The sequence below is a fragment of the Castellaniella hirudinis genome (assembly GCF_042651965.1).
GTDB lineage: Bacteria > Pseudomonadota > Gammaproteobacteria > Burkholderiales > Burkholderiaceae_B > Castellaniella > Castellaniella hirudinis.
Map to the genome: position 1 here is coordinate 1 of NZ_JBHSDY010000006.1, position 56,308 is coordinate 56,308.

At 67.0% G+C, this 56,308-nt stretch carries 50 protein-coding genes (1 of these 50 cut by a window edge); 37 read left to right on the plus strand and 13 right to left on the minus strand.

The window, feature by feature from the left end; genetic code table 11:
* Positions 1–241: 241 nt before the first annotated feature.
* Positions 242–1,171 carry a tRNA dihydrouridine(20/20a) synthase DusA gene (gene dusA, locus ACFO0J_RS10315; RefSeq protein WP_376813236.1) on the plus strand — a complete coding sequence of 310 codons (930 nt, stop codon included), beginning with the start codon at positions 242–244 and terminating at the stop codon, positions 1,169–1,171.
* Here dusA and ACFO0J_RS10320 read toward each other — a convergent pair.
* Both ACFO0J_RS10320 and ACFO0J_RS10325 read right to left on the minus strand, forming a co-directional pair.
* Positions 1,168–1,620, minus strand: coding sequence for a CBS domain-containing protein (locus ACFO0J_RS10320; protein ID WP_376812997.1), 453 nt, complete (start codon positions 1,618–1,620; stop codon positions 1,168–1,170). The genes dusA and ACFO0J_RS10320 overlap by 4 nt on opposite strands.
* A gap of 39 nt (positions 1,621–1,659) precedes the next feature.
* A complete protein-coding gene (locus ACFO0J_RS10325) occupies positions 1,660–2,913 on the minus strand; it encodes a YihY family inner membrane protein (protein ID WP_376812998.1) in 1,254 nt (417 codons plus the stop codon).
* 53 nt (positions 2,914–2,966) lie between these two features.
* Between ACFO0J_RS10325 and ACFO0J_RS10330 the strand changes: the two genes are divergently transcribed.
* Genes ACFO0J_RS10330 through ACFO0J_RS10340 form a run of 3 tightly spaced genes read left to right on the plus strand, consistent with a single transcriptional unit; the run spans position 2,967 to position 5,314 of the window.
* Positions 2,967–3,341: a DUF2069 domain-containing protein gene (locus tag ACFO0J_RS10330; protein WP_376812999.1), complete on the plus strand. Its 375-nt coding sequence runs from the start codon at positions 2,967–2,969 to the stop codon at positions 3,339–3,341.
* Entirely contained in the window at positions 3,334–4,809 is a 1,476-nt protein-coding gene (locus ACFO0J_RS10335) for a protein adenylyltransferase SelO (protein WP_376813000.1), read from the plus strand. Before ACFO0J_RS10330 ends, ACFO0J_RS10335 begins: the two co-directional genes overlap by 8 nt.
* Before the next feature lie 40 nt (positions 4,810–4,849).
* Positions 4,850–5,314 (plus strand): MerR family transcriptional regulator, encoded by a 465-nt coding sequence (locus ACFO0J_RS10340; RefSeq protein WP_376813001.1) that lies wholly within the window; start codon positions 4,850–4,852, stop codon positions 5,312–5,314.
* A 4-nt stretch (positions 5,315–5,318) separates the two neighbouring features.
* On the opposite strand, the gene ACFO0J_RS10345 is transcribed toward ACFO0J_RS10340, so the two are convergent.
* The gene (locus ACFO0J_RS10345) at positions 5,319–6,914 is read right to left on the minus strand and encodes a methyl-accepting chemotaxis protein (protein WP_376813002.1); all 1,596 of its coding nucleotides are present in this window, start codon (positions 6,912–6,914) and stop codon (positions 5,319–5,321) included.
* Between the two features lie 167 nt (positions 6,915–7,081).
* Between ACFO0J_RS10345 and aroC the strand changes: the two genes are divergently transcribed.
* The 11 genes from aroC to ACFO0J_RS10400 all read left to right on the plus strand — a co-directional run bounded on the left by aroC (position 7,082) and on the right by ACFO0J_RS10400 (position 19,439).
* Complete coding sequence (gene aroC / locus ACFO0J_RS10350; protein WP_376813003.1) at positions 7,082–8,140, plus strand: chorismate synthase; 1,059 nt, start codon at positions 7,082–7,084, stop codon at positions 8,138–8,140.
* The gene (locus ACFO0J_RS10355) at positions 8,137–8,949 is read left to right on the plus strand and encodes a M48 family metallopeptidase (protein WP_376813004.1); all 813 of its coding nucleotides are present in this window, start codon (positions 8,137–8,139) and stop codon (positions 8,947–8,949) included. The genes aroC and ACFO0J_RS10355 overlap by 4 nt, the downstream gene beginning before the upstream one ends.
* Positions 8,950–9,254: 305 nt before the next feature.
* Positions 9,255–10,658, plus strand: coding sequence for a 3-isopropylmalate dehydratase large subunit (gene leuC / locus ACFO0J_RS10360; protein WP_376813005.1), 1,404 nt, complete (start codon positions 9,255–9,257; stop codon positions 10,656–10,658).
* Between the two features lie 8 nt (positions 10,659–10,666).
* Positions 10,667–11,317 carry a 3-isopropylmalate dehydratase small subunit gene (gene leuD, locus ACFO0J_RS10365; RefSeq protein WP_376813006.1) on the plus strand — a complete coding sequence of 217 codons (651 nt, stop codon included), beginning with the start codon at positions 10,667–10,669 and terminating at the stop codon, positions 11,315–11,317.
* Between the two features lie 96 nt (positions 11,318–11,413).
* Positions 11,414–12,496 carry a 3-isopropylmalate dehydrogenase gene (gene leuB, locus ACFO0J_RS10370; protein ID WP_376813007.1) on the plus strand — a complete coding sequence of 361 codons (1,083 nt, stop codon included), beginning with the start codon at positions 11,414–11,416 and terminating at the stop codon, positions 12,494–12,496.
* A 91-nt stretch (positions 12,497–12,587) separates the two neighbouring features.
* On the plus strand, positions 12,588–13,718 hold the full coding sequence (gene asd / locus ACFO0J_RS10375) for an aspartate-semialdehyde dehydrogenase (protein ID WP_376813008.1): 1,131 nt from the start codon (positions 12,588–12,590) through the stop codon (positions 13,716–13,718).
* Positions 13,719–13,720: 2 nt separating this feature from the next.
* Positions 13,721–15,427, plus strand: a complete 1,707-nt coding sequence (locus tag ACFO0J_RS10380; RefSeq protein ID WP_376813009.1) for a type IV pilus assembly protein FimV — start codon at positions 13,721–13,723, stop codon at positions 15,425–15,427.
* 75 nt (positions 15,428–15,502) lie between these two features.
* Positions 15,503–16,315 carry a tRNA pseudouridine(38-40) synthase TruA gene (gene truA, locus ACFO0J_RS10385; protein WP_376813010.1) on the plus strand — a complete coding sequence of 271 codons (813 nt, stop codon included), beginning with the start codon at positions 15,503–15,505 and terminating at the stop codon, positions 16,313–16,315.
* A gap of 141 nt (positions 16,316–16,456) precedes the next feature.
* Positions 16,457–17,065: a TRAP transporter small permease subunit gene (locus ACFO0J_RS10390; RefSeq protein WP_376813011.1), complete on the plus strand. Its 609-nt coding sequence runs from the start codon at positions 16,457–16,459 to the stop codon at positions 17,063–17,065.
* A 2-nt stretch (positions 17,066–17,067) separates the two neighbouring features.
* On the plus strand, positions 17,068–18,735 hold the full coding sequence (locus ACFO0J_RS10395; RefSeq protein ID WP_376813012.1) for a TRAP transporter large permease: 1,668 nt from the start codon (positions 17,068–17,070) through the stop codon (positions 18,733–18,735).
* Entirely contained in the window at positions 18,732–19,439 is a 708-nt protein-coding gene (locus ACFO0J_RS10400) for a phosphoribosylanthranilate isomerase (RefSeq protein ID WP_376813013.1), read from the plus strand. Before ACFO0J_RS10395 ends, ACFO0J_RS10400 begins: the two co-directional genes overlap by 4 nt.
* Before the next feature lie 21 nt (positions 19,440–19,460).
* Here the strand turns inward: ACFO0J_RS10400 and ACFO0J_RS10405 are convergent, their stop codons facing one another.
* Positions 19,461–20,810 (minus strand): MFS transporter, encoded by a 1,350-nt coding sequence (locus tag ACFO0J_RS10405; RefSeq protein ID WP_376813014.1) that lies wholly within the window; start codon positions 20,808–20,810, stop codon positions 19,461–19,463.
* A gap of 212 nt (positions 20,811–21,022) precedes the next feature.
* Here ACFO0J_RS10405 and cyoA point away from each other — a divergent pair, with 212 nt between their 5' ends.
* From cyoA to ACFO0J_RS10485, 16 genes are all read left to right on the plus strand, one after another.
* Positions 21,023–21,931 (plus strand): ubiquinol oxidase subunit II, encoded by a 909-nt coding sequence (cyoA, locus tag ACFO0J_RS10410; protein WP_376813015.1) that lies wholly within the window; start codon positions 21,023–21,025, stop codon positions 21,929–21,931.
* A 2-nt stretch (positions 21,932–21,933) separates the two neighbouring features.
* Positions 21,934–23,925: a cytochrome o ubiquinol oxidase subunit I gene (cyoB, locus tag ACFO0J_RS10415; RefSeq protein WP_376813016.1), complete on the plus strand. Its 1,992-nt coding sequence runs from the start codon at positions 21,934–21,936 to the stop codon at positions 23,923–23,925.
* The gene (gene cyoC, locus ACFO0J_RS10420) at positions 23,918–24,559 is read left to right on the plus strand and encodes a cytochrome o ubiquinol oxidase subunit III (RefSeq protein WP_376813017.1); all 642 of its coding nucleotides are present in this window, start codon (positions 23,918–23,920) and stop codon (positions 24,557–24,559) included. Before cyoB ends, cyoC begins: the two co-directional genes overlap by 8 nt.
* Positions 24,556–24,942, plus strand: a complete 387-nt coding sequence (gene cyoD / locus ACFO0J_RS10425) for a cytochrome o ubiquinol oxidase subunit IV (RefSeq protein ID WP_376813018.1) — start codon at positions 24,556–24,558, stop codon at positions 24,940–24,942. The genes cyoC and cyoD overlap by 4 nt, the downstream gene beginning before the upstream one ends.
* Before the next feature lie 73 nt (positions 24,943–25,015).
* Positions 25,016–25,786, plus strand: coding sequence for an SURF1 family protein (locus ACFO0J_RS10430; protein WP_376813019.1), 771 nt, complete (start codon positions 25,016–25,018; stop codon positions 25,784–25,786).
* Between the two features lie 166 nt (positions 25,787–25,952).
* The gene (locus tag ACFO0J_RS10435) at positions 25,953–27,260 is read left to right on the plus strand and encodes an ATP-binding protein (protein WP_376813020.1); all 1,308 of its coding nucleotides are present in this window, start codon (positions 25,953–25,955) and stop codon (positions 27,258–27,260) included.
* A complete protein-coding gene (locus tag ACFO0J_RS10440) occupies positions 27,244–27,807 on the plus strand; it encodes a response regulator transcription factor (protein WP_376813021.1) in 564 nt (187 codons plus the stop codon). The genes ACFO0J_RS10435 and ACFO0J_RS10440 overlap by 17 nt, the downstream gene beginning before the upstream one ends.
* A 180-nt stretch (positions 27,808–27,987) precedes the next feature.
* Positions 27,988–28,956 (plus strand): ABC transporter substrate-binding protein, encoded by a 969-nt coding sequence (locus ACFO0J_RS10445; RefSeq protein WP_376813022.1) that lies wholly within the window; start codon positions 27,988–27,990, stop codon positions 28,954–28,956.
* A gap of 93 nt (positions 28,957–29,049) precedes the next feature.
* Positions 29,050–29,937, plus strand: coding sequence for an ABC transporter permease (locus ACFO0J_RS10450; RefSeq protein WP_376813023.1), 888 nt, complete (start codon positions 29,050–29,052; stop codon positions 29,935–29,937).
* A gap of 4 nt (positions 29,938–29,941) precedes the next feature.
* Entirely contained in the window at positions 29,942–30,736 is a 795-nt protein-coding gene (locus ACFO0J_RS10455; protein ID WP_376813024.1) for an ABC transporter ATP-binding protein, read from the plus strand.
* Between the two features lie 148 nt (positions 30,737–30,884).
* A complete protein-coding gene (locus ACFO0J_RS10460; protein ID WP_376813025.1) occupies positions 30,885–31,433 on the plus strand; it encodes a TetR/AcrR family transcriptional regulator in 549 nt (182 codons plus the stop codon).
* Between the two features lie 169 nt (positions 31,434–31,602).
* Complete coding sequence (locus ACFO0J_RS10465) at positions 31,603–32,883, plus strand: efflux RND transporter periplasmic adaptor subunit (protein WP_376813026.1); 1,281 nt, start codon at positions 31,603–31,605, stop codon at positions 32,881–32,883.
* A gap of 47 nt (positions 32,884–32,930) precedes the next feature.
* Complete coding sequence (locus ACFO0J_RS10470) at positions 32,931–36,104, plus strand: multidrug efflux RND transporter permease subunit (protein ID WP_376813027.1); 3,174 nt, start codon at positions 32,931–32,933, stop codon at positions 36,102–36,104.
* Positions 36,101–37,537: an efflux transporter outer membrane subunit gene (locus ACFO0J_RS10475; RefSeq protein WP_376813028.1), complete on the plus strand. Its 1,437-nt coding sequence runs from the start codon at positions 36,101–36,103 to the stop codon at positions 37,535–37,537. Before ACFO0J_RS10470 ends, ACFO0J_RS10475 begins: the two co-directional genes overlap by 4 nt.
* Positions 37,534–38,262 carry a pyridoxine 5'-phosphate synthase gene (gene pdxJ, locus ACFO0J_RS10480; protein WP_376813237.1) on the plus strand — a complete coding sequence of 243 codons (729 nt, stop codon included), beginning with the start codon at positions 37,534–37,536 and terminating at the stop codon, positions 38,260–38,262. The genes ACFO0J_RS10475 and pdxJ overlap by 4 nt, the downstream gene beginning before the upstream one ends.
* Before the next feature lie 106 nt (positions 38,263–38,368).
* Positions 38,369–38,923, plus strand: a complete 555-nt coding sequence (locus ACFO0J_RS10485; RefSeq protein ID WP_376813029.1) for a nitroreductase family protein — start codon at positions 38,369–38,371, stop codon at positions 38,921–38,923.
* Here ACFO0J_RS10485 and cueR read toward each other — a convergent pair.
* From cueR to ACFO0J_RS10505, 4 genes are all read right to left on the minus strand, one after another.
* Positions 38,887–39,354, minus strand: coding sequence for a Cu(I)-responsive transcriptional regulator (gene cueR / locus ACFO0J_RS10490; protein ID WP_376813030.1), 468 nt, complete (start codon positions 39,352–39,354; stop codon positions 38,887–38,889). The two genes, ACFO0J_RS10485 and cueR, sit on opposite strands and share 37 nt — an antisense overlap.
* Positions 39,355–39,516: 162 nt before the next feature.
* Positions 39,517–41,790: a heavy metal translocating P-type ATPase gene (locus tag ACFO0J_RS10495; RefSeq protein WP_376813031.1), complete on the minus strand. Its 2,274-nt coding sequence runs from the start codon at positions 41,788–41,790 to the stop codon at positions 39,517–39,519.
* Between the two features lie 82 nt (positions 41,791–41,872).
* A complete protein-coding gene (locus ACFO0J_RS10500) occupies positions 41,873–43,078 on the minus strand; it encodes an MFS transporter (RefSeq protein WP_376813032.1) in 1,206 nt (401 codons plus the stop codon).
* 46 nt (positions 43,079–43,124) lie between these two features.
* Entirely contained in the window at positions 43,125–43,880 is a 756-nt protein-coding gene (locus ACFO0J_RS10505; RefSeq protein WP_376813033.1) for an SDR family NAD(P)-dependent oxidoreductase, read from the minus strand.
* Positions 43,881–44,017: 137 nt separating this feature from the next.
* On the opposite strand from ACFO0J_RS10505, the gene ACFO0J_RS10510 reads away from it, so the two are divergent.
* From ACFO0J_RS10510 to ACFO0J_RS10525, 4 genes are read left to right on the plus strand one after another with little or no spacing between them, the layout of a single operon-like run.
* A complete protein-coding gene (locus ACFO0J_RS10510) occupies positions 44,018–44,587 on the plus strand; it encodes a TetR/AcrR family transcriptional regulator (protein ID WP_376813034.1) in 570 nt (189 codons plus the stop codon).
* Between the two features lie 41 nt (positions 44,588–44,628).
* A complete protein-coding gene (locus ACFO0J_RS10515) occupies positions 44,629–45,015 on the plus strand; it encodes a VOC family protein (protein ID WP_376813035.1) in 387 nt (128 codons plus the stop codon).
* A 57-nt stretch (positions 45,016–45,072) separates the two neighbouring features.
* Positions 45,073–45,273, plus strand: coding sequence for a heavy-metal-associated domain-containing protein (locus tag ACFO0J_RS10520; RefSeq protein WP_376813036.1), 201 nt, complete (start codon positions 45,073–45,075; stop codon positions 45,271–45,273).
* A gap of 30 nt (positions 45,274–45,303) precedes the next feature.
* The gene (locus tag ACFO0J_RS10525; RefSeq protein ID WP_376813037.1) at positions 45,304–46,692 is read left to right on the plus strand and encodes a dihydrolipoyl dehydrogenase; all 1,389 of its coding nucleotides are present in this window, start codon (positions 45,304–45,306) and stop codon (positions 46,690–46,692) included.
* An 85-nt stretch (positions 46,693–46,777) separates the two neighbouring features.
* On the opposite strand, the gene ACFO0J_RS10530 is transcribed toward ACFO0J_RS10525, so the two are convergent.
* Genes ACFO0J_RS10530 through ACFO0J_RS10550 form a run of 5 tightly spaced genes read right to left on the minus strand, consistent with a single transcriptional unit; the run spans position 46,778 to position 52,717 of the window.
* The gene (locus ACFO0J_RS10530; RefSeq protein ID WP_376813038.1) at positions 46,778–47,353 is read right to left on the minus strand and encodes an SCO family protein; all 576 of its coding nucleotides are present in this window, start codon (positions 47,351–47,353) and stop codon (positions 46,778–46,780) included.
* The gene (locus tag ACFO0J_RS10535; RefSeq protein ID WP_376813039.1) at positions 47,350–49,440 is read right to left on the minus strand and encodes a M3 family metallopeptidase; all 2,091 of its coding nucleotides are present in this window, start codon (positions 49,438–49,440) and stop codon (positions 47,350–47,352) included. Before ACFO0J_RS10535 ends, ACFO0J_RS10530 begins: the two co-directional genes overlap by 4 nt.
* A 46-nt stretch (positions 49,441–49,486) precedes the next feature.
* Positions 49,487–50,341 (minus strand): bifunctional methylenetetrahydrofolate dehydrogenase/methenyltetrahydrofolate cyclohydrolase FolD, encoded by an 855-nt coding sequence (gene folD / locus ACFO0J_RS10540; protein ID WP_376813040.1) that lies wholly within the window; start codon positions 50,339–50,341, stop codon positions 49,487–49,489.
* A gap of 1 nt (position 50,342) precedes the next feature.
* Complete coding sequence (locus tag ACFO0J_RS10545; protein ID WP_376813041.1) at positions 50,343–50,966, minus strand: response regulator transcription factor; 624 nt, start codon at positions 50,964–50,966, stop codon at positions 50,343–50,345.
* On the minus strand, positions 50,963–52,717 hold the full coding sequence (locus ACFO0J_RS10550) for a PAS domain-containing sensor histidine kinase (RefSeq protein WP_376813042.1): 1,755 nt from the start codon (positions 52,715–52,717) through the stop codon (positions 50,963–50,965). Before ACFO0J_RS10550 ends, ACFO0J_RS10545 begins: the two co-directional genes overlap by 4 nt.
* A 261-nt stretch (positions 52,718–52,978) precedes the next feature.
* Between ACFO0J_RS10550 and aceE the strand changes: the two genes are divergently transcribed.
* On the plus strand, positions 52,979–55,690 hold the full coding sequence (gene aceE / locus ACFO0J_RS10555) for a pyruvate dehydrogenase (acetyl-transferring), homodimeric type (protein ID WP_376813043.1): 2,712 nt from the start codon (positions 52,979–52,981) through the stop codon (positions 55,688–55,690).
* 14 nt (positions 55,691–55,704) lie between these two features.
* Positions 55,705–56,308 carry the beginning of a dihydrolipoyllysine-residue acetyltransferase gene (gene aceF, locus ACFO0J_RS10560; RefSeq protein WP_376813044.1) on the plus strand. The gene runs 1,061 nt beyond the window's last position, so only the first 604 of its 1,665 coding nucleotides appear in the window; the start codon lies at positions 55,705–55,707; its stop codon lies beyond the right edge, outside the window.

Here is a 56,308-nt window from a genome sequence, read left to right on the forward strand (position 1 = left end):
CTCATCGTACTTCGACATGAAAAACACCCCAAAGGTTGGATCGGTGTCCAACTTTTGGGGGGCAGTTCACAAGGGGGCGCTTTTTACCTTGGGACGGCCCGACGCTAAAATGACAGGTTACCCGAGAATATCCCGTATGAGCCACTCTTCACCCGGCGCCCGGATCGATGCCGATCCCGTTGCGCCGTCCGCTTCGTCCGCTGACCCCGCCGCCAGGCCCTGGCGCCTGTGCGTGGCGCCGATGATCGACGTCACGGACCGGCATTGCCGCTATTTTCACCGCCTGCTGGCGCCCGGCGCGCGCCTGTACACCGAGATGATCACCACCGGCGCCCTGATGCACGGCGACGCGGGCCGGCATCTGGATTTCGACCCGGCCGAACACCCGGTGGCCCTGCAACTGGGCGGCAGCGAACCGGACGCCCTGGCGCAGAGCGCCCGGCTGGGCGAACGCTGGGGTTACGACGAGATCAATCTGAACTGCGGCTGTCCGTCCGAACGTGTCCAGCGCGGCGCCTTCGGCGCCTGCCTGATGGCCGAACCGCGTCTGGTTGCTGATTGCGTGCGCGCCATGCAGGATGCCGTGTCGGTGCCTGTGACGGTCAAGCACCGTCTGGGCCTGGATTACGAGGAGTCCTACGATTTCGTGCGCGATTTCGTCGGCATCCTGTATGACGCCGGCTGCCGGGTATTCATCGTCCATGCGCGCAACGCGGTGCTCAAAGGCCTGTCGCCCAAGGACAACCGGGAAAAGCCGCCGCTGCGCTACGCGGACGCAGTGCGCCTGAAACAGGATTTTCCGGAGGCGGCGTTCGTGCTGAACGGCGGCTTGGCGGACGTGGAGGCCTGCCTGGACTGGATGGAACGCCTGGACGGCGTGATGCTGGGCCGGGCGGCCTGGCACCACCCGGACATCCTGGCCGAAATCAGCCGCCGCCTGGCGCCCGGGCAGCCGCTGCCCGAGCCGGAAGCCGTGCTGGAGGCCTGGGTGGGCTATGTGACCGCGCAGCACGCGCGTGGCGTGCCGTTGCACATCCTGGTGCGCGGCATGCTGGGATGGCGCACCGGCCAGGCCGGGGCGCGGCAATGGCGGCGCATCCTGTCAGACCCCAAGCAGTTGCGGGCTGAGGGGCCGTCTGTCCTGCGCCGCGCCTGGCAGGCGCTGGCCTAGCCGGCCGACGTATCCGCGGGCCAGTCGCGGATATAGGCCTTGAGCATGTCGTTTTCGAACTGCTGGGCCTCGACGATGGCGCGCGCCATGTCGTAGAACGAGATCACCCCCATCAGGGTGGGGCCGTCCATCACCGGGGTGTAGCGGGCGTGCTTGTCGAGCATCAGGCGCTGGACTTCGTCGGCATCGGTGTTGGGCGTGACGCTGACGGGCGCGTCGTCCATGATGCTGCGCACCGTGAAGTCGCCGGCTGCGCCGTCATGCGTATTCAGGTGGTTGATGATTTCACGGAAGGTCAGCATGCCGACGAGCTGGCCGTGCTCCATGATGACCAGCGAGCCGATGTCGAGCTGGCTCATGGTGGCGATGGCCTCGCGCACCGGCATGTCGGGCGTTCCGGTGTACAGCGCGTGCCCCTTCACGCGCAGGATTTCATTGACTTTCAGCATGTCGATCCCCAGTGGCGCCGTGGTCCGGCCGTTTGTTCATTATTGTGCATCATCGCTTCGATTTCCGGTAGCGTCGTCGCTGAAAAGCGTGTCCAGGACGGGAGGATTGCCCAGCAGGGCGCGTGAAAGGGCCTCCAGCGTGCCGTCCTCAGGCGTAGTCTGGGCGCGGTCGATCAGCAGCCGGTCCACCAGCGGGCCGATGTCGGTCCGGGCGGGGTCGCAGGCCAGCACCCACTGATCGCCGTCCGCAACCGGGACGGCGTAGCCCAGGTCGCGCAGGGTGCCGAGCATGTCGTGCAGGGCGTCGGGGTGGACGCGCAGGTGTTTTTCCAGGTAGCCCAGGCTGCGCCCCGGAGGCTGCGCGCCGCGCGCGTGCCACAGGATGCGCAGGATGCCCAGCGCGTCGACGGCCTGGGCGCCGACCTGGCGCTGCAGCGCCCAGCGATGCAGCCGCAGCGCCGGCAGCAGCGAGGCCACCGTGGCGCCCATCAGCACCACCAGCCAGGACAGATAGATCCACAGCAGGAAGATCGGCAGGGTGGCAAAGGCCCCGTAGATGACGGTGTAGGAGGGGAAGCGCGTCAGGTAGGCGGTGAAGCCGGCCTTCATCACGGCCAGCACCAGCGTCGTGCCCAGTCCGCCCAGCACGGCGTCGCGCCACAGCACGCGGCAGTTGGGCACGAACACGAACAGGGCTGTGAAGCCCAGCACCGACATCAGCAGGGGCACCAGGTTGAGCAGCAGGCCGATGCCTTCGGGCAGGTCGCCGATGTAGCCCAGGGATTCGCGCGCCAGCACCGAACTGGCCCACAGACTGGCGCCCATCAGGATCGGCCCCAGGGAAATGATCGCCCAGTACACCAGCAGCCGCTGGCGCATGGGGCGCTGGCGGGCGACGTTCCAGATCTCGTTGAAGACCTGGTCGATGGTCATGATCAGCAGGATCGACGTCACGACCAGGAAGGCGCCGCCCACGGCCGTCAGTCCGGACGCCTGGGCGGCGAACTGGTTCAGGTAGCGCATGATGGTGTCGGACACCGAGGGCGGCAGCAGGCTCTCGCCCAGGAACGTTTCCAGGGCCTTGTGGAATTCTGCGAACAGCGGAAAGGCGGTGAACAGCGACAGCACCACGGCCAGCATCGGCACGATCGCCAGCACGGTGGTGAAGGTCAGGCTGGAGGCCACCCGGGTGAGCTTGCGGTGACCGGCGAAGTCCAGCGTAAAGCGCAGGATGTCCAGTGCGCGGGTGCGGCGCTCGGCCAGGGAGGGGGCGGGAGTCTGCGGTGTCGTCATAAGGCGGGACTGGGAATCCTCTGAACCCTGAGGTTTCGAGCCATAATACCAGCATGGAAAGTGCAGAAATCAAATTGAGCCCGGGCCTGCACGGCCTGGCGTGTGTCTGTCTGTTCGGCTTGATCGTCTTGTGCGTGGGCTGGGAATTGTGGTGGGCGCCCCTGCGGCCCGGCGGCACGCTGATGGCCTTGAAGGCCGTGCCGCTGTTGTTCGCCGTCAGCGGCGTGCTGCAGCGCCGGCTCTATACCTTGCAATGGGTAGCGATGCTTAGCTTGTTGTATCTGATGGAAGGCGCCGTGCGCGCCTGGTCCGATGTCTCGCCCGTCTCGATGGCGCTGGCCGGCGTCGAGATCCTGCTGTCGCTGGGCCTGTATCTGGGCGCCATTCTGTATGTGCGTCCCGCCAAGCGGGCGGCCCGCCATGGCTAAGGATGCGCTGGCCGGGCTGGACACGGGCTGCTCGTTCGCGTCCCTGCCGCGCGGCTTTTACACCCAGGTGAATCCGCGCCCCTTGCGGGAGCCGCGCCTGCTGCATGCCAATCCGGACGCGGCCGCCCTGATCGGCCTGGACGCAGAGGCGCTGGGGACGCCTGGATTCCTGGCCCTTTGCGCCGGTGGCGCCCGGCTGGGGGACATCGCGCCGCTGGCCACGGCCTACAGCGGCCACCAGTTCGGCGTCTGGGCCGGACAACTGGGCGACGGCCGCGCGCATCTGCTGGGCGAGGTCCTGACCGCCGAGGGCGCGTGGGAAATCCAGTTGAAGGGCTCGGGCCGCACGCCATATTCGCGCATGGGCGACGGCTGGGCCGTGCTGCGCTCCAGCGTGCGCGAATACCTGGCCAGCGAGGCCATGGCCGGCCTGGGCATCCCGACGACCCGGGCGCTGGCGCTGGTCGGCTCCGCCGATCCGGTGGTGCGCGAAACCGTCGAGACCGCCGCCGTCGTCACCCGGCTGGCGCCCAGCTTCGTGCGCTTCGGCCATTTCGAGCACTGGGGCCATTCGCACCACGAACAGAAGGCGCTGCTGGACTATGTGATTGCACACTGGTATCCCGAATGCCGGGAGACGGCCGACGGTGAAACCGACCTGCCCGCCACGGCCTGCCGGCTGCTGACCGAGGTCACACGGCGGACGGCGCGCCTGATGGCCCAATGGCAGCTCGTGGGCTTTTGCCATGGGGTGATGAATACCGACAATATGTCCATCCTGGGCCTGACGCTGGACTACGGGCCGTACGGCTTCATGGACGCCTTCCAGGCCAATCACGTCTGCAACCACAGCGACACGGCGGGGCGCTATGCCTGGAATGCCCAGCCGGCCGTGGCGCGCTGGAATCTGTACCGCCTGGCGAGCAGCCTGCTGGTGCTGGGCTGCGAGGCCCCTGCGCTGGAGGCCTGCCTGGCCCCCTTCGAAGCCGAATTCCTGTCGGCCTACAGGGCCGGCCTGGCGCGCAAACTGGGGCTGGAGGCCTGGGGACCGGACGATGCCGCGTTGGAAGACGACTGGTGGAATCTATTGCACGCGCAGCGGGCCGATTTCACGCTGGCCTTTCGGCGGCTGGCCGGCGTCGACCGCGACGCGGGCCCCTGGCTGGCGCTGTTCGCCGATCCCGCGCCGGCGCAGGCCTGGCTGGACCGCTATCTGGTGCGGCGGGCCGGGCAGGGCGGGGACGCCGAAGCGCGCCGCGTCGCCATGAACCGGGTCAATCCCCTCTATGTGCTGCGCAATCACCTGGCGCAGCACGCCATCGAGGCCGCGCAACGAGGCGACGCCTCTGAGATCGATCGTCTGTGGGCCCTGCTGCGGGATCCGTACACGGAACGCCCCGGCTTCGAGCGCCATGCGCTGCCGCCCGCCGATGACGCGCCGGCCGTGGCGGTGAGCTGTTCCTCCTGACCGATGACATGGCGCAAACCGACCGGGCCGGCCTGATCGTATGATGGGTTCGACCGGCGCCCTGGACCGCCGGATGATCGAGAAGTGCATGAAGATCAGCGAATTGGCCCGACAGGCTGGTGTAGGGGTTGAAACCGTCCGCTATTACCAGCGCCGCGGCCTGCTGGCCGTGCCGGAGCACCAGGCGGGCGCTTATCGCGACTACCCCTCGGACGCGGTGGAAGTGATCCGGCAGATCCGGTGCCTGCGGGGGCTGGATTTCAGTCTCGATGAGATCGGCGCGCTGCTGCGGGGCGGGGTCGAGGGGTGCCCGGATGTCCGGGCCGCCATCCAGCGGCGCATCCAGACGACCCAGCGCGATCTGGACGGCTTGCGGCGGCAGGTGGCGCAGTTGCGCACTGCCCTGAAGACGGTCCCTTGCCAGAAGAGCCGCCTGACCTGCGGCCTGGCCTGCCTGACGGCCTGTGCACGGCCCCTGGCGTGTGAGGTGCCGCCGCCCGCTTGAGGCCTCAGACCAGCCGCGGCAGGCTGGCTGCGGGTTCCAGGTGGAAGCGGCTGACGACCGCCACCAGCGAAGACGTCTGCTGCGCCAGACTGCCGGACGCAGCGGCCGCTTCCTCGACCAGCGCGGCGTTGCTGCGGGTGATGTCGCTGAGCTGCGAGACGGCCGTGCTGATTTGTTCCAGCCCTTGGGATTGCTCGGCCGTGCTGGCCCGCACGTGGCTCACGAGCTGGTTCAACTGGCCGATCTGCTCGCCGGAAAAACGGGTGTCCTCGGCGATCGCCTGGATGCCGGTTTCCACCCGGGCGGCCTGCCGCGTGCTGTTTTCCACCAGGTCGGCGATTTCCCGGGCCGCGTTGGAACTGCGCAGGGCCAGCGCCTGGACCTCCATGGCGACCACGGCGAAACCCTGACCTTGTTCGTTGGCGCGGGCGGCTTCGACCCCGGCGTTGAGGGCCAGGATCTTGGTCTGCAAGGCGATGCCGTCGATCAGGTCCGTGATGCCCTCGATCTGCCGCGACGTGCGGGCCATGTCCTGGATGGTTTCCTCGATGGCGCGCACCTGCTGCAGGCTGCGGATCACGGCGGCATTGGCCCGGGCGGCGAACAGGGCGGCCTCGCGGGCCGTTTCGGCGTTGTTGCGCACGGTGCCGGTGATTTCCTCCATGGCGGCGGCGGTTTCCGAAATGTCGGCCGCCTGCAGCTCGGTGCGCTCGGCCAGATCCGTGTTGCCCAGATGGATCTGGTTGGAGCCGGTCGCGATGTGGTCGCTGCTGGCGCGCACGGAAGATACGATCTGGCGCAACGAATCCTGCATGTGGGCCATCGCGCTGATGACGCTGTGGGGCGGCGCCCGGGAGGCGTCGATGGGCAGGCTGAGGTCGCCGGCGGCGATCGAGTGCGCGATGTGGGCGACGTCGGCGGGTTCGGAGCCCATCTGCCGCATCAGCCAGCGGGTCAGCACGATCCCCAGGATGACCGCGCACAGGGCGCTGACGATGGTCAGAATGATGATCAACACGCTGGCGCGGTCGTAAATGGCCTGTGTGTCCTGACTGAGCATCCGGGCCTGCTGCTGCCGCTGTTCGATCAACTGGTTCATCAGCGTGTCGGCGTGATCGGCCAGGGGGACGATTTCCTGGTACAGCATCGTGACCGAGGCGCGGACGGGCTGCAGGGGTTCGCGGGCGATCAGCCGGGCGACCCGGCGGATGCCGTCGGCATAGGCTTGCGCTGCGGCCCGGGTGTCCCGCAGCAGCGGTGAATCTTTGCCCGGATCCGAGCCGGGCGGGACGGCCAGGGCCTGATGCAGCTTGCCGAGATGCCGTTCGGCGGCGTCCAGTTGAGCATCCCGGGTTGCCTGGACGGGAGCCAGGGCGGCGATGCGGATGGCGCGGGCGGTGAGCAGCATCTGCTGGTTGGCCAGGGCCGCCTGCTGCAGATTCCGCAGGTCGCGGTGGTACATGGTTTCCGCCAGGGCGTGGATGCGTCCGCTGGCGTACAGGCCGATCGCGCCCATCACCAGCGTGAGGGCCGCGCCCGCCAGGAAGCTCGCGATCAGCCGGGTGGCGACGCCGGGTTGGCTCGAGGAACGCATGCGCATGGGAATTTTCTCGGGAAGGTCCGGGAGGGCGGTTGTCCGGTTCGGGTGGACTATAGCGACCGTACTCGGGTACGCTGCCAGCCCGGGTTAACCCGCAGCGCCCCTTGCGGCGTGCTGAAATGTCATAATGAGATTTCTTTCTTCTTTCCTTCCCTCGCGCATCGACCATGTCCGGTAATACCCTGGGTTCCCTGTTTCGTGTCACCAACTTCGGCGAGTCGCATGGTCCGGCCATCGGCGCCGTGATCGACGGCTGCCCCCCCGGCATGGCTTTGTCCGAGGCCGACATCCAGGCCGAACTGGACCGGCGCCGGCCGGGCACCTCGCGCCACGTCACCCAGCGCCGCGAGCCGGATACGGTGGAAATCCTGTCGGGGGTATTCGAAGGCCTGACCACGGGCACGCCCATCGGCCTGCTGATCCGCAACACCGACGCGCGCAGCAAGGACTACAGCAATATCGCCGACACCTTCCGCCCCGGCCACGCGGACTACACCTACTGGAAGAAGTACGGTGTGCGCGATCCGCGCGGCGGCGGGCGTTCTTCCGCACGCTTGACGGCTCCCACCGTGGCGGCGGGCGCGGTGGCGCGCAAATGGCTGATGCAGGAATACGGCGTGCGCATCCGCGGCTACATGAGCCAGCTGGGGCCGATCCCGATTCCCTTCATGTCCTGGGATGACGTGCCTGAAAACCCTTTTTACGCCCCCAACGCCGGCATCGTCCCGGAACTCGAGGCCTTCATGGACCAGTTGCGCCATGACGGCGATTCCATCGGCGCGCGCATCGAAGTCACGGCCGAAGGCCTGCCCGCCGGCTGGGGCGAACCCATCTACGATCGGCTGGATGCGGACATCGCCCACGCCATGATGGGGCTGAACGCCGTCAAGGGCGTGTCGATCGGCTCGGGCTTCGATTGCGTCGCCATGCGCGGTTCCGAACACGGCGACGAACTCAGCCCCGACGGCTTCATGGGCAACCACGCGGGCGGCGTGCTGGGCGGGATTTCCTCCGGCCAGCCGCTGCAGGTGTCGCTGGCGGTCAAGCCGACTTCCAGCATCCGCATCGAGCGCCATTCCGTGAACCGCGCCAACGAGCCGGTCATGGTGCAGACCCTGGGCCGCCACGATCCCTGCGTGGCGATCCGCGCGACGCCCATCGCCGAGGCGCTGCTGGCCATCGTGCTGATGGACCACGCACTGCGCCATCGGGGGCAGTGCGCATGAGCCGGGTCATCCGCAGCCTTTCCGTCATCGGCCTGAGCGTGTGGCTGGCGGCCTGCGCCCAGGTGCAGACGACCCAGTCCGGCCTGGTGGGCGTGAACCGCACCCAGACCATGTCCAGCCTGGTGTCCGAGGCCGAACTGAACCAGCAGGCGGAAACCGAATACCGCAAGATCCTGTCCCAGGCCAAGGCACAGGGCGCCCTGGACACCCCGGCCGCGCAGACCCAGCGCGTGCAGACGATTTCCCGCAAGCTCATCGCCCAGGTCGGCACCTTCCGGCCGGATGCGCGCAACTGGGCCTGGGAAATCCACGTCCTGAAATCGGACGAGGTCAACGCCTGGTGCATGCCCGGCGGCAAGATCGCCGTCTACACCGGCTTGCTGGACAAGATCCAGCCCACGGACGCCGAACTGGCGGCCGTGCTGGGGCATGAGATCTCGCATGCGCTGCGGGAGCACGCGCGCGAACAGGTCTCGCGCCAGATGGCCGCCGGCATCGGCCTGTCGGTCCTGTCGGCCATCACCGGCAGCCAGGCCGTGTCCGACCTGGGCTCCTCGCTGACCAACGTCATGTTCACCCTGCCCAACAGCCGGTCCAACGAAACCGAGGCCGACCGCATGGGCGTCGAGCTGGCCGCCCGCGCCGGCTACGACCCGCGCGCCGCCATCACGCTGTGGCAGAAGATGGAGAAGGCCGGGGGCGGCGGACAACCCGAAATCCTGTCCACGCACCCCTCGTCGCAAAGCCGGATCGCCGACCTGCAACAGGCCTCCCAGATCGTGCTGCCCTTGTATCAGGGCAAAAAGTAGGGCAGGCCTCTCCCGATTTCCCGCCGCAAGGCTCCACCGCAGGCCTGATGGGTCTCCCCGGGTGGAGGGACTGTTCGCAGCCTGTCCCGGAACCCGGGGACCCGTCGGGCCGTCTTCCATGCCAAGAAGGACAATAGAGGAACGGTCTCGTTGGGACACTTAGATCCCCAAGCTGGTATCTGGTACCTCCAATACTAGGATAACCGCTCGCCTTGTCCGGGAAAATCACACTGGCATAATAGGATTCATCGCATCCGCATTCACCTGCGGGCGGCGCCATTTTCCCGATTTCCGAGGCCAAGACCATGCCCCAAACCCTGTACGACAAGCTCTGGGACGCCCACGTGGTGCACCAGGGGCCGGACGGCACCTGTCTGCTGTACATCGACCGCCATCTCGTCCACGAAGTCACCAGCCCGCAGGCCTTCGAGGGCCTGGAGCTGGCCGGCCGCAAACCGTGGCGGATTTCCGCCAACCTGGCCGTGGCCGACCACAACGTGCCCACCACGGCGCGCAGCGAAGGCATCCAGGATCCGGTCTCGCGCCTGCAGGTCGATACCCTGGACAAGAACTGCGAAACCCACGGCATCACCGAATTCCGCATGAACGACCGCCGCCAGGGCATCGTCCACGTCATCGGACCGGAACAGGGCGCGACCCTGCCGGGCATGACCGTGGTGTGCGGCGACTCCCACACCAGCACGCACGGCGCCATGGGCGCCCTGGCCTTCGGCATCGGCACCTCCGAAGTCGAACACGTCCTGGCCACGCAGACGCTGCTGATGAAAAAGAGCCGCAGCATGCTGGTGCGCGTCGAGGGCAAGCTGCCCTTCGGCTGTACCGCCAAGGACCTGGTCCTGTATGTGATCGGCCGGATCGGCACAGCGGGCGGCACGGGCTACGCCATTGAGTTCGGCGGCAGCACCGTGCGGGCGCTGTCCATGGAAGGCCGCATGACGGTCTGCAATATGGCCATCGAAGCCGGCGCGCGCTCGGGCATGGTGGCCGTGGACCAGGTCACGATCGATTACTTCAAGGGCCGGCCCTACGCGCCCGAAGGCGCGGCCTGGGATCAGGCCGTGGCGTACTGGCGCACCCTGCATTCCGACCCGGATGCTGTCTTCGACCGCGTGGTCGAGATCGACGCTGCGCAGATCGCGCCTCAAGTCAGTTGGGGCACCTCGCCCGAAATGGTGCTGCCCGTCGACGCCCGCGTGCCCGATCCCGAAAAGGAAAAGGACGAAGTCCGCCGCAGCGGCATGGAGCGCGCGCTGCAGTACATGGGGCTCGAACCCAATATGCCGATGACCGACATCCGCATCGATCGCGTCTTCATCGGTTCGTGCACCAATGCGCGCATCGAGGACTTGCGCGCCGCCGCCGCCGTGGCCAAGGGCCGTCGGGTTGCGTCCAACGTGCGCCAGGCCATGGTCGTGCCGGGCTCGGGGCTGGTCAAGGCCCAGGCCGAGCGCGAAGGCCTGGACAAGATTTTCCTGGCCGCGGGCTTCGAGTGGCGTGAACCGGGCTGTTCGATGTGCCTGGCGATGAACGCCGACCGGCTGGAGCCGGGCGAGCGTTGCGCCTCGACCTCGAACCGCAATTTCGAAGGCCGCCAGGGACAGGGGGGGCGCACCCACCTCGTCAGCCCCGCCATGGCCGCCGCCGCCGCGGTGGCTGGCCATTTCGTCGATATCCGCCGCCTGAGCTAGGAGCCGCCATGCAAGCTTTCACCACCCACAAGGGCCTGGTCGCCCCCCTGGACCGGGAAAACGTCGATACCGACCTGATCATTCCCAAGCAGTTCCTGAAATCGATCAAGCGCACCGGCTTCGGCCCGAACCTGTTCGACGAACTGCGCTACCTGGATCACGGCGAGCCCGGCATGGACAACAGCAAGCGGCCGCTGAATCCGGACTTCGTGCTGAATCAGTCCCGCTACCAGGGCGCCTCGGTCCTGCTGGCGCGCAAGAACTTCGGTTGCGGCTCCAGCCGCGAGCACGCGCCCTGGGCCCTGCAGCAGTTCGGCTTTCGCGCCATCATTGCGCCGTCGTTCGCCGACATTTTCTTCAACAACAGCTTCAAGAACGGTCTGCTGCCCATCGTGCTGCCTGAAATCCAGGTGGCGCGCCTGTTCGACGAGGTCAAGGCCTTCCCCGGCTATGCGCTCACCATCGACCTGGAACGCCAGCGTGTGATTTCGGCCGGCGGCGAGGAATCGCCTTTCGAGATCGACGCCTACCGCAAGGAATCGCTGTTGAAGGGCCTGGACGAAATCGGCCAGACCCTGCTGCGCGCCGACATGATCCGCGCCTTCGAGGCCGAGCGCCTGGCGCGCCACCCCTGGCTGGCCAAGCACGTGCCCGGCTGACGCGCCGCTCCATGCGTCGGTGCGCACGCCCCGTTCTCAAGGACGGGGCGTGTCGTTGATAGACTCCCCGTTCAACATTCCCCACTGGAAGAACCCATGACTTCTCGCATCGCAGTCCTGCCGGGCGACGGCATCGGCCCGGAAATCGTCGAGCAGGCCGTGCGCGTGCTGCGCGCCCCGGCCCTGAATCTGGACCTGGAACTGACCGAGGCGCCCGTGGGCGGCGCCGCCTATGTCGCCAAGGGCCACCCTCTGCCCGAGGACACCCTGGCCCTGGCCAAGCAGTCCGACGCTATCCTGTTCGGCGCCGTGGGCGACTGGAAATTCGACAAGCTGGAACGCGCCCTGCGCCCGGAACAGGCGGTGCTGGGCCTGCGCAAGGCCTTGGGTCTGTTCGCCAATCTGCGCCCGGCGATCCTGTATCCCGAACTGGCCAACGCCTCGTCGCTCAAGCCCGAGGTCGTGGCCGGCCTGGACATCCTGATCGTGCGCGAACTGACGGGCGACATCTATTTCGGCCAGCCGCGCGGCGTGCGCACCCTGGAAGACGGCCCGTACGCGGGCGAGCGTCAGGGCTACGACACCATGCACTATGCCGAGTCCGAAATCCGCCGCATCGCCCACGTGGCCTTCCAGGCCGCCGCCAAGCGCCAGGGCCGTCTGTGCAGCGTGGACAAGGCCAACGTCCTGGAAACTTCGCAGTTCTGGCGCGACATCATGATCGACGTGGCGCGCGAATATCCCAAGGTCGAACTCTCCCATATGTACGTGGACAACGCCGCCATGCAACTGGTGCGCGAACCCAAGGCCTTCGACGTGGTGGTGACCGGCAATCTGTTCGGCGACATTCTGTCCGACGAAGCCGCCATGCTGACGGGCTCCATCGGCATGCTGCCCTCGGCGTCGCTGAACGCCAGCCGGCAGGGCCTGTACGAACCCAGCCACGGCTCGGCGCCGGACATCGCCGGGCAGAACATCGCCAATCCGCTGGCGACCATTCTGTCGGCCGCCATGATGCTGCGCTATTCCCTGGATGCGGCGCCAGCCGCCGACCGGATCGAAGCCGCCGTGCAGGCGGTGCTGGCCCGAGGGTTGCGCACAGCCGACATTTTTGAAGCCGGGACGACGCGGGTTTCGACCTCGGAAATGGGCGATGCCGTACTGAAGGCATTAAACTGATACATTCATTCGATGCATTCATTTAGTGCATTAAGCTGACGTATTACACTTAGCGTTCACATATCCACTTTTACGGTTCAGGCAGGGATTTATGGCTCAGGCAGTTGGTTTGGTCGGTTGGCGCGGGATGGTCGGTTCGGTGCTCATGCAACGCATGCGCGACGAAAAAGACTTCGACTTGTTCGAACCGGTCTTCTTTTCCACCAGCAACGCGGGCGGTGCTGCGCCGTCCTGGGCGACGGGCGCCGGTCCGCTGCAAGACGCGCACGACATCGACGCGTTGCGCAAACTGCCGATCATCGTCACCGCCCAGGGCGGCGACTACACCTCCGCCGTGTATCCCAAGCTGCGCGCCGCCGGCTGGACCGGCCTGTGGATCGACGCCGCCAGCACGCTGCGCATGAAGGACGATGCCATCATCGTGCTCGACCCGGTCAACCGTCCGGTGATCGATGCCGCCCTGCAGCGCGGCGTGCGCGACTTCATCGGCGGCAACTGCACCGTCAGTTGCATGCTGATGGGCCTGGCCGGCCTGTTCAAGGCCGATATGGTCGAATGGATGACCTCCATGACCTACCAGGCGGCCTCGGGCGGCGGCGCGCGCCACATGCGCGAACTGCTGACCCAGTTCGGCATCCTGAACCAGGCCGTGGGCGATCAGCTCGCCGATCCGGCTTCGGCCATCCTGGACATCGACCGAGGCGTGCTCAAGGCCCAGCAAAACCCCGATCTGCCCCGTGAAAACTTCGGCGTGCCCCTGGGCGGCAGCCTGATCCCCTGGATCGACAAGGACCTGGGCGACGGCATGTCGCGCGAAGAATGGAAGGGCGGCGCGGAAACCAACAAGATCCTCGGGCGCGGTCCGGGCTTCGGCGCCGATCCGGTGCCGGTCGACGGTCTGTGCGTGCGGATCGGCGCCATGCGCTGCCACAGCCAGGCGCTGACCATCAAGTTGCGGCGCGACATCCCCCTGGACGAAATCAACGACGCGGTGCGTACCGGTACGGAGTGGGCGCGTCTGGTGCCCAACGACCGTGAATCTTCCATGCGGGACCTGACCCCCGTGGCCGTGACCGGCACGCTGGACATCCCGGTGGGCCGTTTGCGCAAGATGTCGATGGGGCCTGAATATCTCAGCGCCTTCACGGTCGGCGACCAGTTGCTGTGGGGTGCCGCCGAACCTCTGCGCCGCATGCTGCGCATCGCCCTGGGTGAACTCTGAATATGAAAAATGGCGCCACGCGTGACCTCTCGAACCCGACGCGCGTCGCGCGCCGACTCCCTACGGGCCGTCTGACGGCCGGAGCCCTGGCGCTGGCCTTTCTCGCGGGCGGCGCGGCTCAGGCCGCGACCTTCGGCCACGCGCGCCTGGCCTCCGGGGCGGGTGAGCCGCTGCTGATCCTGGTGCCGGTGTCCGGCCTGACCGAGGCCGACTTGAAGGCCTTGTCGGCCCGGCCCGCGCCCGCGGCGGACTGGGCGCAGGCGGGTTTGACGCCGCCGGTGCCGCTCGACAGCCTGTCCGTTTCCGTCGGCGACGATGTCCGGGCCGGCGGCCGCCGCGTGCTGCGCATCGGTTCCGGGCAGGCCTTCACCGGCAATCTGGCCGATCTGCTGCTGGACGTGCATACGGCCACGGGCGAACAACGCTATCAGGTGTCCCTGGTGGCGCCGGAGCCGGCCCGCGCCGCTGCGGCCTCTGCCGCCGCGCAACCGGCAGCGGGGCAGGGCGCATCGTCCACTACTGTGGGTGCTGCCGCATCCCATGCCAGCACCCGGCGCGTGCCGGCCGGCGCCATTGCCGTGCGCCCCGGCGACACGATGTTCGCCATCGGCCGCCGCCATGCGGTGGACGGGGTGTCGATCTACCAACTGATGATGGCGCTGCAGCGGGCCAATCCGCAGGCCTTCATCCACGACAACGTCAATCTGGTGCGTGCCGGCGCGTCGCTGGCGGTGCCGGACATCAACGACATGCTGTCGATTTCCGACGCCGAGGCGCGCCGCCAGTTCCAGGCCCAGGCCGCCGCTTTTGCGCGGATGCGCGGGCGTCTGGCCGGCGCATCGGCCGCCACGGATGCGGGCCAGGCCGCCACGGGCACCGTGTCGCAGGATGACTCACGGGCACACGCTCAGCCTGCGGCAGCGGCGGGCGATCATCTGCGCCTGAGCGAATCCGGCGCCAAGGGACAGGGCGCCGATGCGGCTGCCGATGCCCGCACGGCCCGGGGGCACGCCCTGAAGGATACCGAGGCCCGGGTCGATCAGCTCGAGGGCAACGTCAAGAACCTGAATCAGGCCCTCCAATCTCAGGGCGAGGCCGCGCGCAACGCCGCCGCCCAAGGGGTCGAGGTCATCGGCCAGTCGATCCACCAGATCGCCAACGCGATCAGCGAGGCCAGCCAGGAAGCCGCCGCCCAAGCCGACGAGACGGACTCGGCGGGCGGCGCGTCGGGGGCCTCCAGCGCAGGCGCTTCCGGCGCCGCGGGTGCGAATGCGGCCGCTCCAGGGGCGTCCGGCGCCAACGGCGCACCGGGGGCGCAGGCTGCCGGGGGGGCTGCGTCCGGGTCCGGCGCGGCAGCCGCGGGTGGCGCATCCTCGACCGCCAGTTCGGGCGCGGGAGCCGCCGCTTCCAGCGCCGGTTCGCCGAGCGCCGCTGCCGGGGCTGACTCGGCTGCCCAGGCCGCCGAGCCGCAGCCTTCCGAACGCACCCAGCACCGGGTTTCGTGGCTCCAGGATCATCTGCTGGGCGTGATGACGGGTCTCCTGGCCCTGATCGTGCTCATCATCGCCTGGCTGCTGCGCCGGGCCAATGCCGCGCGGGACGAGGCCGATGCCAGCCCCCGGGTGACGGAAGCCATGGTGCGCGAACGGATTCAGGACGTCGACCTGAATCTCGAACCGGGCGAATCCCGCCCGCCGCAGCAGCACTAGCCGGAGACGGGCGGGCGGCCATGACGGCCCGCGCCCGTCCCGACGGCAGATGATGCATATCGGACACTGAGTTTCATGGGACGCATTGCGCTCGGGCTGAGCTATGACGGCCAAGGTTGGCAGGGCTGGCAGACCCAACCCGGCGGCCGCACCCTGCAAGACACCCTGGAATCGGCTTTGCGCCGTTTCCTGGCCGCGCCCGCCGTAGCCACGATCTGCGCCGGCCGCACCGATGCCGGCGTGCATGCCTTGCAGCAGGTCGTGCACCTGGATACGCAGGCCGTCCGGCGTGACGAATCCTGGGTGCGTGGGCTCAATGCCTTGCTGCCCGGGACCCTGGCCGTGCAATGGGCCTGCGCCGTGCCCGACGATTTTCATGCCCGTTTTGACGCCCGGGCCCGCACCTATTTCTACGTGCTGCGCAGCGCCCCGGTGCGTTCCCCCATCCTGCAGGGCCGGGTCGGCTGGGTGCACGAGCGGCTCGATGATGCAGCCATGCGCGCCGCTGCCGCCGTGCTGGTGGGCGAGCACGATTTCAGCGCGTTTCGCTCATCCGAATGCCAGGCGGCCAGTCCGGTGCGCACCTTGCAGGCGCTGGAGATCCACCGCACGGGCGATTTCCTGATCTTCGAGTTCCGCGCCAATGCCTTTTTGCACCATATGGTGCGCAATCTGATGGGCGTGCTGGTGATGGTGGGGCGGGGCCGCCGCCCGCCCGGGTGGGCCGCCGAACTGCTGCGCGACCGCGACCGGCGGCGGGCCGCGCCCACCTTCATGGCCGATGGCCTGTATCTGGCGCATGCCGACTATCCGGACGCAGACCTGCCGCAACGCACGCCCCGCGAGGCCTTGCGCCATCATCTGGGCGGCTTGTCGCCCGGCCTTTAGCGACACCCGCCGGGACGGCCGGATTGAAAACCTATTCGGGCGATTCCCGAGGCGGGGGGCCTGACGCTTCGTATAGAATTGAGCGATTTGATTGCGAGCGGGGCATCCGCGCCGTTTTTCCGCCTGTTTCATGGAAGCATAATGAAACCTCTCTTGACGATCTCCCGATGGATCGACGGGCTGAACACCGTGGTCGGCCGGGCCGTGACCTGGTTGGTGCTGGTGGTGGCCCTGGTCAGCGCCGGCAATGCGGTGATGCGCAAACTGTTCAGCCTCAGCTCCAACGCCTGGCTGGAGTTGCAGTGGTATCTGTTCGGGGCCATTTTCCTGCTGGCTGCGGGCTATACCTTTTTGCGCAACGAGCACGTGCGCGTCGACGTGCTGTCGCAAAAGCTGCCCGAGCGCGCTCAGGTCGGCATCGAAATTTTCGGCGTGCTGTTCTTCCTGCTGCCGGCCGCCTGCCTGGTGTTCTGGCTGTCGATCCCGTACTTCTGGGAATCCTGGATCACGCATGAACTGTCCTCGAACACCGAGGGCCTGATCCGCTGGCCGGCGAAACTCCTGATTCCGGTCGGTTTCGCGCTGCTGATCCTGGCGGGGCTGTCGCACCTGATCAAGTGCGTGGGCTTCCTGCGCGGCCAGTGTCCCAATCCGATGCAGGTTTCCAGCGGCAAGAGTGACGAAGAAGCCCTGGTGGAAGACATTCTGGCCCAACGTCAGGCCGACCTCGAAGCCGGGCAGGGGCGCTGAGCATGGAATTCCTCGTCGACAATCTCGCACCGATCATGTTCTTCAACCTGATCGTGTTCCTGCTGCTGGGTTTTCCGGTCGCCTTTTCCCTGGCCGCCACCGGCGTGCTGTATGGCCTGGTGGCCATCGACCTGAATCTGATGAGCCCGTTGCTGTTCCAGGCGCTGCCTCAGCGGATATTCGGCATCGTCGGCAACGACACGCTGCTGGCCGTGCCTTTCTTCACCTTCATGGGCCTGATCCTGGAAAGATCCGGCATGGCCGAGGACCTGCTCGACACGGTCGGCCAGCTTTTCGGTCCGCTGCGCGGCGGCCTGGCGATCGCGGTGGTGTTCGTCGGCGCGCTGCTGGCGGCGACCACCGGCGTGGTGTCGGCCTCGGTCATCTCGATGGGGCTGATTTCGCTGCCCATCATGCTGCGCTATGGCTACGACCGGCGTCTGGCCTCCGGCGTCATCGCCGCGTCCGGCACCCTGTCGCAGATCATTCCGCCCTCGCTGGTGCTGATCATCCTGGCCGACCAGCTCGGGCGCTCCATCGGCGACATGTACCGGGGCGCGATGCTGCCGGGCCTGCTGCTGGCCGGGGCCTACATGGCGTACGTCTTCCTGGTGGCCGTCGTGCGGCCCGGCCATGTGCCGGCCCTGCCGCCAGAGGCGCGCGGCTTCGTCGATGCGCGAGGGCATCGCGGCCTGCGGTCCCTGACCGTCCTGACCCTGATCGCGGCCGCGGCCGCCTACTGGGGTTCGGACTACTATTTCCGATCCCATACCGACGTGCCGGTGGACGAGCGCGTCGTCATCGTGCTGCTGATCTGGGGCGCCGCCGCCCTGGCGATGGCCCTGGCCAACCGTTTCCTGCGCCTGAAGCTGCTGTCGGCCCTGGCCGAGCGGGTCGTGTTCGTGATGATCCCGCCCCTGGCGCTGATCTTCCTGGTGCTGGGCACGATCTTCATCGGCGTGGCCACGCCCACCGAGGGCGGCGCGATGGGCGCCGTCGGCGCGCTGATCATGGCCGTGTCGCGCGGCCGTTTCTCCTGGAAGCAGTTGCGCCAGGCCATGGAAAGCACGGCCCGGCTGTCCTGCTTCGTGGTCTTCATCCTGGTGGGCTCGACGATCTTCAGTCTCAGCTTCCGGGGCATCAACGGCGACGTCTGGGTCGAGCAACTGCTGCTGCACGTGCCGGGGGGCGAGGTCGGCTTCCTGATCGTGGTCAGCGTGATGACCTTCTTCCTGGCCTTTTTCCTGGACTTCTTTGAGCTGGCCTTCATCATCGTGCCGCTGCTGGGACCCGTGGCCGACAAGATGGGCATCGACTTGATCTGGTTCGGCGTGCTGCTGGCGGTGAACATGCAGACCTCCTTCGTGCATCCGCCGTTCGGCTTTGCCCTGTTCTATCTGCGATCGGTCGCGCCCAAGGAAGACTACCGTGACCGTGTGACCGGCAAACTGATCGCCAAGGTCACCACGGCCCAGATCTATTGGGGCTCGATTCCCTTCATCATCATCCAGATCCTGATGGTGGCGGCGGTGCTGGCTTTCCCCGGCATGGTGACCCATTACAAGAGTGATGCGCCCACCGTCGATCCGGCCAGCGTCACGTTCGGCCAGGACAGCGCCTTCGGCCTGGACAGCTATGGCTCGGACGACGCCGGAGGCGCGTTCCAATGAACACGCCTGCCGCAACCGCCGCCGGGCCGGAGGCTTCCGGGGTCCGGCGCACCCGCGTCAAGATCTGCGGACTGACCCGTCCGCAGGACCTGGATGCCGCCGTGGCGGCCGGCGCCGACGCCATCGGCCTGGTGTTCTATCCGCCCAGCCGCCGTTGTCTGACGCTGGAGCAGGCCGCCGCCTTGCGCGCCCGGGTGCCGGCTTTTGTCGGCGTCACGGCCTTGTTCGTCAATCCCGAGGCTCGGCTGGTGCAGCAGGTGATCGAGACCGTGCGCCCGGACCTGCTGCAATTCCATGGCGAAGAAACCCCCGGTTTCTGCGCCGGTTTCGAGACCCGCCACGTCAAGGCTTTCCGGGCCGGGGCGCCGGGGCTCGCCACGGCGGCCGAACTGGCCCGCGCCTGCGCAGCCTACGGTCGTGCGGCGGGCTGGCTGTTCGACAGCTATAGCGCCGGCTATGGCGGCAGCGGCAGCGGTTTCGATACCGCGCTGCTGGCCGAGGTGCCGCGCGACGCCGGGACGCCGGCCCTGATCCTGTCGGGCGGCCTGAAGGCGGAAACGGTCGGCGGGCAGATCGTCGCCCTGGCGCCGTTTGCCGTGGACGTCAGCAGCGGGGTGGAATCGGCGCCCGGGATCAAGGATCCGGAGCGTATCCAGGCCTTCATGCGCGCGGTGCGCGCCGCCGACGCCGCCCGGGCGCCCTGAGACGCCCGAGGGCGGGCCGGTTCAGGCGGCGGCGCGGCGGGCCGAGCGGTTGGCGGCCAGTGCCGCCAGGGTGCAGGCCGCGCCCGACAGCAGATACAGGCTGATCCCGCCCAGGCCGTAGCGATCCGAGACGCCCAGCGCGACCAGCGGCGCGAAGGCCGCACCCACCAGCCAGGCCAGATCGGCGGACAAGGCTGCGCCCGTGTATCGATAGGCCGGCAGGAAATTGGCCGTGGCCGTCCCTGAGGACTGGCCATAGGACAGGCCCAGCAGGGCGAAGCCGGTCAGGATGAAGGCGTCCTGATGCACGGCGCCGCCGCCCAGCAGCCAGGGCGAGGCGAGGGCGAAGACGCCGATCAGCACGGCGACCAGGCCCAGCGTATGACGCCGGCCGATGCGGTTGGCCAGGTATCCGGAATACAGCATGGCCGCCAGGGCGACCGCAGCGCCCGCGAGTTCGACCGTCAGCACCTGGGACACGGTCCTCTGGTGCTGCAGCACCAGCCAGGACAGCGGGAACAGCGTGACCAGGTGGAACAGGGCGTAGCTGGCCAGCGAGGCGAAGGCGCCGGTGACGATGTGCCGGCTCTGGGTGCGGACCATTTCCCGCGTGCCGATCGGGCGCAGTTCGCGTTCTTCCAGCAGGCGCGAGAAGTCATTATCCATCACCAGCCGCAGGCGGGCGAACAGGGCCACGACATTGATGGCGAAGGCCACGAAGAACGGGAACCGCCAGCCCCAGTCGGTGAAGTCCGCAGGTTCCAGGCGGGTGTACAGGTACAGGAACAGGGCGCCGGCCACCAGGAAACCGATGGGCGCCGACAGTTGCCCGAGCATGGCGTACCAGCCGCGTTGCCGGGCGGGCGTGTTCAGTGCCAGCAGCGAGGGCAGGCCGTCCCAGGAGCCGCCCCAGGCGATGCCCTGCAGGCAGCGAAAGAGCGCCAGCAGGACGATGGCGTGCGTGCCCAGGGTATCGTGGGCGGGCAGGAAGGCGATGCCCGCCGTGGCCGTGCCCAGCAGGAACAGCGCCGCCGTCAGTTTCATCCCCCGGCCCCAGTGCTTCTGCACGTGCATGAAGAGCGTCGTGCCGAAGGGCCGGGCGACGAAGGCCAGGGCGAAGACGGCGAAGGCGTACAGCGTGCCGGTGAGGGGATCGGCGAACGGGAAGAAGACCTGGGGGAACACGATCACCGACGCGATCCCGTAGGTGAAGAAATCGAAATATTCCGACGTGCGGCCGATGATCACGCCGACGGCGATGTCGCCCGGGGATACGGAAGGATGGCCCTCGGCGTGGCGGGCGGCTCTGGCCTGGTCGTCTTCCCGGGCGCGCGGTCCGGGCAAGCGGGTGTTGAGGATATCTGCGGTCATCGGGTCCTCCTGATCTGCGATGCGGGCCGCCGCGCGCAGGCGGCCCCGCGCATAGAATCCCATGCCGGCGGCAGGGTTCGCCATTGGACATTACCCGGAGTAACCCTGTCCCGCGAAGGGGCATGAGTCAAAATGTCCAATTTCCACCTCGACTTTTCAAATCTATAGTATCGGTCTCTGCTTGAATACACCTGGAATCGGCACACAAGGCAATGAGGCACGACAAGATCCTGAAAATAGTGCTGGGCGTCGGCCCGGCCCTGCTGCTGGGCGGCTGCGATGCCGTGCTGCTGAACCCGTCGGGCGACGTGGCGCTGCAGCAGCGCAACCTGATCTACACGGCGACCGGCCTGATGCTGATCGTCATCCTGCCGGTGATCGTCGCCACGGTCCTGTTCGCCTGGCGCTACCGGGCGGCCAACCGCAAGGCGCGCTACGACGCCGATTGGGACCACTCCACCCGCCTGGAACTGATGATCTGGTCGGTGCCGCTGCTGATCATCATCGCGCTGGGCAGCGTCACCTGGGTCAGCACCCACCTGCTCGACCCCTACCGTCCGCTCAGCCGGATCTCGGCGGACAAGCCTCTGGCCGCCCACGTCGAGCCGCTCACCGTCGAGGTCGTGGCGCTGGACTGGAAGTGGCTGTTCATCTACCCGGAATACGGCTTCGCCACCGTCAATGAACTGGCCGCGCCGGTGGACCGGCCGATCCGCTTCAAGATCACGGCCTCCTCGGTGATGAATTCCTTCTTCATTCCCGCCCTGGCCGGCCAGATCTACGCCATGCCGGGCATGCAGACCATGCTGCACGCGGTGATCAATGCCCCCGGGGAATACGAGGGCATGTCCGCGAACTACAGCGGCGCGGGCTTTTCCGGCATGCATTTCCGCTTCCATGGCCTGGACCAGGCCGGCTTCGATGCGTGGGTGGCGAAGAACCGCGCCGCCGGCGGCGTCCTGGACCGGGCGGGCTACCTGGATCTGGAGCAGCCCAGCGAGAACGATCCGGTGCGCCGCTGGGCGACCGTCGATCCCGACCTGTACCGACTGATCCTGAATCGCTGCGTGCGGCCCGGCTCGACCTGCATGAGCGATCTCATGCAGCCTATGGAGAAGTAAAGATGGATTTGCGAACCTGGATCCTGGGCCGGCTCAGCCTGGAAGCCATTCCCTACCACGAGCCGATCCTGGTGGCCACCTTCGCCGGCGTGGCCGTGATCGGACTGGCCGTTCTGGCCCTGATGACGCGCTACCGCCTCTGGGGCCCCCTGTGGCGCGACTGGATCGTCAGCATCGACCACAAGAAGATCGGCATCATGTACATGGTGCTGGGCGTGGTGATGCTGCTGCGCGGCTTCGCCGATGCGGCCATGATGCGCCTGCAGCAGTCGGTGTCCTTCGGCGATGCGCTGGGCTACCTGCCGCCGCACCACTACGACCAGATCTTCACCGCGCACGGTGTGATCATGATCTTCTTCGTGGCCATGCCGTTCATCACCGGCCTGATGAACTACATCGTGCCGCTGCAGATCGGCGCGCGCGACGTGGCCTTTCCGTTCCTGAACAACTTCAGCTTCTGGATGACCACGGGCGGCGCCGTCCTGGTGATGATGTCGCTGTTCGTGGGTGAATTCGCCCGCACCGGCTGGCTGGCCTATCCGCCGCTCTCGGGCCTGGAGTTCAGTCCCGACGTGGGGGTGGATTACTACATCTGGGCCTTGCAGGTCGCCGGGGTGGGCACGCTGCTGTCGGGGATCAATCTGGCGGTCACCATCATCAAGATGCGCGCGCCGGGCATGAAGCTGATGAAGATGCCGGTCTTCACCTGGACCGCCCTGTGCACCAACATCCTGATCATCATCACCTTCCCGGTGCTGACGGCCACGCTCGCGCTGCTGGGCATGGACCGCTACCTGGACACCCAGTTCTTCACCAACGACCTGGGCGGCAACCCGATGATGTATGTGAACCTGATCTGGATCTGGGGCCACCCGGAGGTCTACATCCTGATCCTGCCGCTGTTCGGCGTGTTCTCCGAGATCACCTCCACGTATTGCGGCAAGCGCCTGTTCGGCTATACCTCCATGGTGTACGCGACCATCGTGATCACGGTGCTGTCCTATCTGGTCTGGCTGCACCACTTTTTCACCATGGGCTCGGGCGCCAGCGTGAACTCCTTCTTCGGCATCACAACGATGATCATTTCGATCCCCACGGGGGCGAAGATCTTCAACTGGCTCTTCACCATGTACCGGGGCCGCATCCGCTTCGAGCTGCCCATGATGTGGACCGTGGCTTTCATGATCACCTTCGTGATCGGCGGCATGACGGGCGTGCTGCTGGCCGTGCCGCCGGCCGACTTCGTGCTGCACAACAGCCTGTTCCTGATCGCGCATTTCCACAACGTCATCATCGGCGGGGTGGTGTTCGGCGTGTTCGCCGCGATCAACTACTGGTTCCCGAAGGCCTTCGGCTTCCGCCTGAACGTGTTCTGGGGCAAATGCTCGTTCTGGTGCTGGGTCGTGGGGTTCTGGGTCGCCTTCATGCCGCTCTACATCCTGGGCCTGATGGGCATTACCCGCCGCCTGAGCCACTTCGAGGACCCTTCGCTGCAAGTCTGGTTCCAGGTGGCCGCGGTCGGCGCGTTCCTGATCGCGCTGGGCATCGCCTTCTTCCTGGTGCAGATCTACGTCAGCTGGCGCGACCGCGAGGCGCTGCGCGACCACACGGGCGACCCCTGGGACGGCCGCACGCTGGAATGGTCCACCTCGTCGCCGCCGCCGGACTACAACTTCGCCTTCACGCCGCGCGTGCATGAGCGCGACGCCTGGTGGCACATGAAACAGGCGGGCTACCGCCGGCCCGAAAGCGGCTTCATCGACATCCACATGCCGAAGAACACCGCCGCCGGCTTCATCCTGGCTGCGCTCAGCGCGGTCCTCGGCTTCGCCCTGATCTGGCACATGTGGGCGCTCGTGATCGTGTCCTTCGCGGCGCTGATCGCCGCCGCCATCTTCCACACCTTCAACTACCACCGTGACACCCACGTTTCCGCTGCGGACGTGAGCCGCGCGGAGGAAGCCCGCACCCTGCAGTTGGCCCGCCATGTCTGATACCCGCATCCTGCATCCCCAAGCGGCCGGCGGCCCGGCCGCCGCTCCCGACTTCATTGTGCGGGAACCTCACCATCCGGAGAACGGCACGCTGCTCGGCTTCTGGATCTACCTGATGAGCGACTGCCTGATCTTCGCCTGCCTGTTCGCCGTGTACGGTGTGCAGGGCAGGGCGTATGCGGGCGGTCCGACGGGCGCGGACCTGTTCGACCTGCCGCTGGTGGCGGTGAACACGGCCATGCTGCTGTTCTCGTCGATCACCTACGGCTTCGCCATGCTGGAATCCCAGCGCGGCCGGGTGCGCGGGACGCTGGCCTGGCTGATCGTGACCGGGTTGTTCGGGCTGGCCTTCCTGGGGCTGGAGCTGTACGAGTTCCACCACCTGATCGAGCACGGCGCCGGTCCTTGGCGCAGCGCCTTCCTGTCGTCCTTCTTCACGCTGGTCGGCACCCACGGCCTGCACGTGACCTTCGGGATCGTGTGGCTCGTCACGCTGCTGTTCCAGATCGGCCGCCACGGTCTGATCCCCGAGAACCGCCGCCGCCTGATGTGCCTGTCGATGTTCTGGCACTTCCTGGACGTGGTCTGGATCGGCGTCTTCACCTTTGTCTACCTGATGGGAGTGCTGCCATGAGCAACGACCACACCGCGCCCGGGCGCGACGCGGCCCACACCGGGGAGGGCGGCCACGCGCCCAGCACGTTCCGGGGCTACATGAGCGGCTTCGTCCTGTCGGTGATCCTGACCGTGATCCCGTTCTGGCTGGTCATGGGCGGCGTCCTGGCGAGCTCCAGCGCCACCGCCTTGGCGATCCTGCTGATCGGCGCCGTGCAGATGGTCGTGCATATGGTGTATTTCCTGCACATGAGCCCCCGCTCCGAAGGCGGCTGGACCCTGCTGGCGCTGATCTTCACTGTCATCATCGTGGCCATCGCTTTGGCGGGGTCGCTGTGGGTGATGTACCATCTGAACGTCAACATGATGCCGGGGCACCTGCACGACATGCCGTCGATGTAGGTTCCGCGCGGATGCGGCCCCGTCCCGGCCGGCCGCGCCCGCCGTTCCCCGGATCCGCCTCCTTCCGCCCATCGTGCCCCAACGCTCCTCACGCCCACTGCCCACGGGATGGCTCGTCCTCTGGACCGTCCTCCTGGCGGCGGCGCTGGGCGGCTTCGTCGCGCTGGGCACCTGGCAGGTCCACCGGATGCACTGGAAGCACGCGCTCATCGCCCGGGTCGACGGCCTCCTGCGCGCGCCGCCCGTTTCCGCGCCCGGGCCGGATACCTGGGCCGGTCTGCGGGCCGACCGCGACGAGTACCGCCGGGTCGAGCTGCGGGGCGTCCTGCTCGACCGCGAGATCCTGGTCCAGGCCAACACCCGCCTGGGCGCCGGTTTCTGGGTCATGACGCCCTTGCGGCGCGATGACGGCAGCAGCGTCTTCGTCAATCGCGGCTTCGTCGACGCCGCGCACCGCGATCCCGCGCGCCGGGGCGCGGCCCCGCCGGCCGGCCCGGTCCGGATCGAGGGCCTGCTGCGCCTGTCGCAGCCCGGCGGCGGCTTCCTGCGGGACAACGCGCCGGCCGAGGGCCGCTGGTATTCCCGCGACGTGGCCGCCATGGCCCGGTCCCTGGGCCTGTCGTCCGTGGCGCCGTATTTCATCGACCAGTCGGCGGACGACGGCACCGCAGCCGACACCGTCAGGCCGGCCCGGTGGCCCGTGCCCGGCCTGACGGTCGTGCATTTCCGCGACGAACACCTCAGTTATGCGCTCACCTGGTACGCCCTGGGGGCCATGACGGCGGCGGCCATGGCCTACGGCGCCCGCCAGGAATGGCGCCGCCGCCGGGCGGCACGGCGATGAAAAAGAAATGCCCCCCACGCCGCGCAGCCTTCTCGGATTGCAACATCCCTCCACCTCGCGGCCTGTATGCCGCTCGGATTCGCCAGGCATGGCGCAGTCCGCAGGGGCTGCGCCATGTCCAGGCTCATCCCCAGGGGGGCGCTTTTCATCTTGGGGCGGCCCGGCGATGAAAAAGGCGAGGCTCCCGGACGGTTCGCACGTGGCGGGCCGGCAGAACCTGCGCCTGCTGGTCCAGCTGCGCTGGATCGCGGTGCTCGGCCAGGTGCTGGCCATCGCCGTGGCCATGGCCGGGTTTTCTCTGGCGCTGCCGCTGTTCGACATGGCGCTGGTGGTGGTTCTGCTGGTCGTCTACAACTGCTTCAGCCAGTGGCGCCTGAAGTGGCACCTGCCCGTGAGCCAGATCGAACTGTTCCTGGCGCTGCTCGTCGACGTCATGGCGCTGACCGCCCAGCTCTACCTGAGCGGCGGCGCCACCAACCCGTTCATCTTCCTCTACCTGCTGCAGGTGGCCCTGGCCGCCGTCCTGCTGCGGCGGCGCACGACCTGGATGATGGCGGGCGCGACCTCGGCCGCGTTCGCCGGGCTGGTACTGACCCGCCATCACGGCTACACCCTGCCGCTGGACCTGGGCGGCGGACTGGACAGCCCCTTCGTGCTGGGGATGCTGGTCTGTTTCACCCTGAACGCCGCCCTGCTGGCGGCCTTCATCACCCGGATCACCCACAATGTGCGCACGCGCGACGCGCGCCTGGCGGCGCTGCGCCAGCGCGCTTCCGAAGAAGAGCACATCGTCCACATGGGCCTGCTGGCCTCGGGCGCGGCCCACGAACTGGGCACTCCCCTGGCGACCCTGGACGTGATCCTGGGCGACTGGGCGCACGCGCCCGCCGTGGCCGCCGACCCTGAACTGGGGCAGGACGTGCGGGACATGCAGGCGCAGGTGCAGCGCTGCAAGACCATCCTGAGCGGCATCCTGATGTCGGCCGGCGAAGTGCGCGGCGAGGCCCTGACGCGCACCACCGTGACCGCTTTCCTCGACGGGCTGGTGGCCCAATGGCGGCAGGCGCATCCTTCGGCCCGCCTGAAATACAGCCGCCGGATCGACTCCGACACGGTGGTGATCGCCGACCAGGGCCTGCGGCAGATGGTGTTCAACGTCCTGAACAACGCCCTGGAGGCCTCGCCCACGCTGCAGCAACTCACCGCCGTCCTGGACAGCGGCCGGCTCACGCTGGAGGTCCGCGACCAGGGGCCGGGCTTCGTCCAGGATGTCCTGCGTTCGCTGGGCAAGCCCTACCGGTCCACCAAGGGGCAGCCTGGCAGGGGGCTGGGGCTGTTCCTGTCGCACCAGGTGGCCCGGTCCCTGAGCGGCACCCTGAGCGCGAGCAACCTGCCCGAAGGCGGCGCCTGCGTCACGATCCGCTTTCCCCTGTCCGCTTTGACCCCGGAGGATGCCGATGAGCCCGTCGAATGAACCAGGCGCCGATGCGCAGCGCCTGCTGCTCGTGGTCGAGGACGACGAATCGCTGTCGCATTCCCTGGCGCGCTCGTTCGAGCGCCGCGGCTACCGCGTGCTGCGCGCCGACAGCCTGGAATCCGTCGAGGCGCTGCTCGCGCGGGGCCACATGCCCGGCTATGCCGTCGTGGACCTGAAACTGCAGGGCGAGGCTTCGGGCCTGGCCTGCGTGCGGCGGCTGCATGCGCACGCGTCCGGGATGCTGATCGTGGTGCTGACCGGTTTCGCCAGCATCGCCACCGCCGTCGAGGCGGTCAAGCTCGGCGCCTGCCACTACCTGGCCAAGCCCTCGAACACGGACGACATCGAACGCGCCTTCGCCCGGACCGAGGGCGACGTCGAGGCCGCCCTGGCGCCGCGCCAGGCGTCGATCAAGACGCTCGAATGGGAACGCATTCACGAAGTGCTGGCCGCAACCAATTTCAACATCTCGGAGACGGCCCGGCGGCTGGGCATGCATCGCCGCACCCTGGCGCGCAAGCTGGAAAAGCGCCGGGTCCGCTGAGAAACGGCTGAATCAGCGCTTGCCCGCGTGTCCGCTCCATGGCATCGATCGCCGGGCTACAATCATTGCCGCCGCAGGGATATCCCTTGCAGAAAAACTTGATGTCGGCGGGTAGACTGGTCGCCGCATCGCCTGGTGTGGACACGATCCGCAGGCGTTTCCCCTACAAAGGAGCTGTTCATGAATCTGCATCCCGTCCTTCGTACCCTCGCGGGCACCGCTGCCGTACTCGGCGCGCTGGCCGCCGCGCCGGCCCTGGCGCAATCCGTGGCGGTGACCTCCATCGTCGAGCATCCCGCGCTCGATGCCGTGAAGGACGGCGTGCACGAAGCCCTGGCCTCGGCCGGCTACACCGAGGCCAAGGGCCTGAAATGGCAGTTCCAGACGGCCCAGGGCAATACCGCCATCGCCGCCCAGATCGCCCGCAAGTTCGTGGGCGACAAGCCCGACGTGATCGTCGCCATCGCCACGCCCTCGGCCCAGGCCGTGGTCGCCGCGACCAAGACCATCCCGGTGGTCTATTCCGCCGTGACCGATCCGGTGGCCGCTCAATTGGTGCCGGGCTGGGAAGCCTCGGGCACCAACGTCACCGGCGTGTCCGATGCCCTGTCGCTGGAAAAACAGATCGACCTGATCAAAAAGGTCGTGCCGGACGCCAAAAAGGTCGGCATGGTCTACAACCCCGGTGAAGCCAATTCCGTGGTCGTGGTGAAACGCCTGCGTGAACTGCTGCCGCAATCGGGCATGAGCCTGGTCGAGGCCACCGCCGCCCGCACCGTGGACGTGGGCGCCGCCGCCCGCAGCCTGGTGGGCAAGGTCGACGTGATCTACACCAACACCGACAACAACGTCGTCTCGGCCTACGAATCCCTGGTCAAGGTCGGCAATTCCGCCAAGATTCCCCTGGTGGCTTCCGACACCGACAGCGTCAAGCGCGGCGCCATCGCGGCCCTGGGCGTGAACTATCACGACCTGGGCGTGCAGACGGGCAAGCTCGCCGTGCGCATCCTCAAGGGTGAAAAGCCCGGCGCCATTCCCTCCGAGACCAGCTCCAAGCTCGAACTCTACGTCAACCCCGGCGCCGCCGCCCAGCAGGGCGTGACCCTGTCCGACGCCCTGATCAAGTCGGCCGCCCAGGTCGTCAAGTAAGGCGCCGCGCGTTTCGCGTCCCCGGCCGGGCCGCCTGAGGGCGGCCCGCTCGTCATGGTGGCGCCCTGTGCCGCATCCAGAGATTTCCATCCCATGTCCATTTATTCCATGTGGGGCGCGCTCGAGATCGGGCTGATATTCGGCCTGGTCGCATTGGGCGTCCTGATTTCCTTTCGCGTGCTGAACTTCCCCGACCTGACGGTGGACGGCAGTTTTCCGCTGGGCGGCGCAACGGCCGCCATCCTGATCCATCACGGCATGGATCCCTTTCTTGCGACCGGCATCGCCACCCTGGCCGCCGGTTTTGCCGGCATGGTGACGGGCTGGCTCAACGTCCGGCTCAAGATCATGGACCTGCTGGCCAGCATCCTGATGATGATCGCCCTGTATTCGATCAATCTGCGCGTCATGGACGCGCCCAACGTGCCGCTGATCACCGATCCCACCGTGTTCACTGTGCTGCAGCCCGAAGGCCTCGAAGACTACGTGGCCCGGCCGCTGATCCTGCTGGCGCTGGTGGTGGCCGCCAAACTGCTGCTGGACTGGTTTTTCGCCACCCAGGTGGGGCTGGCGATGCGCTCGACCGGCTCGAACCCGCGCATGGCGCGCTCCCAGGGCATTCGCACGGACAATATGGTGCTGCTGGGCATGGCGATTTCCAACGCCTTGTGCGGCCTGGGCGGCGCGCTGTTCGCCCAGTCGCAGGGCGGGGCGGATATTTCCATGGGCATCGGCACCATCGTCATCGGCCTGGCCGCCGTCATCATCGGCGAGTCCATCCTGCCCAGCCGCCGCCTGATGGTGGCGACGCTGGCTGTGGTGGTGGGCGCCGTGCTCTATCGTTTCTTCATCGCGCTGGCGCTGAACGCGGATTTCATCGGCCTGAAGGCCCAGGACCTGAACCTGGTCACGGCCGTGCTGGTGACGATCGCCCTGGTGATCCCGCTGGCGAAGCAGCGCCTGCGCAAAAAGAGGGCCTGATCCCATGTTGAGCGCCCAGAACCTTCATCTGACCTTCAATCCCGGCACGCCGATCGAAACGCAGGCCCTGCGCGGCATGTCGCTGGAGATCCCGGCCGGCCAGTTCGTCACCGTGATCGGCTCCAATGGGGCCGGGAAATCCACCTTCCTGAACGCCATTTCCGGCGAGCAGGCTGTGGACAGCGGCGTCGTCCTGATCGACGGCGAGGACGTCACCCGCCAGCCGGTCTGGGATCGCGCGCGCAAGGTCGCGCGCGTCTTCCAGGACCCGATGGCCGGCACCTGTGAAAACCTGACCATCGAAGAAAACATGTCCCTGGCCCTGGGCCGGGGCCAGTTCCGCAGCCTGCGCCAGGCCGTGCGCGAGGAAATGCGCGTGCTGTTCCGTGAGCGCCTGGCCATGCTGGGACTGGGGCTGGAAAACCGCCTGACCGACCGGATCGGCCTGCTGTCGGGCGGCCAGCGCCAGGCCGTCAGCCTGCTGATGGCCGCCCTGCGCCCCTCGCGCATCCTGCTGCTGGACGAGCACACGGCGGCGCTGGACCCCCGCACCGCCCAGTTCGTGCTGGACCTGACCGCGCGCATCGTCGCCGAGCACGGCCTGACGACGATGATGGTCACCCACAGCATGCGCCAGGCGCTGGACGTGGGGGACCGCACCGTCATGCTGCACCAGGGCAGGGTGGTGCTGGATGTCTCGGGCGACACCCGCAAGGGGCTGGAAGTCCCCGATCTGCTCGCGATGTTCGAGAAAGTACGCGGCGAGGAACTCTCGGACGATACCTTGCTATTAGGATGAGATCGGACATGAAAGGGTCCCCGCGGACCCTTTCATGCCTATCGAATCGGAGCGACCTGCAGGTCGCGGCGTGGAGAGATGCGGCTTCAATAGCTGCCTAGGCAAAAAACTTTTTGACAGAAAGTGCATTTATTGTCAAAATGCGCCGATGTCAGCCAAGCTCAGCACCCAAGCCATGATCGCACGGCGCGCCAGGATACTGGACGCGGCGCGCTGGTGCTTCCTGAATTTCGGCTTTTCCAAGAGCTCCCTGGGCGACATCGCGCAGCGCGCGGGGATTTCCCGCACCTTGCTCTATCGCGGCTTCAAGGACAAGGAAGACCTGTTCATGCAGGTCTTTGACGACTGGCTGCTGTCGCGTCTGCCCCTGGCCATGGAAGTGGTGCGTGCCGAAGGCTCGACGCGCGAGCGTCTGTTCGGCGTCTGCCGGTGCGTGCTGCTGGAGCCCTGGTCCGAAATGGAAGCGGCCCCCATGTCCAGCGAGTTCCTGGAGGTCTGCCAGGGTTTGAGCCCCGAAGTCGCCGAGCGGCACCACGCGCTGCTGCTGGAATGCCTGGACGGCGTGCTCGATGATGCCGAGGTTGCGCGGGTGTTCCTGCTGGCCCTGGAAGGCCAGATCGAGGACAAGCCCCGCCTGGACGTGCTGGAGCGCCGGGTCCGCATCCTGGTGGACCGCTTCACAGCGGACGGGGCTTGAATCATGGGTCCGTGCGCATCGCATAAGCATCGTATCAATCAACCAAGCTTTACCCTTATACTTTTGGCTTGCCCTCGGGGGCCCGGCCGATCCCGGCATCCCTGCGCGACCGGGCGGCCATCTTTCGCTTCACCCCAATCGAAAAATCATCATTTCTGGAGCTTTTCCTATGGCCTTTAATCGACTGACCGCCGGCCGGACCCTGCGGCCCCTGGCGCTGGTGTCGCTGCTGACCCTGGCCGCCTGCTCGGGCGAACCGCAGCAGGGCATGGGAGGCATGAAGGTCCCGGTCAGTGTGATCCAGGTCCAGCCCCAGGCAACCGTCATCCACACGGAACTGCCCGGCCGCGTCCAGGCGATCGAAGACGCCGAAATTCGCGCCCGGGTCAACGGCATCGTCCAGTCCATCGATTTCGAGCAGGGCAGCACGGTCAAGACCGGCCAGCGTTTGTTCACCATCGATCCGGCGCCGTACCGGGCCGCCCGCGATCAGGCCGCCGCGCAACTGAAGAACGCCCAGGCCTCGGCGCATACCGCACGCCTGCTGGCGCAGCGCTATACCGCGCTCATCAAGCAGCATGCGGTCAGCCAGCAGGACTACGACAACGCCGTCGCCCAGTCGCGCCAGGCCGAAGCAGGGGTCGCCGCCGCCCAGGCCGCGCTGGAATCCGCCCAGATCAATCTGGATTACACCCAGGTGACGTCGCCCATCGACGGCACCATCGGCAAGGCCCAGGTCACGGTCGGCGCGTTGGTCAGCGCCACGTCCGCGACCTCGCTGGCGACCGTGCACCGCCTGGATCAGGTCTACGTGGACATCACCCAGCCCGTGGCGCAGATCGCCACGCTGCGCCGCCAGATCGCCGACGGCATCGTCAAGCCCGACGCCAACGGCGACACCCAGGCCGAAGTCAAGCTGGACGGCGGCGCCACCTATCGCCATCCCGGCAAGCTGCTGTTTTCCGGCGTGGCCGTCGATCCAGGCACGGGCCAGGTGAACCTGCGCGCCTTGTTCCCCAATCCGGAACAGATCCTGCTGCCCGGCCTGTTCGTGCGCGTCAGTCTCGCGCAGGGCACGGACCAGAAGGCGCTGGTGGTGCCTGATCAGGCCATCCAGCGCACCTCGGACGGCAAGAGCACGGTCGTCCTGATCAAGGACGGCAAGGCGGTCTTTACGCCGATCGAAGTCGGTCCGCGCACACAGGGCGGCTATGTCGTCTACCAGGGCATCGAGGCCGGCGATCAACTGATGGTCGAGGGCTTCCAGAAGGTCCGTCCCGGCGCCCCGGTCCAGGCCATGCCCTGGAAGAAGGGCCCGGCCGGCGCGGGGCAGGGCGGCGCGCAGCCGCCTGCCCAGGGCGGACAGCCCGGCGCCGATAAGCCTGCGGGCGACCAGCCGGCCGGCGACAAGCCCGCGGGTGACAAGCCCGCCGACGGCCAGGCCCACTGATCCGGCCTCGGCCGCCCGATACTCCTCCGGATTCCACGCGAGCTCTCATGCCACAGTTTTTCATCGAACGACCAATCTTCGCCTGGGTGGTGGCGCTGGCCATCGCCCTGGCCGGCATCCTGGCCATCCCCAATATGGCCGTGTCGCAATACCCCGACGTCGCACCGCCCACGGTGACCATCAGCGCCACTTACCCGGGCGCCTCCGCCTCCGAGGTTTCCACCAGCGTCGTCAGCGTCATCGAAAACGAGCTGAACGGGGCCAAAGGCCTGCTCTACTACGAATCGGTCAGCGATTCCAACGGCCAGGGTGAAATCACCGTCACCTTCGAGCCGGGCATGGACGTCGACATGGCCCAGGTGGACGTGCAGAACCGCTTGTCCAACGCGACGGCCAAGCTGCCCGCCGCCGTGACGCAGCAAGGCCTGAAGGTCGGCCAGTCCAATTCCGGCTTCCTGATGGTGGTCACGCTGTCGTCCAAGGACGGCTCCGTCGACCAGTACGCCCTGGCCGACTACATCACGCGCAACATCCAGAACCCGATGTCGCGGATCAAGGGCGTGGGCAAGTTCCAGTTGTTCGCCGCGAACCGCGCCATGCGCGTCTGGGTCGATCCGCAGAAGCTGGTCAGCTACGGCCTGAGCATGTCCCAGGTCAACAACGCCCTGGCATCCCAGAATCTGGTGATTTCCGGCGGCCAACTGGGTTCGCCCCCGAATCCGAGCACGCAAAGCACAGTGGCGCCCTTGACCGTCAACGGCCAGCTCACCACGCCGGAAGAATTCGGCGACATCGTGCTGCGCGCCAATCCGGACGGCTCCTCGGTCCGCATCCACGACGTCGCCCGGGTCGAACTCGGTTCGGACAACTACCAGTTCGGCGCCCGCCTGAACGGCAAGGCGACCGCGGCGTTCGCCCTGTCGCTGACGCCCACGGCCAACGCGCTGGAAACGGCCAAGCTGGCCAAGGCCAAGATGGAAGAACTGTCCCAGTTCTTCCCCGACAACATCGAGTATCAGATTCCCTACGACACCTCGCCCTACATCGATGTCTCCATCGAACAGGTGGTCCACACCCTGTTCGAAGCCATGGTGCTGGTGTTCGTGGTGATGTTCGTGTTCCTGCAGAACGTGCGCTATACCCTCATCCCCGCGCTGGTCGTGCCGGTGGCGATGATGGGGGCCTTCACGGTGATGCTGGCCCTGGGATTCTCGATCAATGTGCTGACCATGTTCGCCATGGTGCTGGCCATCGGGATTCTGGTGGACGATGCCATCGTGGTGGTCGAAAACGTCGAGCGCATCATGGCCGAAGAGGGCCTGTCCCCCAAAGAAGCCACGAAAAAGGCCATGCCGCAGATCAGCGGCGCCATCGTCGGGATCACGCTGGTGCTGACCACGGTGTTCCTGCCGCTGGCCTTCATGTCCGGGTCCGTGGGGGTGATCTACCGCCAGTTCTCCGTGGCCATGGCCGTGTCCATCCTGTTCTCGGCCTTGCTGGCGCTCAGCTTCACCCCGGCGCTGTGCGCCACCATCCTCAAGCCCATTCCCAAGGGGCATCATGCCAGCAAGGGCGGTTTCTTCGGCTGGTTCAACCGCAGCTTTGACCGCACCACGCGGAGCTACACCGGCATGGTCACGGGCAGCCTGAAGCGCACCCTGCGCATGATGCTGATGTTCGTCGTGCTGGCCGGGGTGATGGGATTCCTGTTTTTCCGCCTGCCCACCTCGTTCCTGCCCGAGGAAGACCAGGGCTATGTGATCGCCAACATCGAATTGCAGTCGGGCTCTTCGGCCAACCGCACGATGGATGTCATCGAGGAAGTCGAAAAATACTTCATGGCCCTGCCGCAGGTGGCCAACATCATCGCCGTCCAGGGCTTCAGCTTCAACGGCAACGGCCTGAACGCCGCCATCGCCTTCGTGCCGCTCAAGGATTTCTCGGAACGCAAGGGACCGGGCGATTCCGCGCAGGCGATTTCCGGCACGGCCATGGGCCGGCTGCTGTTCGGCCTGCCGGACTCGATGGTGATTTCCATCACGCCGCCCGCCATTTCCTCGCTGGGCAACGCCTCGGGTTTTGACCTGCGCCTGGAAGACCGCAGCGGCGTGGGCAGTGATGCGCTGCAGGCCTCCGCCCAGCAGTTGCTGCAACTGGCGGCGAAAAGCCCCATCCTGGACGGCCAGTCGGTGCGCATCACCGGCCTGGGCGCGGGGCAGCAACTGAAGGTGACCATCGACCGCGACAAGGCCGCCGCCCTGGGCGTGGACTTCTCCGAAGCCGCCAACCTGATTTCCACGGCGATCGGTTCGTCCTACGTCGGCAAGTTCACCAATCAGGGGTGGGTGCAGAACGTCTGGGTCCAGGCGGAACAGGAAGACCGCATGGAGCCGGAGGACATCCTGAAGCTCAATGCGCGCAACGCCAACGGCGAGATGGTGCCGCTGTCCTCGTTCGTCAAACTGGATTGGACCCGGGGTCCGGTTCAGGTCGTGCGTTACAACGGCTACGAATCCATCCGGATCGGCGGCTCGGCCGCGCCGGGCTATTCCACCGGCCAGGCCATGGCCGAGATGGAGCGCCTGGTCGCCGAACTGCCTCCCGGCCTGGGCTATGAATGGACCGGCCTGTCCTACCAGGAAATCCAGGCGGGCAGCCAGTCTTCCATCCTGATGGCGCTGTCCATTCTGGTGGTCTTCATGGTGCTGGCCGCTCTGTACGAAAGCTGGGCCATCCCGCTGTCGGTGATGCTGGCCGTGCCCTTGGGCATGCTGGGCGCCGTGTTGCTCAGCACGCTGATGGGCAAGGACAACGACGTGTACTTCATGGTCGGGATCGTGACGGTGATCGGCTTGTCGGCGAAAAACGCCATTCTGATCGTCGAGTTCGCCAAGGACCTGTACGCCAGCGGGGCGGGCCTCAAGGAAGCCGCCATCGAGGCCGCTCGCCTGCGCTTCCGTCCGATTCTGATGACGTCCTTCGCCTTCATTCTGGGCGTGGTGCCTTTGGTGACGGCGACCGGCGCAGGCGCCGCCAGCCAGAACGCCGTGGGCCTGGGCGTGCTGGGCGGGATGCTGGCGGCCACGCCGCTGGCCGTGATCTTCGTGCCGACTTTCTTCGTGGTGATTCTGAAATTGTTCAAGACCAAACCGAAACTGATGGGCCACCAGGCGCCACACATCCCCGCCGCAGGCGAGTCCTCTTCGGGAGACAAGGCATGATGACCCGACGACTCTCCGCACGCGCGCTGGCCGTCTCCACGCTGAGCCTGGCGCTGGGCGCCTGCTCCCTGGCGCCCACCTATCACCGGCCGGATGCGCCGGTGCCAGACCGCTTCCCGGTCACGGCCGCCAATGCCAATGCCGATCAGGCCGCGCTGCCGGCCTGGCGGGACTTCTTCCAGGACGCCCGCCTGCAGGCCCTGATCGAACTGGCGCTGAAGAACAACCGCGATCTGCGCATCGCCGTGGACCGGGTCGAAGAGGCCCGCGCCCAGTACGGCATCGCCCAAAGCGACCGCCTGCCGACCATCGGCGCGCAGGGCACGGGGCAGGTCACGCGATCCCCCGAGAATATGCGCAACGGCGGCCCCGACAGCCCGTCCGTCAACCGCAGCTACATCGCGGGCGTGGGCATGACGGCCTTCGAACTGGATTTCTTCGGCCGCGTGCGCAATCTCAGCGAATCCGCCTATCAGTCCTATCTGTCGACCGATCAGGCGCGTCGCACCGTGCAGCTCGGGCTCGTCGCCCAGACCGCCGAGGCGTATTTCCGCCTGCGTTCGGCCCAGGAACTGCACGAGCTGATGGACAAGACCCTGGAGGCCCGCAAGGGCACGCTGGATCTGGTCCAGTCGCGCTTCGACGTGGGCGTCGCCTCGGATCTGGATCTGGCGCAGGCCCAGTCGCAATACGACACGGTCCGTGCCGACCGCATCGCCACCGAACGCGCCATGACGCAGGCCGGCAATGCCTTGCAACTGATCCTGGGCACGCCCGTGCCTGACGGCCTGCCCGAGCCCCGGCCGTTTGGCCGCGAGCAATTGCTGCAGACGCTGCCGGCGGGCCTGCCGTCGCAACTGCTGGAACGCCGGCCCGACATCGTCGGCGCCGAGCACGACCTGATGGCGGCCAATGCCCAGATCGGCGCGGCCCGCGCGGCTTTCTTCCCGCGCATCTCCCTGACCGGGCTGCTGGGCTTCGCCAGCCCCGAGCTCAGCGCGCTGTTCGGCGGCAGCCACCGTTACTGGCAGTTCGCGCCGCAGATCCAGATGCCGCTGTTCTCGGGCGGGATCCGGGGGAATCTGGACCTGGCCAAGGCACGCAGCAACATCGCCGTGTCGGCTTACGAAAAGGCCATCCAGACCGCGTTCCGCGAAGTCGCCGACGGCCTGTCGGGCGAGGCCACCTACAGCACCCAGCTCGATGCCTTGCGCGCCACCGAAGACTCCGCGCTGCGCGCGCTGAAGTTGTCCCAGGTTCGCTACGAGACCGGCGTGGACAGTTTCCTGCAGGTGCAGTCCGCACAAGTCACCCTGTACGGCGTGCAGCAGCAGTTCATCCAACTGGGCACCGATGCGCTGCTCAACCGCGTGGAACTGTACAAGGCGTTGGGCGGGGGCTGGGAGGCCGACGATCTGCCGGAGGCGTCCTGATGGAACTGGGCGTCAACATCGATCACGTCGCCACGCTGCGTCAGCAGCGCCTGACGACGTATCCCGATCCGGTGCAGGCCGCGCTGCGTGCCGAGGATGCCGGGGCCGACCTGATCACGCTGCACCTGCGTGAGGATCGGCGCCACATTCAGGACGCCGACGTGCGCGCCATCCGGCCCGTCTTGCGGACACGCATGAACCTGGAATGCGCCATCACACCGGACATGTTGGCGATTGCCTGCGACATCCAGCCCCAGGACGTCTGCCTGGTGCCGGAAAACCGCCGCGAACTGACCACCGAAGGCGGCCTGGACGTGCTGGGCCGCTATGACGAAGTCGCGTCCGCCGTGGCGCGGCTGCATGACGCCGGCATCCGCGTGTCCCTGTTCATCGATCCCGAGGCCGATCAGATCGCCGCTGCCGCGCGCACCGGCGCGCGGGTGATCGAATTGCACACCGGGGCCTATGCCGACGCGCCTGACGCCGGACTGCGGGCCGCGCAACTGGAACGCGTGCGGGCCGCCGTCGTCGTGGGTGTGAGCGAGGGCCTGCGGGTCAACGCCGGTCACGGCCTGCATTACGGCAACGTCGAGCCCGTGGCGGCCTTGCCGGGGATCGCCGAACTGAACATCGGCCACGCCATCGTCGCCCAGGCCGTGTTCGATGGCTGGGAGCCGGCCATCCGGCGCATGAAGGCCTTGATGATCCGGGCGTCCTGTGCCTAGTGTGTGATGGATCCATTTGAGTGCCCATGATTTGGGTGCTCAAAACACACTAGGCTCCTTTTGAATAGTGGGAGCCTTTTTAATGTCAGACGTTTTTGATGTGTTGATGAGCCGCCGCTCGGTCAAGTTCGTCCAGGCGCCCGGTCCGACCGAGGATCAGCTGGAGCTGATCCTGAGCGCCGCGCTGCGCGCGCCCGACCATGGCGCCATCAAGCCCTGGCGCTTCGTGCTGGTGCGCGGCGCCGACGTGCCTGCACTGGTGGATGTGGGGGTGCGCGCCGGGATTGCCGCCGACAAGCCGTTGCCGCAGCCCAAGGTGGACAATGCCCGAAAATGGCTGTCCAAAGTCCCGCTGGTGATCGCCCTGGGCTGCCGCCCGGACCCTTCCGGTCGCATCCGCGAACAGGAAAGCCTGCTGGCCGTGGGCGCGGCGGTCATGAACATGCTCAACGCCGCGCATGCCCTGGGTTTCGGCGCCTTCTGGAGCACCGGCATGGGGACTTACCTGGACGGCGTGGGCGAGGCCCTGGGCTTCGATGCTCTGAATGAACGCTTCATGGGCTATCTGGCCATCGGCACGCCGATCGATGCGCCCGACCCGGTCCGGCGGCCGGACTGGCGCGATCACGTGTCGGAATGGCACGCGCCGGCCGAAGCCTGAGACTCCAGTCCCTCCAGGATCGGGCATTCCGGCCGGTCGTCGCCATGGCAGCGCTGCGCCAGTTCGCGCAGGGTCGCCGCCATGCCGCGCAGCAGGTCGGCCTTGGCCTCCAGCGCATCGATGTGCGACAGGGCCAGGCGCTTGACCTCGGCGCTGGCGCGCTCCCGGTCACGCCACAGGCTGGTCAGTTCCGCGATCTGCTTCAATGAAAATCCCAGGTCCCGCGCGCTGCGGATGAAACGCAGCGCGTGCAGGTCGGCCTCGCCGTATTGCCGGTAGCCGGCGGCGCTGCGGGCCTGGGGGACGAACAGGCCCTCTTGTTCGTAGTAGCGGATCATCTTGGCGCTCAGGCCGGTGCGTGCGGCGGCTTCGCCGATCGTGAGCCGGCCCTGGGCGAGCGCCTCGGTCGCGTATAAACGGGATTCAGCCATGACGGATCTCCAGGGAATCTCTGAATAAGTTGAGCGGTAAGCAGGCGCTACGGATTTGGGTTGGCTGCAAGGCGCGAACCGCAGCGATAGCGGTGCTATCGCGAGGATGAGCAACGCGGCAGACGGCCCGAAGCCGTAGATGCATGCGGCGCGATAGCTTGTTCAGAGGTTCCCCAATGGCAGCCATTTCAGGCGCAGCGCGTTGACGACGACGAAGACGCTGGACAAGGCCATGGCGCCGGCCCCCAGCATGGGTGAAAGCTGCAATCCGGTGAAAGGATACAGGGCGCCGGCCGCCACCGGAATCAGGGCGACGTTGTAGGCGAAGGCCCAGAACAGGTTCTGGCCGATGTTGCGCAGCGTCAGCCGCGACAGCGCGATGGCGCGGGCGACCGAGTTCAGGTCCTCGTTCATCAGCACCACGTCGGCCGACTCGATGGCGACGTCGGTGCCTTGGCCGATGGCGATCCCTACGTCGGCGGTCGCCAGGGCAGGCGCGTCGTTGATGCCGTCGCCCACGAAGGCCAGGGCGCCGACGCTGCTTTGCAGCGCCCGCAGCAATTCCGCCTTGTGTTCGGGCAGGGTCTGGGCATGAACGATGTCGATCCCCAGTTCACCGGCCACGGCCTGGGCGGCGGCCTGGTGGTCGCCGGTGATGAGCGCGGTCTTCAGGCCCAGGGCGTGCAGGCGGGCGATGGCTTCGCGGGCGCCGGGCCGCAGCGTGTCGGCCACCGCCAGCACCCCCGCCAGCCGGCCGTCGCGTGCCGCCAGAAAGGCCGTCTTGCCCTGCGCCGCCAGGGTCTGCACCTGTGCCGCGACTGCGGGGTCGACCCGCACACCTTGTTCATCCATCAGCGCTTCGTTGCCCAGCAGCCAGTCGTGCGCTTCGACGCGGCCTTGCACGCCCGCGCCGGTCAGGGCCGCGAACTGCTCCACCGGCATCAGGGGCAGGCCTTCGGCCTGGGCGGCTTCCAGCAGCGCATGGGCAATGGGGTGTTCCGAGGCGCTTTGCACCGAGGCCACTGCCGCCAGCAGGTCTGCGCGGTCGAGGCTGTCCGGGCCGTCCAGGGGCAGGACGTCGGTCAGCGCCGGGCGTCCCTGGGTCAGCGTGCCGGTCTTGTCGAAGGCCACCACGCGGGCGCTGCGCAGACGCTGCAGCGCGTCGCCTTGACGGAACACGATGCCCAGACCCGCCGCGCGCCCCGTGGCCACCATGATCGAAATCGGCGTCGCCAGGCCCATGGCGCAGGGGCAGGCGATGATCAGCACCGCCACACCTGCAATCAGCGCGTGCGTCAGCCGGGGTTCCGGCCCCCACAACAGCCAGCCCAGAAAGGCCAGCACGGCCAGGCCCATCACGGCCGGGACGAACCAGCCGGTGACCCGGTCCACCAGGCGCTGGATCGGCAGTTTGGTTCCCTGGGCCTGTTCGACCAGGCGGATGATGTGGGCCAGCACCGTGTCGGCGCCGACCTGCGTGGCGCGCATCACCAGGCTGCCGCGCGTGTTCAGCGTGCCGCCGATCAGGCGGTCGCCGGCGCGGCGGGTAACCGGCATGGGCTCGCCCGTGATCATGGACTCGTCCACCCAGGACTCGCCCTCGACGACCGCGCCGTCCACCGGGACTTTCTCGCCGGGCCGCACCCGCACCTCGTCGCCGACGGCCAACGCGTCGATGGGCAGTTCAGCCCAGTCGCCGCCGCGCCGCGCCCAGGCGGTGCGCGGCCGCAGGCCGATCAGGTGGCGGATGGCGGAGCCGGCCCGCCCTCGGGCGCGCGCCTCCAGCCAGCGGCCCAGCAGGATCAGCGTCGCGACTACGGCGGCAGCCTCGAAATACAGATGGCGCGCCTCGGCCGGAAAGAGGGCGGGCGCGGCCGTGACCAGGGCGGAATACAGCCAGGCGCTGCCCGCGCCCAGCGCGACCAGCGTGTTCATGTCCGGTCCCAGATGCCGCAGCGCCTTGAAACCCCGCGTGAAAAAGACGCGGCCCGGCCCGGCCAGCACGGCGGTGGCGAGCGCGAACTCGATCCAGGCCAGCGCGCGCGGCTCGATCAGGGACTGGATCGTGTGATGCAGGGCGGGGATCAGGTGCCCGCCCATCTCGACCAGGAACACCGGCAGGGTCAAGGCCAGGGCCAGGAAGAACCGCCGGCCGGCGGCCGCATCCTCGTCGGCGTCGTCATGCATCCCGGCGGCGTTTTCGGGCGTCAGCACTTGCGCCTGGTAGCCGCGCTTTTCGATGGCGGCGACCAGCGCCTGGGGATCGGCGCCTTCGGCGGCCAGAGTGACGTGGGCGCGTCGCGTGGCCAGATTGACGTCGGCCCGGGACACCCCGGGCACTTTGTTCAGGGCCATTTCGACCCGGCGCACACACGAGGCGCAGGTCATGCCCTCGACCTCCAGATCGAGGGTGGGCAGGACGGGCAAGGTGGACATGGAAGCACTCCGGTTCATCAGAATGATTGTAGGATGAGGCTTGACCTTATGGTAAGGTCAAGCGTTTCCATGTCACCCCGATTCACACCGGACAATCCGCCGCCGTCCGGGGCTGGCGCCCCATCCACAGAGCAATCAACAAGGCGGCCGCGACCAGCGTCATCCCGCCCAGGCCGAACACCCCGGTGACGCCGCCCTGGCTCAGGACCAGCCCCCCGCCGCCGGCCCCCAGGGCGATCGCGACCTGGATGGCGGCGACCAGCAGGCCTCCGCCGCTTTCAGCCTCGTCGGGGACGGTCTGCGCAACCCAGTTGGACCAGGCGACCGGCACCGTGCCGAACGCGAAGCCCCAGACGGCGATCAGGGCGCTGACGAGCCAGGGGGCGCCGGCTGTACCGCCCAGCACGATGCCGACCGCGCCGATCGCCAGGGGCGGCAAGGCCATGGTCAGCCGCACGTTGCGCTCCAGCATGAAGCCGCCAAAATAGGTCCCGGCATAATTGGCCACGCCGAAACCCAGCAGCATGGCCGAGACGGTGGTGATCGCCACGCCGGTCACGTTTTCCAGATAGGGGCGCACATAGGTGAACAGGGCGAAATGGCCGCTGAACACCAGCAGGACCGCCAGCATGCCGACCGCGACGCGCGGGCGCCGCATCACCCGCAGCAAGGTCGACAGGCTGCCATGGCCGCGCGGCGGCAGGCTCGGCAGGGTGTAGAACTGGACGGCCAGGGCCAGCACGCCCAGTCCGGCCGCCAACAGAAAGACCTGGCGCCAGCCGATCACCGAGCCCAGGTAACTCCCGACCGGCGCGGCGAAAATCGTCGCGGCCGCCACGCCGCTGACCATGATGGACAGGCCCCGGGGGATCAGGGGCTCGGGCATCAGGCGCATGACGATGGCCGTGGACATGGCCCAGAAGCCGCCCAGGGCCGCGCCCAGCAGCATCCGCCCCAGCAGCAGGGCCAGGAAACCGGGGGCGTAGGCGACCAACAGGTTGGAGACGATCAGCAGCCCTGAAAGCCCCATCAGCACGTGGCGGCGGTCCAGAGCCCGTGTGACGGAGGACACCAGCAGGCTGGCGATGAAGGCCAGAACGGCGGTGGTGGAAATGGCCTGGCCGGCCAGGCTTTCCGAGATGTGCAGATCGGCCGCCATGGGCGTGAGCAGGCTGATCGGCAGGAATTCCGCCGTGACCAGGCCGAAGACGCCCAGCATCATGGCGATGACGGCGCCCCAGGCGGGCGCGCCCAGGCCGGTGTCTGCGTGGATGGGTGATGCACTCATGCTTGTTTCCTGTCCATTGGATATCTATTGGCTGTCTGTTCGGTATTCAAAGATTGGCCCCGCCGTCCAGCAGGAAGCTGGAGCCGGTGATGGACCGCGCCGCGTCGCTGGCCAGGTAGAGCGTCATCTGCGCGATTTCGTCGGGCGTGTTGTAGTCGGCAATGACGCGCAGGCCGCGCTGGGCGTCGGCATGAGGGCCGTCGGCCGGGTTCATGTCGGTGTCCGTGGAGCCTGGTTGGATGACGTTGACCGTGATGCCGCGCGGCCCCAGATCCCGGGCCGCGCCTTTGGTCAGCCCCCAGACGGCCGCCTTGCTCATCGCATACAGGGCCATGCCCTCGCTCGGCACGCGCGCCGCGAGATTGCTGCCGATGTTGATGATGCGTCCGCCGTCGTTCATGATATTCGCGGCCTGCCGGATCGCCGCGAAGACGGCGCGGGCGTTGATGCCCATCTGCCATTCGTAGTCACTCAGGGTGAATTCGCCGATCGGCTTGGTCTCGAAGACGCCGGCGTTGTTGACCAGGATATCCAGGCCGCCCCAGTGTGCCGCCGCCTGGTCGACGGATGCGCGCACCGCTTCCGCGTCCAGGCTGTCGACCTGCAGGGCGAGGGCGGCGCCCTGGGCGTCTGCGCCGTCGTGACGGGGCGTGATCGAGTCGACCAACTGCCGAGCGGCCTCGGCCGAGTGTTGATAGGTGAATGCCACCTGAGCGCCTGCTTCGGCGAGCCGCCGTACGATGGCGGCCCCGATGCCTCTGGATCCGCCGGTGACCAAGGCCTTCTTTCCCTTCAAGTTCATTTCGTTCAACCTTATTTATAGTGATCGATATAAAATGCTAAATTGACGTTAAGCGCCTGTCAATGAATTTTTTATCGATCGATACAATTATCATGGCCACCCGTGGACGACCTCTCTCTTTTGACCGGAACGCCGCCTTGCTGACCGCCATGGAACTGTTCCAGCGGCATGGATACGAAGGCACCACGATCGCGGAACTGACCCGCGCGATCGGGATTTCCGCGCCCAGTCTCTACAACGCTTTTGGTGACAAGGAGTGCCTGTTCAAAGAAGCAGTCGAGCACTACGTGTCACACGATGGCGGCGCTTCGATGCGCGCGCTGCGCCAGCATCCGGGCGGCGCCCGGGAAGCGATCCGGGCCATGCTGCAGGCTGCCGTCCAGCAGCAGTCGGGCTGCGGGGAAGGGCGGGGGTGCCTGGTGGTGCTGGGCGCTGCGAATTGCGGCGAGGAAAACCAGCGCATGGACGATTTCCTCAAGGAGCACCGGCAGGCGACCATCGAGGCTATCCATCAGCGGCTGATCCAGTCCCAGGCCGAGGGTGAACTATCCGCCGAACTCGACACGCAGGCCCTGGCCTGCTTCTATGCCACGGTCCTGAACGGCATTGCCATCCAGGTGAAGGACGGCGCACCTGCCGATGCCCTGAGCGCCGTGGTCGATGCGGCGATGCGGGCCTGGCCGGAGGCGGTGAGCCTTCGGCCGTAGCGCCGTTCTTGCCTGTTTATGCGTTCATAGGAAAACACACGATGCACATCGACAGACTCGATCACCTGGTGCTCACCGTCAAAGATGTCGCCGCCACCTGCGGGTTCTATGCCCGCGTGCTGGGCATGGAGGTCATCACCTTCGGCGAAGGCCGCAAGGCCCTGGCGTTCGGACGCCAGAAGATCAACCTGCACCAGCAGGGCAAGGAAATCGAGCCCAAGGCCGCCGTGGCCTTACCCGGCACCGCTGATCTATGCCTGATCACCACCGAAACGCCGCAGGCGGTGCTGGCGCATCTGCGGGCCTGCGGCGTCCCGGTGCTCGACGGCCCGGTGCCGCGCACGGGCGCAACGGGCAAGATCACTTCGGTGTATTTCCGCGATCCGGACGAAAACCTGATCGAGGTGTCGAGCTACGACGAGGCTTGAGCTTCCCATCGTGTCAAGGCCTACGATGCCGCATATCCCTCTCTTGGAGTCTTACTCATGAAAACCGAATTCATTGTTTCCGACATGACCTGCAACCACTGCGTGCAGACCATCACCCGGGCCGTGCAGGGCGTGGCGCCGGACGCGGCCGTACAGACCGACCTGGCGGCGCATCGCGTCACGATCGAATCGTCGGCGGATGCGGCGGCGTTGCAGGCCGCGATTGCGGACGAAGGCTACGACGTTCAACCGGGATGAGGCGCCGGTTCTCCTAGCGAGTCATAAAAAATGAATCCACACATCATCGAATGCGATGTCGCCATCATCGGCGCTGGTTCGGCCGGTCTGCCGGCCTATCGAGAAGTCCTCAAGGCGGGGCTGAAGCCCTTGCTGATCGAAGGCGGGCCGCATGGCACCATGTGCGCGCGGGTGGGCTGCATGCCGTCCAAGCTGCTGATCGCGGCGGCCCAGTCCGTGGCCGATATGCGCCATGCGGACGGTTTCGGCATCCGCCTGGAGACGCCGCCTCGGGTGGACGGCGCGGCCGTGATGGACCGCGTCCGGCGCGAGCGTGACCGGTTCGTGGGCTTCGTGGTGGATGATGTCGAGGCCATGCCGCCGGAGCACCGGCTGGACGCGCCTGTGGAATTCCTGCGCGATGGCGTGCTGCGGGCCGCCGATGGCCGCGAGGTGCATGCGGGACGCATCATCCTCGCCACCGGCACCCGGCCGAACGTGCCGGAGCTGTACCGGCCCTTGGGGAACCTGGCGATCGTCAACGACGACGTGTTCGACTGGCATGATCTGCCGCGCAGCGTGCTCGTGGTCGGCTCCGGCGTGATCGGCGTCGAGCTGGGCCTGGCGCTGGCGCGCCTGGGCGTGCGGGTGCGGGTGTTGAACCGTTCCGGCAGCTTCGCCCATCTGGCCGATCCCCAGGTGCGCGCGGCAGCGGTGGACCTGCTGGCGCCGGAATTGTCCCTGGTGCAAAACGCGCAAGTCACCTCGGTGCGCCGCGAGGGCAATCAGGCCGTGGTGGGCTGGTCGGCGGACGGCGGGCCGGAGACCGTGGAACACTTTGACTACGTGCTGCTGACGGCAGGCCGCGATCCTGCCCTGGACGCGCTGCATCTGGAACGCACCACGATGCCGCTGGACGAGCGGGGTCGGCCGCGTTTCGATCCGGCCACGCTGCAGGTCCATGGCCAGCCGGTGTTCCTGGCGGGCGATGTCACCGGCCGCTATTCCATCCAGCACGAGGCGTCCGACGACGGCCGCAGGGCAGGGCGCAATGCCGCCGCCTGGCCCGATGTGCAGGCGCTGCCGCGCCGCGCACCACTGGCCATCGTCTTCAGCGATCCGCAGATCATGCAGGTGGGCGGCGGCTACGCGGCGCTGGGCGACCCGGATGCGGTGACCATCGGCGCGGTCGATTGGACTCGCCAGGGCCGTTCGCGCGTGATGCAGCGCAACCAGGGCCTGCTGCACGTCTATATGCGCAAGTCCGACCGGCGCTTTTTGGGTGCGGAAATGATCGGACCGGATGCCGAACACGTCGGCCATTTGCTGGCCTGGGCCTTGCAGATGGAATTGACTGTGCCGGACATGCTCAAGCTGCCGTTCTACCACCCGACCATCGAAGAAGGCATCCGCACGGCGCTGCGCGACGCGCTGCGCTGAAACGAGCCAGGATGCGGATCAGTCCCGTGTTTATCGAGTCCGGACGGTATACAGACTCATCAGGCGGGACGAACCGCCGCCCGGCTCAGTTCAGCATCGGCTTCAGCGCAGCCAGCAGCTCTTCCTGGGATTCGCTGTCCGAGGCCAGCCAGGTGGCCTTGCCCTGGGTATCAAAGGCGTAGATTCCCCGGCTGTGGGAGACCTCGTAAGGCGCGTCCGGATGCTTCGGATCGGGGCGCTCGATCTGGTAGGCGACCCGGTAGCGCCTGGCGAGCGACGCGATGGATTTTTCATCACCCGTCAGGCCGATGGCGTGGGGATCGAACTGATCCACATACGCCTGCAGGATATCGGGCGTGTCCCGGTGGGGATCGACGCTGACGAACAGGATGCGGACCTGATCGGCCTTGGGTCCCAGGGCTTCGGTCACCTGGGCCAGTTGCGCCATGGTCGTGGGGCAGATGTCCGGGCAACTGGCGTAGCCGAAGAACATCAGCACCACCTTGCCGGCAAAGGCCTGCTGCGTGATGGCCGCGCCGCCTGCGCCTTGCAGGGAGAACTTCAGATCCGGCAAGAAGCCGCGTACCGGGTGGACGGCGGCCAGGGCCAGGCTGATGCCGGCCGTCCAGAGCCCCAGCGCGAGCAGCAGACGCCGGATCATGACGATTGGGCCTCCAGCAACCCGCTATGTCGCAGCAAGGCGTCGATGCTCGGATCGCGGCCCCGGAACGCCCGGAAGGACTCCGCCGCCGGACGCGAGCCGCCGACGGCGATGATCTCGTCCAGGTAGCGGCGGCTGGTGTCCGGATCGAACACGTTGCGCGTGCCGTCCGGACCGGGCTTGGCCTGTTCCTCGAAGGCGGCGAACGCGTCCGCCGACAGGACCTCGGCCCATTTGTAGCTGTAGTAGCCGGCGCCGTAGCCGCCCGAGAACAGGTGCGAGAAGGCGTGCGGGAAGCGGTGCCAGGCGGGCGGGATCAACAGGGCGACTTCCTGGCGGACCTGGTCCAGGGTGTCCAGGACCTCGCTGATCGACAGGCCGCTGGCGCGGGTATGGATCAGCATGTCGAACAGGGAAAATTCCACCTGGCGCAGGGTCTGCAGGCCGCTCTGGAAATTGCGCGCGGCGATCATGCGGTCGTACAGGTCGCGGGGCAGGGGTTCGCCGCTGTCCACGTGGCGGGTCAGGGATTGCAGCACGTCCCATTCCCAGCAGAAATTTTCCATGAACTGCGAAGGCAGTTCGATGGCGTCCCATTCGACGGCGGCGAAGGCCGCCGCGCCCGGTTCGTCCACGCGCGACAGCAGCGTGTGCATGGCGTGGCCGCTTTCGTGGAACAGGGTGATCACGTCATCGTGCGACAGCAGCGCCTCGCGGCCGTCCTGCGGTGCGGGGAAATTGCAGGTCAGCCAGGCCAGCGGCGTGTGCAGACGCCCGGCATGCACGCGGCGGCTGCGCTCGCTGTCCACCCAGGCGCCGCCTTGCTTGCCGGAGCGGGCATACAGATCGATGCCCAGGCGGCCCAGTTCGCGGTCTTGCGCGTCCAGCACCCGATAGATACGGGCGTCGGCGTGCCAGGCGGGCGCGTCGGTGGCTTCCAGGCGCACCCCGAACAGGGTGCGGATCACCTGGAACAGGCCGTCGAGCACGCGGGATTCGGTGAAGTAGGGGCGCAGTTCCTCGTCGGAATAGGCGTAGCGGCTTTCGCGCAGACGCTCGGACGCGTAGGCGATGTCCCAGGGCTCCAGCGGGTCCAGCTGCAGCTCGCGTGCCGCGAAGGCGCGCAGCTCGTCCAGGTCGCGTTCGGCGCTGGGCCGGGCGCGGGCCGCCAGTTCGCGCAGGAAGTCCAGCACCTGGCCGGCGCTGTCGGCCATGCGGGTTTCCAGGCGCAGGCTGGCGAAATCGGCGTGGCCCAGCAGGGCGGCTTCTTCGGCCCGCAGGGCCAGCAGGGACTCGATGGACTCTGAATTGTCGAAGGCCGGGTCGCCCTGGTCCGAGGCCCGGGTGGCGTGCGCGCGGTACAGGGTCTGGCGCAGTTCGCGGTCACGGGCGTGCAGCATGACCGGCAGGTAGCAGGGCATGTGCAGGCTCAGCTTCCAGCCCGATTCTCCCGCCGTCCGGGCCGCCTGGGCGGCCGCGGCGATCACGTCCGGCGGCAGGCCCTGCAGGCGGGCCTCGTCGGTGATCGTCAGGGACCAGCCGTCCGTCGCGTCGAGCACGTTTTCCGAGAATTTCTGCGACACCTGGGCCTGCAGATCCGCGTTGCGTGCGTAGGTGTCACGCGCGGCGCCTTCCAGTTCGACCCCGCTCAGGCGGAAGTCGCGCAGCGCCAGCTCGACGATGCGGCGGCGGGTCGGCGACAGGGCGGCGAAGGCAGGGCTTGCCGCCAGCGCGCGGTAGCGTTCGTACAGGCCGCGATGCAGGCCCACCCAGGTCGAGAACTCGCTCATCAGGGGCAGGCAGGCGTTGTAGGCGGTGCGCAGGTCAGGCGTGTTGACCACGCTGTTCAGGTGTCCGGCGATCGACCAGGCCCGGTGCAGGCGCTCGGACGGGTCCTCGATGGATTCGATCAGGTTGTCCCAGTCCGGCGCGTCCGTGCAGGCGGCGGCGGTTTCGATCGCGGCGCGCGAGGCCTCGATCAGCTCGCGCACGGCGGGTTCGATGTGCTCGGGCCGGACGGCGCCGTAGTCCACGAATACCTCGGCCGGGACGAGGAGGGGATTGCCGGCGATGCGGGTGCTGTTCATGCGCAATCACATGGGGGCATGGCCCCCGTTTTTCAAGTCCGCAGCCTCAAGCCTGCAGCGTGCGCTCGGCGGCCTCGATGGTGTTGACCAGCAGCATGGCGATGGTCATGGGACCGACGCCGCCGGGGACGGGCGTGATCGCGGATGCGACGGCGGCGGCCGAATCAAAGTCCACGTCGCCGACGAGCTTGCCGGATTCGAGCCGGTTGATGCCCACGTCGATCACCACGGCGCCGGGCTTGACCATGTCGCCGCTGACGATGCCGGGCCGGCCCGTGGCCACCACCAGCACGTCGGCCCGGCGAGTCTGGTCGCCCAGGTCGCGGGTCTTGGAATTGCACAGCGTGACGGTGGCGCCCGCCGCCAGCAGCAGCATGGCCATGGGCTTGCCGACGATGTTGCTGGCGCCCACGATCACGGCTTCGGCGCCGCGCAGCGGCACATTTTCCGACTCCAGCATCTTCATCACGCCGTAAGGCGTGCAAGGGCGGAACAGCGGCCGGCCGGTCATCAGCAGACCGGCGTTGCTGACGTGGAAGCCGTCCACGTCCTTGGCGGCGCTGATGGTCTCGATGACCAGGCCGGTGTCGATGTGGCCGGGCAGGGGCAGTTGCACCAGGATGCCATGGATGGCCGGATCGGCGTTCAGCGTCTCGATCACGTCCAGCAGTTCGCCTTCGGGCGTGTCGGCGCCCAGCGGAATGACGCGCGAATGCATCCCGGCGGCGGTGCAGGCGGCCGCCTTGTTGCGGACATAGACCTGCGAAGCCGGGTCTTCGCCGACCAGCACGACCGCCAGCCCGGGCGTGACGCCCTGGGACTTCAGCGTGCGCACGCGTTCGGCGACTTCACCGCGCACGTGGGCGGACAGGGCTTTACCGTCGATCAGGCGGGCGCTCATGTCAGGCTTCCTCGGCGCGGGTCAGGGCGATCTTCATCAGATCCGCCACCGTGGTGACCTCGAGTTTTTCCATGATGTTGGCGCGGTGCGCCTCGACGGTCTTGATGCTGATGTTCAGGTCGCCGGCGATCTGTTTGTTCAGGCGCCCGGCCACGATGCGTTCCAGCACCTGCTGCTCGCGGGCGGTCAGGCGGCTGAGTACGGCCTGCTGGTCACGCTGGGCATGGGCTTCGCGCACGCGGTCGCGGGCCTGGTCCAGCATGCCGGCGACCAGCGCGCGCAGGTCGGCCTCGTTGAAGGGTTTTTCGAGGAAATCGACCGCGCCCTTCTTCATGGTGGAGACCGCCATCGGCACGTCGCCGTGGCCGGTGATGAAGACGATGGGCAGCGGCGCCTTGCGGGCGATCAGGGCTTCCTGCAGTTCCAGGCCGCTCATGCCGGGCATGCGGATGTCGGCGATCAGGACGCCGACCAGTTCAGGATCGTAGGCGGCGAGGAATTCCTCGGCGCTGGCGAAACTGCGCACGGCATAGCCGTTGGCCTCGAGCAGCCAGCGCAGGGAATCGCGGACGGCCTCGTCATCGTCGACGATATAGATGGTGCTGGGGATTTGGGTATCGCTCATGCGTGCTGTTCCTCCGTGAGTTCTGTGTTCTGAGGGCGGGGCGGGGCTTTTTGCAGGGTGACGCGGAAGATGGTGCCGCCTTCCGGATTGGCGCTGGCCCACAGGCGCCCGTGATGCGATTCAATGATGGTGCGGCAGATGTTCAGGCCCATGCCCAGGCCTTCGGACTTGGTGCTGTAAAAGGGTTCGAACAGCCGCTCGGGATTGCGCAGCCCATGGCCGCGATCGATGACGGCGATCTCGACCTGGGGATGCTGGTCGGTGATACGGACGTGCAGCGTGCGGTATTCGCTGTGTTCCATGGCTTCGACGCCGTTCTTCAACAGATTCAGCAGCACCTGTTCGATCAGGATGGGGTCGGCCAGGACTTCCGGCATGGGATCAGGCAGATCCAGGGCGATTTCGATGCGGCGCTTGCGGGCGTCGATGTCGGCGAAACCGACGGCGTTTTCCACGATCCGGCCCAGGCCCACCGCCTGGCGGCGGGGTTCGCTGCGTTTCACGAATTCGCGGATGCGGCTGATGATCTTGCCGGCGCGCTCGGCCTGCTGGGACGCTTTTTCAAGCGCCTGGAGCAGGGATTCGGTCGGGGCCTTGCCCGACTTGAGCATCGCCACGGCCGCCATATTGTAATTGCTGATGGCCGTCAGCGGCTGGTTCAGTTCGTGCGCCAGGGACGAGGCCATTTCCCCCATGGTGGTCAGGCGGCTGGTGAGCTGGGCCTTTTCCTGCTGCACGCGGGATTCTTCCTCGTGCTTGCGGCGTTCGGTGATGTCGCGCGCCACCTGCAGGCGCACGCGGCGCGAATCGGTCCAGGCCAGCATGCGGTGGTGGACTTCGAACCAGCGCTGGGCCGTGGCCGAGAACAGTTCCATGGTCTCGTCGGTGAAACGGCCCAGGCGACCGCCCAGCAGCTCCGCGTGGCCGCCGGTCTGGGCGCCGAACAGGCGCCGGTAGGTGCGGTTGGCAAACAACAGCTCCAGGCCTTCGGGCGTGTCCGCCACCACCGAGATCGCATCGTCCAGCCCTTCGAGCACCGTCATGAAGCGCTCGTGCGCGGCGGTCAGGGCCTCGCGGATGCGCTTGGGCTCGGTGATGTCGGTCATGGAAGTCATCCAGCCGATCTGCTCGCCTTTGGGATCGCGCAGAGGCGACACGTACATGCGTGCAGTGAAACGCGAACCGTCGCGCCGCTGGGCTTCGATTTCCAGACCGCTGCTGGGGGTGCGCCCCGACAGCAACTGGGCCAGGGTGTCGCGGTGATGGTCGTGGCGTCCGGGCAGCCAATAAGGAAAGGGGGACGTGCGGCCGATCAGGTCGGCCTCGTTCCAGCCGATCATGCGGCAGAAGGCCGGATTCACGTAGGCAATGCGGCCCTGCATGTCGAACACGCGCATGCCCGTGGACATGGAGTTTTCCATGGCCCGGCGGAAACCGGTCTCGGCGATCAGCGCGGCTTCGGCCTGGGTGCGAAAGCGGGTATAGCGCCAGAGCGCCAGCAGGCTGAATACAATCACCAGGGACAGGGCGAACACCACCATCATCAGGCGCTGCTGGCGGGTTTCCTGGTCGATGGTGACGAACATCACGCTGTCGCTCTGCAGGCGCTGCAGCCAGATGAAGGCGCCCATGACGCACAGATAGAGGACGAGCACGACCGCCGGCGTCAGCCAGTACAGGCGACGGCTGTTGTGACGGGCATGTTCGTAGAACGTCGTCGGAATCAGAGACTTGCGATTCGGAGAGGCCATGGACTTGAGGGTATCGCGATTGCGCCATTTTAGACGCGAAAACACCATTCAATTTTTCACATAATAAAAATACATATCATCTAATGAAATTTTGCTTGTGCTGGAGCAGGCTCTTTCCTAGAATGGCTGCAAGTGCCGGCACCAGGGGACGCGGACGCGCCCCGGGCTTCTGTTGCAATGCCGCTGGCGCATCACCTCTTTTAGTCAGGCTGGCGCGATGTGTGGTCGCGTCATCGAACCACACCACAGGAGACACACCCCATGTCCTCTCTTGACCAAGTCCACGCGGCAGCGGCGGATATCGATCAGCAGGAAACCCAGGAATGGATCGATGCGCTGGAAGCGGTGCTCGATCGCGAAGGCGCGGAACGCGCCCATTATCTGATCGAGCGCCTGATCGATCTGGCCCGGCGCAACGGCGCCCACATTCCTTATTCCCTGAACACGGCCTATGTGAACACCATCCCCCCGGGGCTGGAACCCCCGCATCCGGGCAATATGGTGCTGGAAGAACGCATCCGTTCCTACATCCGCTGGAACGCCATGGCCATGGTGGTCAGGGCCAACAAGGTCGAACCCGCCGACGGCGGCAGCCTGGGCGGCCACATTGCCTCCTTCGCCTCGCTGGCGACCATGATCGAATGCGGCCAGAACCACTTCTGGCACGCCGAATCGGCCGACCGCGGCGGCGACCTGGTGTACTTCCAGGGCCACTCGTCCCCGGGCATGTATTCGCGCGCCTTCCTCGAAGGCCGCCTGACCGAAGAAAACCTGAACTACTTCCGCCAGGAAGTCGGCGGCAAGGGCAAGGGACTGTCCTCCTACCCGCACCCCAAGCTGATGCCCGATTTCTGGCAGTTCTCGACGGTATCGATGGGTATCGGCCCCATGATGGCCATCTACCAGGCCCGCTTCCTGAAGTACCTGCATGCCCGCGGCCTGGCCGACACGGCCGAGCGCAAGGTCTGGGTCTTCGTGGGCGACGGCGAGATCGACGAACCCGATACCCTGGCCGCCATCGGCCTGGCCTCGCGTGAAAAGCTGGACAACCTGATCTTCATCGTCAACTGCAACCTGCAGCGTCTGGACGGTCCGGTGCGCGGCAACGGCAAGATCATCCAGGAACTCGAAGGCGCCTTCCGCGGCAACGGCTGGAACGTGCTCAAGCTGATCTGGGGCGGCTACTGGGATCCCCTGTTCGCCCGCGACAAGGAAGGTCTCCTGCGCCGCATCATGGAAGAAACCGTGGATGGCGAATACCAGGCCTACAAGGCCAACGACGGCAAGTTCGTGCGCGAAAACTTCTTCGGCAAGCATCCCAAGGTGCTGGAGATGGTCAGCCGCATGAGCGACGAAGACGTCTGGCGCCTGAACCGGGGCGGCCACGATCCGCACAAGGTCTACGCGGCCTTTGCCGCCGCCGTCGGCCACAAGGGCCAGCCTTCGGTCATCCTGGCCAAGACCATCAAGGGCTACGGCATGGGCCACGTCGGCCAGGCCAAGAACCCCACCCACCAGCAAAAGAAGCTGGACGTCGATTCGGTGCGCGAATTCCGCGACCGCTTCAATATTCCCATCCCCGACGACAAGGTCGAGGAAATCCCCTTCTACAAGCCGGCCGAAGATTCGCCGGAAATGAAGTACCTGCATGAACACCGCAAGGCGCTGGGCGGCTACCTGCCGCACCGCCGCGTGAAGGCCGACCAGTCCCTGCCGGTGCCGCCGCTGGACTCCTTCAAGGCCGTGCTGGAACCCACCGCCGAGGGCCGTGAAATCTCCACCACCCAGGCCTTCGTGCGGGTGCTGAACCAGATCCTGCGCGACAAGGACCTGGCGCCGCGCGTCGTGCCCATCCTGGTGGACGAGTCCCGTACCTTCGGTATGGAAGGCCTGTTCCGCCAGATCGGCATCTACGCCCCCGAAGGCCAGAAGTACGTGCCGGTCGACAAGGGCCAGGTGATGTACTACCGCGAAGCGGAAAACGGCCAACTGCTGCAGGAAGGCATCAACGAAGCCGGTGGTTTCAGCTCGTGGGTGGCGGCGGCGACGTCGTACTCCGTCAGCAACACCATCATGATCCCGTTCTTCATCTACTACTCGATGTTCGGGTTCCAGCGCTTCGGCGACCACGCCTGGGCGGCGGGCGACATGCTGGCGCGCGGCTTCGTGCTGGGCGGCACCGCCGGCCGCACGACGCTGAACGGCGAAGGCCTGCAGCACGAGGACGGCCACAGCCACATCCAGGCTTCGCTGATCCCCAATTGCGTGGCGTACGATCCGGCCTTCGCGCACGAAGTCGCCGTCATCATCCGCAGCGGCCTGCAGCGCATGATGCATGACCAGGAAGACGTGTTCTTCTACATCACGCTCATGAACGAGAACTACGCTCAGCCGGGCCTGAAGGCCGGCGACGAGGCGGGCATCCTGAAGGGCATGTACAAGCTGCAGTCCAGCGCCAAGCCCTCCAAGAAGACCCACGTGCAACTGATGGGCTCCGGCACCATTCTGCGCGAAGTCCTGGCGGCCCAGGAATTGCTGGAAAAGGATTGGGGCGTGACCTCGGACGTCTGGAGCGTGACCAGCTTCTCGGAGCTGCGCCGCGACGGCCTGGACGCCGAACGCCACAACCTGCTGCATCCGACCGAGCCGGTCCAGGAAGCCTACGTCACGCGCCAGCTGAAGGACACGCAAGGCCCGGTCATCGTGTCGACCGACTACATCAAGGCCTACGGCGACATGATCCGTCCCTTCGTGCCGAACGGGCGCGCGCTCAAGGTCCTGGGGACCGACGGCTACGGCCGCTCGGACTTCCGTTCCGAACTGCGCAAGCACTTCGAAATCGACCGCCACTTCGTGGTCCTGGCCGCCCTGCGCAGTCTGGCTGACGAAGGCACCATCGACATCAAGAAGTGCGCCGAGGCGATTGCCAAGTACGGCATCGACGCCGACAAGGTCAATCCGCACTACGCCTGAGGAGGACGAACAACATGAGCAATATCGTGGAAATCAAGGTCCCCGACATCGGCGACTTCGACTCGGTCGAGGTGATCGAGATCCTGGTGGCCGTGGGCGATACGATCGAGGCTGAACAAAGCCTGATCACGGTCGAATCCGACAAGGCCTCCATGGAGATCCCGGCCTCGCAGGGCGGGGTGGTCAAGGCGCTCAAGGTCAAGCTGGGCGACAAGGTCAACGAAGGCTCGGTGATCCTGGAGGTCGAGGCTTCGGGCGCAGCCGCCGCCGCCCCCGCCGCTTCGGCTCCGGCTGCTGCGCCGGCCCCGGCGGCCGCTCCGGCTCCCGCGCCTGCGGCTGCGGCTCCGGCTGCGCCGGCCGCCGCGGGCGGCGAGCAGTCCGTGGTCGTGCCCGACATCGGCGACTTCGACACCGTCGAAGTCATCGAAATCCTGGTGAACGTGGGCGACACCATCCAGGCCGAGCAAAGCCTGATCACCGTGGAATCCGACAAGGCCTCCATGGAAATCCCGGCCTCGGTCGCCGGGGTGGTCAAGGCCCTGAAGGTCAAGCTGGGCGACAAGGTCTCCCAGGGCACCGAAATCCTGGTGGTGGAAGCCGCCGGCGGCGCCGCGCCTG

What these genes read in the sequence shown, in the direction of transcription:
- dusA (WP_376813236.1), top strand. Translation starts at nt 242, where the DNA reads ATGATCGACGTCACGGACCGGCATTGCCGCTATTTTCACCGCCTGCTG.
- ACFO0J_RS10320 (WP_376812997.1), bottom strand. Translation starts at nt 1,620, where the DNA reads ATGCTGAAAGTCAATGAAATCCTGCGCGTGAAGGGGCACGCGCTGTAC.
- ACFO0J_RS10325 (WP_376812998.1), bottom strand. Translation starts at nt 2,913, where the DNA reads ATGACGACACCGCAGACTCCCGCCCCCTCCCTGGCCGAGCGCCGCACC.
- ACFO0J_RS10330 (WP_376812999.1), top strand. Translation starts at nt 2,967, where the DNA reads ATGGAAAGTGCAGAAATCAAATTGAGCCCGGGCCTGCACGGCCTGGCG.
- ACFO0J_RS10335 (WP_376813000.1), top strand. Translation starts at nt 3,334, where the DNA reads ATGGCTAAGGATGCGCTGGCCGGGCTGGACACGGGCTGCTCGTTCGCG.
- ACFO0J_RS10340 (WP_376813001.1), top strand. Translation starts at nt 4,850, where the DNA reads ATGATGGGTTCGACCGGCGCCCTGGACCGCCGGATGATCGAGAAGTGC.
- ACFO0J_RS10345 (WP_376813002.1), bottom strand. Translation starts at nt 6,914, where the DNA reads ATGCGCATGCGTTCCTCGAGCCAACCCGGCGTCGCCACCCGGCTGATC.
- aroC (WP_376813003.1), top strand. Translation starts at nt 7,082, where the DNA reads ATGTCCGGTAATACCCTGGGTTCCCTGTTTCGTGTCACCAACTTCGGC.
- ACFO0J_RS10355 (WP_376813004.1), top strand. Translation starts at nt 8,137, where the DNA reads ATGAGCCGGGTCATCCGCAGCCTTTCCGTCATCGGCCTGAGCGTGTGG.
- leuC (WP_376813005.1), top strand. Translation starts at nt 9,255, where the DNA reads ATGCCCCAAACCCTGTACGACAAGCTCTGGGACGCCCACGTGGTGCAC.
- leuD (WP_376813006.1), top strand. Translation starts at nt 10,667, where the DNA reads ATGCAAGCTTTCACCACCCACAAGGGCCTGGTCGCCCCCCTGGACCGG.
- leuB (WP_376813007.1), top strand. Translation starts at nt 11,414, where the DNA reads ATGACTTCTCGCATCGCAGTCCTGCCGGGCGACGGCATCGGCCCGGAA.
- asd (WP_376813008.1), top strand. Translation starts at nt 12,588, where the DNA reads ATGGCTCAGGCAGTTGGTTTGGTCGGTTGGCGCGGGATGGTCGGTTCG.
- ACFO0J_RS10380 (WP_376813009.1), top strand. Translation starts at nt 13,721, where the DNA reads ATGAAAAATGGCGCCACGCGTGACCTCTCGAACCCGACGCGCGTCGCG.
- truA (WP_376813010.1), top strand. Translation starts at nt 15,503, where the DNA reads ATGGGACGCATTGCGCTCGGGCTGAGCTATGACGGCCAAGGTTGGCAG.
- ACFO0J_RS10390 (WP_376813011.1), top strand. Translation starts at nt 16,457, where the DNA reads ATGAAACCTCTCTTGACGATCTCCCGATGGATCGACGGGCTGAACACC.
- ACFO0J_RS10395 (WP_376813012.1), top strand. Translation starts at nt 17,068, where the DNA reads ATGGAATTCCTCGTCGACAATCTCGCACCGATCATGTTCTTCAACCTG.
- ACFO0J_RS10400 (WP_376813013.1), top strand. Translation starts at nt 18,732, where the DNA reads ATGAACACGCCTGCCGCAACCGCCGCCGGGCCGGAGGCTTCCGGGGTC.
- ACFO0J_RS10405 (WP_376813014.1), bottom strand. Translation starts at nt 20,810, where the DNA reads ATGACCGCAGATATCCTCAACACCCGCTTGCCCGGACCGCGCGCCCGG.
- cyoA (WP_376813015.1), top strand. Translation starts at nt 21,023, where the DNA reads ATGAGGCACGACAAGATCCTGAAAATAGTGCTGGGCGTCGGCCCGGCC.
- cyoB (WP_376813016.1), top strand. Translation starts at nt 21,934, where the DNA reads ATGGATTTGCGAACCTGGATCCTGGGCCGGCTCAGCCTGGAAGCCATT.
- cyoC (WP_376813017.1), top strand. Translation starts at nt 23,918, where the DNA reads ATGTCTGATACCCGCATCCTGCATCCCCAAGCGGCCGGCGGCCCGGCC.
- cyoD (WP_376813018.1), top strand. Translation starts at nt 24,556, where the DNA reads ATGAGCAACGACCACACCGCGCCCGGGCGCGACGCGGCCCACACCGGG.
- ACFO0J_RS10435 (WP_376813020.1), top strand. Translation starts at nt 25,953, where the DNA reads ATGAAAAAGGCGAGGCTCCCGGACGGTTCGCACGTGGCGGGCCGGCAG.
- ACFO0J_RS10440 (WP_376813021.1), top strand. Translation starts at nt 27,244, where the DNA reads ATGAGCCCGTCGAATGAACCAGGCGCCGATGCGCAGCGCCTGCTGCTC.
- ACFO0J_RS10445 (WP_376813022.1), top strand. Translation starts at nt 27,988, where the DNA reads ATGAATCTGCATCCCGTCCTTCGTACCCTCGCGGGCACCGCTGCCGTA.
- ACFO0J_RS10450 (WP_376813023.1), top strand. Translation starts at nt 29,050, where the DNA reads ATGTCCATTTATTCCATGTGGGGCGCGCTCGAGATCGGGCTGATATTC.
- ACFO0J_RS10455 (WP_376813024.1), top strand. Translation starts at nt 29,942, where the DNA reads ATGTTGAGCGCCCAGAACCTTCATCTGACCTTCAATCCCGGCACGCCG.
- ACFO0J_RS10460 (WP_376813025.1), top strand. Translation starts at nt 30,885, where the DNA reads ATGTCAGCCAAGCTCAGCACCCAAGCCATGATCGCACGGCGCGCCAGG.
- ACFO0J_RS10465 (WP_376813026.1), top strand. Translation starts at nt 31,603, where the DNA reads ATGGCCTTTAATCGACTGACCGCCGGCCGGACCCTGCGGCCCCTGGCG.
- ACFO0J_RS10470 (WP_376813027.1), top strand. Translation starts at nt 32,931, where the DNA reads ATGCCACAGTTTTTCATCGAACGACCAATCTTCGCCTGGGTGGTGGCG.
- ACFO0J_RS10475 (WP_376813028.1), top strand. Translation starts at nt 36,101, where the DNA reads ATGATGACCCGACGACTCTCCGCACGCGCGCTGGCCGTCTCCACGCTG.
- ACFO0J_RS10485 (WP_376813029.1), top strand. Translation starts at nt 38,369, where the DNA reads ATGAGCCGCCGCTCGGTCAAGTTCGTCCAGGCGCCCGGTCCGACCGAG.
- cueR (WP_376813030.1), bottom strand. Translation starts at nt 39,354, where the DNA reads ATGGCTGAATCCCGTTTATACGCGACCGAGGCGCTCGCCCAGGGCCGG.
- ACFO0J_RS10495 (WP_376813031.1), bottom strand. Translation starts at nt 41,790, where the DNA reads ATGTCCACCTTGCCCGTCCTGCCCACCCTCGATCTGGAGGTCGAGGGC.
- ACFO0J_RS10500 (WP_376813032.1), bottom strand. Translation starts at nt 43,078, where the DNA reads ATGAGTGCATCACCCATCCACGCAGACACCGGCCTGGGCGCGCCCGCC.
- ACFO0J_RS10505 (WP_376813033.1), bottom strand. Translation starts at nt 43,880, where the DNA reads ATGAACTTGAAGGGAAAGAAGGCCTTGGTCACCGGCGGATCCAGAGGC.
- ACFO0J_RS10515 (WP_376813035.1), top strand. Translation starts at nt 44,629, where the DNA reads ATGCACATCGACAGACTCGATCACCTGGTGCTCACCGTCAAAGATGTC.
- ACFO0J_RS10520 (WP_376813036.1), top strand. Translation starts at nt 45,073, where the DNA reads ATGAAAACCGAATTCATTGTTTCCGACATGACCTGCAACCACTGCGTG.
- ACFO0J_RS10525 (WP_376813037.1), top strand. Translation starts at nt 45,304, where the DNA reads ATGAATCCACACATCATCGAATGCGATGTCGCCATCATCGGCGCTGGT.
- ACFO0J_RS10530 (WP_376813038.1), bottom strand. Translation starts at nt 47,353, where the DNA reads ATGATCCGGCGTCTGCTGCTCGCGCTGGGGCTCTGGACGGCCGGCATC.
- ACFO0J_RS10535 (WP_376813039.1), bottom strand. Translation starts at nt 49,440, where the DNA reads ATGAACAGCACCCGCATCGCCGGCAATCCCCTCCTCGTCCCGGCCGAG.
- folD (WP_376813040.1), bottom strand. Translation starts at nt 50,341, where the DNA reads ATGAGCGCCCGCCTGATCGACGGTAAAGCCCTGTCCGCCCACGTGCGC.
- ACFO0J_RS10545 (WP_376813041.1), bottom strand. Translation starts at nt 50,966, where the DNA reads ATGAGCGATACCCAAATCCCCAGCACCATCTATATCGTCGACGATGAC.
- ACFO0J_RS10550 (WP_376813042.1), bottom strand. Translation starts at nt 52,717, where the DNA reads ATGGCCTCTCCGAATCGCAAGTCTCTGATTCCGACGACGTTCTACGAA.
- aceE (WP_376813043.1), top strand. Translation starts at nt 52,979, where the DNA reads ATGTCCTCTCTTGACCAAGTCCACGCGGCAGCGGCGGATATCGATCAG.